Genomic DNA, 57671 nt, shown 5'->3' with positions numbered 1-57671 from the left:
TTCTTAGATGACTTTGCGAAAGTAGGGTTGATGAGTGAGTTGGATTTGTGGGTAGTTGAAACCGCTTTAAAAGAGGTTGCGCCTTTAGCGGACAAGCCTAACTTTAAGGTTTCAATCAATTTGTCGCCAGAGACGTGTCTCGTCCCAAGCTTCACTGAAAAAGTGCTGAGTATGATTAACCAAAGTGCTTTATCTTACTCGCAAGTGGAATTGGAAATCACCGAAGATATGTTGATTCAAGATGAGCTCAGGACCCATCGAGTATTAACCTCTCTTCGTGAGGCCGGCGTAAAGATTGCCTTGGATGACTTTGGGTCTGGCTACTCCTCAATTGGCTATTTGTCCAAGTACGACTTTGATAAGGTAAAAATTGACCGTTCTCTGGTTTTAAACCTCAACAATAAAAATGGTCGCGAATTGTTTAGATTGACGGCCAAACTGGTAAAAATTACCGCAGCGGAAACCGTAGCCGAAGGAATAGAAACCGAAGGGGAATTGGAGTTTATGGCGGAGCAAGATATCCACTTGATTCAAGGTTTCTACTTCTATAAACCGATGCCGTTTGAAGACGTGTTGGCGTTAAGTTTTTCTACTGCCGAAGAGCAAGATGACTACGACCACTATTCTTTCTAAATAAAAAAGGGAAGCCCCGCAGCTTCCCTTTTTGCTATTGAGTGAGTTTATTTGAATTCAAACTTGCCCTGCATGATTGCCCAGTGGCCTGGGAATGAACAGAAGAACGAGTAGTCGCCTCCTGGAGTCATCTTCTCAGTGCTGAACGTGATCGATGTGCTTTCTCCGCCGCCAATCACTTTAGTGAATGCGTAAACGCGGTCGTCGTTAGGTTTCACGTAGTTGTTTTCAAGACCTGCTGACATCCCTTCTGTACCTACTGATTGTAGGTTCGCTGTATCAGCGATGACAATATTGTGACCCATAGATTGTGCTGGCATCTTACCTGTATGGTTCAGCGTCAGTTTCACTTCTTTACACGTTGCTGGAACGCTCAAAGTCTTGGTTGAAAACTGCATCATATCGTTAGCATCGATGGACACTTCACACTCTGCGCTTGCTTGCGCGCCAAAACTCATTCCAACCAGTGCAAAGGTTGCTGCTAGTAAACGTAAAGACATATAACACTCTCCATATTTTATTTTTGGGCTGACTTGGATTCAAACCGATCCAATGCATCTCATTATCATCGAATATTCAGGTTGAAACCGTGCTTCAATTCGGATATTGACGTTTTGTTGCAAAGTTATACTTATCACTTTATCTATCTGATCATTCATCAACCTGATTTTACTCTGCCGATTTGGCAAAGTGTGAAGATCATCATTTGGTTGATTCAGCCCATTTACATTAATAGAGTTAGTGAGCTTAGCTTGATGGTTTTGTTTAACGTGTAAGTAAATGTTTCAAATGTTTTTATTCTGTAACTTGCTGATTTTAAAGGGCACAAGAATACCTTTGGTTCAAATTCGCTTGCTTGTCGTGATGGTAAAATAGATTTGTTTAATCTGGCGCACATTTTAAGAAATTTGAACTAGAGTCCCAGTTTTTTGTTTGCTTACCGATTACGTGCGAAATGTCGTCAAATTGACGCGAGAAGACGCTTTATTTTTGGCACTTTTACATCTGTAAGTTAAGTTACATTTAGTTACACCTGTCCGCTGCGGCGCGAAAAAAGTTCGCATCTATAATCCCTTTCCATTTTATTGTTGTTTGTATAAGTCCTTAATTATGAGAAAGAATACGCTAGCGATCATGCCAAGTGTTTTAGCACTGGCGATCGGTATGGGGTTACCTGCTGCGCACGCGGGAGTGATCACAGACGCTGCTATCGTTGGTTCAGAAAGCCAGTGGTGGAACACCTATAAAGTCACGCTAACCAATGATGGTCCAAAGTCAGTTGAGTTACGTGATGCGAAGGTTGTGTTTGATTCAAACCTGTCTATGTCGACACCGTCTTGGTCTGCAACGGGCATTAGCTATCCGGGCATGAAGTTCACTAGTAATGCACAAGGCAGCTTATTCAAAAACACACTGGCTCTCTCATTCGACAGTGGTAGTTGGGTGAAGTCACAACTGCCTGCAGGTGAACGTATTGAGCTAACGCTCGGTGTGAGCGGCGTGTTGGATCTGACTCTTCTTCAAAATACCATTCGTCTGATTGCTGACGATGAAGGTGAAGTAGGCGAACCAGAAATTTCTCTTCAATTGGCATCGCCAGTGAATGGTGCTGAGTTTGAAGAAGGTCAAGCGGTTGCCATGCTAGCAAACGTAACGGCGACTAATACCAACGTTAAAGCCGTGACTTTCTTTGTCGACAACAAACAAGTGGCTCGTGTAACACAAGCCCCATTCCAAGCAAGCTGGACTTCTGTTGGCGCAGGCGCTCACACGATCAAAGCCGTAGTGGAAGACACCTCAGGTCTAACCCAGCAACAAGCGGTCAGCATTTCAGTAAAAGAGAAGCCAGTTGAACCACCTGTGACACCAGAAGTGCATGAGCTGACGTTCGTCGCGCCTACACAAGGTCAAACATTGATGGTGGGTCAGACAACGACGATTAAAGCACGCGTTGATGGTGAACTGATCTCTAAATTGGAGTTCTGGGCAAATGACCGTAAGTTAGGTCAACGTAACATCGCAGCAGGTCAAACGACGTACTCTCAATCTTGGACACCAAATGAAGTGGGCAATGCGACACTTAAAGTGGTGGTTCTCGATCAGAACAACCAAATGGTTGAGCAACGCAGTATCGCTGTTGCTATTGAAGCTGCTCCAAGCTTTGTTAAGCCAGAAGTGAGCTTCTCTTCGCCTTCGAACGGTTCTAAGTTTGAAAAAGGCGAGGCGGTGTCGATTTCTGTTCGTGCAACGGATGCTGATGACGATTTATCTCGCGTTATCGTGAAAGCAAACAACAAGCAAATCTGTGATTTCAATGCATCAACCACAAACCAGTTCTCTTGTAACTGGACGGCGTCAGAAGTAGGTGCAGTAACGCTAGAAGCGGTCGCGACAGATGCTGAGAATCTAACGGCGACAGCACGTGTGAACATCACAGTTGAAAAAGTAGAAACACCGACACCTCCTCCAACAGGTGGACTGTGTGCTGACTTTAATGTGTACCCAGACTGGACTCGTGGTGATCATGCGACAGGCGGTGACATTATGGTTCATAAAAACATTGCTTACTCAGCGGTTTACTGGACGCAATCTGTACCTGGTAGCGATAGCTCATGGTCATTGCATCTAAACTGTGATGGTACTGAGCCGGGTACAGCGCCAGCGCTATCATTGCGTAACCCAATGGACCCAGTGCGTCTAGAAGTGGCAGGTTGGCCAAACACATTCGTAGTGGCGAGCCCATCCACTCAAGCGTCAAGCACATTAACTATCGCAGCAAGCAGCAGTGATGCGCTAACAGACCTAGAGCAGCTTACACGTTCGTTTATGTCGGCTATCGAACAAGCTGAGAACGCGGGTACAGCATCTATCGTGATTCAATCGGATGTTCTGGATCTTGCTACGCAAGACAAAGGCGCACCTTTTGGCACGGTTGCGGTTAAACAAGCACTGACGAATGCCATTGATATCACGGGTAGCCGTATAGACATTGATGCGATCAATGCACTGAGTGACGATGTGAAAGGCTGGGCACATGCTTACAACCTGATCTTCACAGCTCTTGCGCCTCAAGCGACATTTGGTTGGTCACTAAGCATTGGTGAATTTGCATACGATACGCACTCTGGTCGTCAATCTGTATGGGATGAAGCGTCTGCTTTCACTGCGGATTTGCTTGATAGTTTCGAACTCTACAAAGCTGGTGCTGTTAACAAAGCCGACTTTGTTGCGTTTACTAAGTCGAACGCAACCGCTGCGCTTACTAGTGAACAATGGCATCATGCGCTTGAGTACGTAAAACAAGTAACAGATTATGTTGAAGCGCCTGCAATGCTCGCGAACATGCCGACGGAGCAAACCGCAAACTACTTCATGGGCAACACGCAGAGCGAGCAGCAAATCCGTAAAGCGGCGTACAGCAACGTGTTCGCATTGATGTTTGATCAAGACTCTCAAGCACTAACCAGCAAGATTGAGTTGTACCAAACCGCGAAAGTGCCACTGTACTACGTGGGTGAAGAGCTAGAGCAAGGTTCATTGACTCGTATTGAAGCGCTAAACCAAGAGCTGGCAAACGCTGAAAGCGTCATGGATAACGAAGCTTTCCTATACGAAACGCCGCAATCTCAGTGGGTTCCGTCAACGGTTTACAAGTGGAACGACTTCCTAGATGGCTTGAACGCAATGCACAACATTGGTGTAGCGGGTAACAAGTTCTGGTTGATGAACGATGAAGTTGATGACGCAACCAACATCAAATACGCGAAAGTCGCGATTGCTGCGTTCCTTGCTCAAAGTATGCAAGAGACTATTCGCTACAACGCGTGTGATGAAAACAACTGGTCTGAAGTGAAATACGGCGCGCCTGCGGATTACCCAATGACAGCGAGCTGTGGTCAACTAGGCCAGAAATACGCAGATTACGGTGTAAACCCAGTTTCTGGTTTGGATCATGCGTACTCTTGTCCTCGTGATGACAAAATGGAAGTCAGTGCACTGACCCATGCTAAATGGTATGGCGCACCAGCTCCAGTCTTTGCAGCACCTGATGCAGTACTTGAAGAGCGCGGTCTATTGGTAAATGGTGCGGCAGGTCGTTGGACAAACAACGGTCACTGTAACGATGTTCCAGAAAGCGTAGATACGTCTAAGCAAGTGTGGGAGCGCGACGAGTGTAAGACTTACGTTGGTCAGAAAGCGGGTAAATTTATTTGGGACGGCAGCAGCCAAGAAAGTGTTGAAGGCTGTGGTTGGTGGGGTCGTGGCGTAATCCAAACTACAGGTCGTCAAAACTTCGGTACGCTTAACCACTACCTAGGTCGCTCGCACGTTGACCCATCAACTATTGGTAAAACGATTGACGGCGTAATGGTAGAAGCGCCACCGGCGAACCCACTTTACGCTGAGCTAGACTTCTGTTCTAACCCAGGTCTAATTTGTAGCTCGGAAGAGAACAAAGAGATCAAGTGGATCGCAGGCCTATTCTACTGGGTAACGTCAGTTCAAGCATACAACGATGAAGGCGGGCAGTATGCCGATTGGAATTACCATAACGAACTTAAACAGTATGTAGATAGTGGTCTAAAAGGCTCTCAATTTATCGATGACGTTTCAGGTATCGTTAACCGTGGTTGCCCTGATTTGACTTGTTCAACTGGCGATGTTCACAACGTAAAAGAGCGTCGCGAGAACTTTAAGCTAGTGCTACAAAAGCTTGGTCTTGACCCGCAATAAACGGTAAAGACAAATACGGAGAAAACAAAGCCATTACCGCAAGGTAATGGCTTTTTATTTAATATCAATTAGTTACTCGATTAGTTAGCAAGTATATTGGCAATGCCCTTTTAGTGCTAAACCATGGATTGCATAAAAAATGATAATTGTTGGATATGCATCCAAAGCCTTGGCGTGTGTTGCCGGTTAAGTCGGTAGTATTTGACTCACTCAAAGTTGAGTTCAATTTGTATATGAGAAAGCGTTTTCGCTCAGCTTCAAATTTCTCATGTATATAAGTGCTGATACCCAATACTTGAACCGTGCCCGCACAACGAAAGGCCGTTACTTAAGTGAGTACTATGCCGATATTAAAAGTGAATACATTAAAGAAATGGAGTCGTACATTTCTACCTCTAGGTTTGCTTCCAATCTTAATTGCGTGTGGCGGCGAGTCTGATTCGGGAAATTCAAGTGACCTATGGCCAGAAAATCAAGTAGACCAATACGTTTCAGTCTATGCAGAAGACTTTTACAGCGTTGTACAAAGTAATGACACAGAAGAAGTTTTAGTTAATGTCATTGATAAAGTGGCCCGTTCTGGGGGGGAACGTATCGCGCTGAATGAGATAGAAGTCCTTTCATCAGATCCAAGCTGCCAACTTGTCGACAGTGATGATGAAAGTTTCAAAATCATCTCTGACCATGCAATGGTGTGTGACTATCAATATACCGTAGGTCTTGATGGGTATTCCAGCGGTTATCAAATGATAGGTAAGCGCAGCGGTGTCAGTCGAGTTGTTGTGGCGAATAACGCGCAACAGGCAGAATTAGTCCCGTTTGGTGTTGCTGGTTATCAAGATGAAACGTTGGAAATCAATATCGAGAATGAACTCATCAAGGTTGGCGATAGCACTTCTCTATCTGGTTTTACTTTAACTGACGATGTCATCTTAATGCCAACAGGCAGCACATCGACTGTCACTCTAGATAAAACCAATAACAAGATTTCATATATACCCGCAGCAACGTTCAAAGGCAATGAGCGGATTTTGTACACGCTGGAAAACAGCAGTGGAAACGTACTGGTTGGCTCTGCCGTAGTGACGGTTTCAGAGCGAAGTGCAGTGGGGATCGATATTCCGGACAATATCGAAATCATGGATACGGTTGAAGTGGGTAAGGAAAACACAATCGATATATCACCTTACGTTATCGATAAACAAGACGACAACTTCCAGTTAATCCAGGTGGTTGCATTTGATTCTGCGGTCGCTTTGACGGATGACTCGGACACCGCGAACAAAACATTCACCTTCAAAGTTGATCATGCTGGTCAGTATTATGTGAACGCTATTGTGACTGATCATCGTGGCGGTTTTGATGTGGCATTGATGAAGATTGTCGCGATTAATCCAGCCGAAACAAATTTATGGGATGATCACTATTACAACAATCAAATCTATACTGCTCCTCTCACTAAGAGTGACGCAGATAGTGGTGGTATTCGCAATGACGGCACCTATTTTGACTCTGCACATTCGGCAAATCCTGCTGTAGCGACTTTTAGACCAGAAAACGCTAATTTGTATTGCGGTAGTTTTGGTCGTCTTCCTACATCGACAGAATTAAAAGCAGTTCGGACCAATGACACAGCAAATACAAAAAACTGGCCATTGTCACGCGGCTATATTTCTTTGGATAGTTCAACTTATAAAGTTGTAAGCCTTTCTAGTGGGAGCACATTGACTGATGACGGGCAAGGCTATTACGTTACTTGCGTGAGTAATGGTTCGTTATCGGCTACCGCAATCGATGGGACTGCAGTTGCAAACGATACAGATAAAGCGATTGTTGAGGCTACTTTCTTGATAAACGGAAAAGTAGCGAAGGGAATAACCATAAATGCCTCAGCAACAGGAGATGCAAGCCTTGTAGAGGAGTCATTAATTACAAATAGCGATGGTAAAGTTAGGTTTGAGTTAACAAGCAAAAAAGCAGAAGATGTAGATGTGTCAATTAATGTGGCTGAAAACTTTACAGTATCTCAACGGATAAGCTTCATAGCGGATGTTAATACAGCTCGATTGTCACAAATTTCGATATCCCAAAATAATGCACCAGCTAACGGTCAGTCCACAAACCAAGTTACCGCATATGTTATTGATGCAAACTCAAACCCTGTTGAAGGCATTGAGGTTGATTTTTCCTCAGACAGTTCCACTGCTATATTGAATAGCTCTAAGGTTGAAACTGACGCGGGTGGTAATGCCAGGGTCAGCATAAGGAATACAACAGTTGGGAGTGTAAATATTACCGCTAATTACAAAGAAATTGAGTTATATTCGGTCGTTAGTTTTACTAATCCCGAAGTCCCGTACATAGACTCATATTCCCTTGTATTTAATGGTAGACCCGCAGATGGATTCAGCCACAATCGATTACGCGTTGTTGTTAAGGACAAAATATCAGGTCGGCCTGTATCGGGCCAAACGGTTGGAAACCTGCAAACTGATCTCGGGTATTATTCCGGTGTTAGTGATTCTAATGGGGAAGTGATGTTAAATTTTAGGTCGAAAATACCGGGTACTAGAACGTATACATTCTCTGCTGGTTTTGAAGCTCGTATATATAGTTTTAGCGCAACATTCTCAGCTGTTTCGTTTCGTAGTATGAGCTTTTTGAGTTCCGAGAACGAGACTGAAGGTCAGCTTAATGAGAGTTTTACCAAAACGATATCTCAACCAGACAATACATCTAAAGCCATCATAAAAAGTGTTGAGCTGGTTAAAAATTACGCGCGTTCTGACGGCCAGGACACTAACAAAATAAGTGTCGTTTTAGTTAATGAAAAGGGAGAGCCGATAAAAAATCAAGATGTGGCTTTATCTGTATCGGGTGATGCCAAGATCGTTTATGCCACGAAAACCAATAAAAATGGTGTTGCATATATTTATATAGCCAACCGTGTTGCTGAAGTTAATACTTTGAGATTAATAAATGAAGAAGACTTTAGAGAAGTGGATGTAAACTTTCTCCATCATTAGGAGTTAGCGCGATTTTATTTAAGGCTTTACATTATTGGTGTAAAGCCTTTTTTATTTTTAGCCCTAAACCAGCTTTATTGTACATTTTTATTTTGGTCGTTGTGTAACAGAGTTTCAGCATGAGGCTACGACACATCGTGATTTTAGCTAATAAGGATTAAGGATCTTGACTTAGTTCCATCGATTTACGCAATAAGCCTTTCCAAGTTCTAATGTTATAGGTGATGTTCGTTAGAATTTATTCTGTAATAAATACAAAAATGTCGCGTAGGATTTTTCTTACGCAAGCGTCGTTTTAATTTAACTCTACTCTTAACTTATTATTATTCTTAACTTATTTTTTACTTAATTTTTTTGTTTCATACTTTTTTTTGAGTTATTGGCATGGGAATCTAATTGTAAAATATGATGCTAATTCTGAGTTAGATGAAAAATGTAGTATATGCATTGTGAGGTGAGGGATGAACGATGAAGATAAATTTCGACATTGCCACCTTTGACATCTAAAACAGGAAAGAAAGAGTAATACTATGAAAAAAACAATGTTATCTGCAGCAGTTCTAACTGGACTATTTGCTTTCGGCGCATCTGCTAACCCAGCAAGTGGTGATATCGACGATACGAGTGCAACACTAACTTGGGAAGCAAAAGTTCCAACAGTTGTAACTGGTGAGTGGATCACGATTACAGGTGAAAATGGTAAAGCTCTAACGAATGCGGGTCTTACAATTGACGCTGATGGTTCTTTTACCTCAGACGCTGTAACAGTGGAAGTACGTTACTGGGACTCTGAAACAGGAGTTGCGGGTGAACCTGTAGTAGTTGGTACTGAAACGGCAGCGAGTTCAGGCGTTGTTCCATCAAGCATCACCTATCGTGTTGATTCACCGTCGTTTTCTTCTGAGAAAGGAACTGACCTTTCGACAGTTGATGTGAGTATCTTTAAGGATGACAAGGTTGTAGCACCAAATACGGCTCTTGTTGAAACAGCTGATAGCTCTTGGCAAACAAGATGGAAACTTGCTAGTGCACCAGGCAAAGGTATTTCGAATGTAGTTGCTGGTGACGTGATTACAGCCACGACTATCCTACGTGCAGACGTAGCATTCGCTGATAAATAATGCGGAAAGCGCGGTCTATAACTTAGGCCGCGCAAATTAAGTCTATGAAGAAAATTATCATCTTATTTCTGCTTTATCCTTCTATCGCTCTGTCTTCTAATTCAGTGACTAAAGTGTTGCCGTTATCGGCAGAGATCCAAAATGAAAAGTTTTTCTCATACAGAATAAAAGAATTCAAATTTAAACAACCAAGGTTACAAGTTGAAGTAGATCGAGCTACGGGTGAGCTTAAAAGTATTGAAACCAAGTTGATTGTAACCACGGATGTACCAAGCAGCTTTTCTGCTGGTTATAAAATATCCACTAATGTCTTAGTAAGTGAATGCTTTGATAACAAAGGAAACTCAACTAAGGCTGATTTTGCTGAACACACACTAGATGGCGAAGTATTAAGCGTAGGTAAAGAAATTACGTTGAATGATTTCTTTACTAATAGAGACACGTTATGGGTAGAAAAGGAATTTAAAATCGATTTTGATAATGATGTTCAAGTTGATGTAGAGGATGAGCGTTGTAGTGGAAAAGTAACTCTCTCAATAGGATTAGACTTTTAATTAATGACCATTGTACTTAACACTATGAGGTCCCATCGTGTTAAGGTTTGGAGGTATTTGATTTGTTGTTTTTCTGTACAGGCTCTAAAAAAAATATAGAAATGAAAAAGATCGATATTAGCTTTGTTAAGTTGACGGTTCTATTTCTTATCTCTATTTTTTTCCTCCCTGCGTATGCAAACTCAAAGTTTATTCCGCCGGGTTTTGAGCATTTTTATGAATACCAATCAAATCAGATCTTATTTACTCTTCCTAATGATACCAGTGCGTCAATTTTAGTTCTTTCTAACTTTGATGGTGTAAAAAACATCGAGGAACCTGAGAAGTTAAAACAAGCGTTGATAAGATCAGGGATCTCTAGCGAGCATATTGACGATGTTATTCAAGCTGTGGTTACAGATCAGCAAAGCGACGAAAACATTTTCTTTGTCTATGACCATTCTCAGAAGCAAGCCGTAATTGAAGTTCCCGCCAACTACCTTTCGGAAGGGGCTACTAATTTAGGTTATACTCAGTTGAGTGAGGATCGTCGTGCTCTGATTTCTACTAACCGCCTTTTCACTACTCATTATCAAGGTTCAACTAATGCGACGTTAACCAACGACTCGACACTTGGCTTTGGTCGCTCACATATCGACCTCGAGGCATCCTTATATGTTGTTGACAGTGGATCTGCTCAGTTTGATTTTGATGAGTTGGCGTACACCTATGATTTTGATGGCAATTCAGTAAAAGCGTATGAAACTCATCGCGGAAATACAGTGGAAAACTCAACGTCTATTTTCAATTTCAATCGTGAAGAAGACACGTATGGCGTGAGTTATTTTTCCAATGATAATTTATTAGTTAAAGACGTAGGTAACACGAAAAAACTGTTTTTTGATATGAAAGCGCGAGGGACGATTGAGGTCTTGAGAGGCGACCTAATCATCTACACAAACTCGGTTGCAAAAGGACAGCACAGTATCAGCTATCGTCATCTTCCTCGAGGAAACTATGAGGTTTCAGTGGTATTGAAACCGGTCGGCTATCCAGAAGAAGAGTCCCAAAAAATTATCCACAACAATAATTCAGAAACCTCGTTAAGGGGTTACGATTATGCCGCATCAGTAATGAAGTCAGGCAATACTATTGGCCAACGTCGTTATGAGGAAACTTATCTCGATTTAGCGGGAACTTACTCGTTGCTAAATGACCGCTTGCTAATCGGTGGGAATACTCAACTTGCGAGTCAAGAAGTGTCAGCCGGCATAGGCGCAAACTACACTGATTCGAACTTTAGCCTGGGTGGATATATCAATAAATTTCAAGGTGGATACTTATTCAATACTAACTTTCAAATTGCAGATGTGAATTTTGACTATGAGATGTTAGATGCAAATAAAACTCCCACAGATTCAAAGCAGTTGGGAAGCATCCGATACGGTAATAATGACTATGTTCAAGCGACGGCATCTTATTCTTCTCGCATTTATGAAGGTACATTAAGCTTTTATGCAAATCGATACATGGAAACGTATCAAGATTCTAACTTAGAAGTGAGCAATTTAAACTTATCAACGAATTACAGTAAAAATATCTTTAATAACGTTTATGTTGATTTAGGTTATAGCTATCAAAAAGACTTTAATAATTCTACGTTGAACGAACACATATTTTCGATCAGTGTTAACTTCGATCTTAATGACAGCTTTTCATACGTATCCGGTGTTGATTATTCGACTAGAAGCAAAACAAGATTTAGTAATACCCTGCAGTACTATGCCCCTCAAGTAGAGGCTGGCAGCGTATTACTGTCTGGAAGCGCTGATCTATCTCAATATGTAGATGGCAACGACTCACAATCTGTTTATGGGGTTAATGCAAATATTTATAACGATAAGTTTAACGCGAACCTATATGCAAACGGGACGACAGAAGATTATCAGAACTTTAGTGCAAATATTGAATCAACGACGATAGTTACTTCTGATGACATCTATGCATCTAAGGATCGAGCTCAGTCATATCTAGTGATTAAAAACGCAAAGACGAATACACAAGACAAAAATGATTTAGGGCTTGTTAAGATCCGAAGAAATGGTCAAGGAAATATGCGAGAGACCATTCAAGGTCAATACACCTTGATCGAGTTAGATGAGTACAACGAATATGCTTTTAATTTAGATACCGAGCTCAGTGGTTACAAACACAAGCAAGTAGAAAATAGTGAAATGTTCAGCTACCCGGGAACAATCAAAGAGATCGTTACCGAGTTTGAAGAAGTGGTCTCTGTTTTGACTTACTTTGAAGATTTTAATAATCGCCCAATCAATAACATCGAATGTAAGGGATGCGCATCCATCGCTAAAGTCGGTGATGGTGTTTACAACATTTCAGTTGAGAGAGGCGAAAAATTTCTACTAACTGCGAATGAACAGATTTGTGCGCTTCGTGAGGGGTACCTTGACAATTCATACGGTAAAAGCAACTGCTTTCCACAAATAGATGAAGATGAATTAGGTTTGCAAATTGTGGTTAATGGTTTAGGCAGTGAAAAAGATCATATTTATTACCTAGGTGCTTTCAATGATAGCAGTATTGTCAATAGATATAAGAAACTGATGTCGGATATGGAGGTAATACAAGTATCCTTTAACGGTAATGAACATTATTTTGCCAAATTATTTTCTAAACCCGTAGTGTCCGTTAACAAGAACAAACAAGTTATTCTTGAATTGCAAAACTACGCGTTATCAATATCTGATTCCGATAAATTTACTAAAAATAGGTAATAGCCATGAGAACATTATTTTTATTATTAACTTCACTAACGAGCTTTCTAACTCACGCGGTTGCTGTAAGCAGTTTGTTTGAAGTTGCAAACGAAGAGCACTTTGCTGATTTTTCTATTACGAATAACGATGGCAAAGACATGTTCATAAACCTCGAACTTGCGCAAGTTGCTTATGTTAATGGAGAGAAAATCGTTACTAAGGTAAACAAAGATAACTTATCGAATTGGACCTTCTCTGTATCACCTAGTCAGATAATTTTAAAGGATGGTGAAACTAGAACGGTTCGAATGAGAAACGATTGTGCTAAGCAAACATGTCAATTCAATGAAGACCAAGTCTATGCAGTTGATGTTAACCCATATCCTTATGTAGGTGAGGGGGAAGATTCTGCGGTTTCAGTTGCTTTTGGATACCGTATCTACTTCATGGATCCCGCTTCTGAAGTGCAGTTAGATTACGAAATTAAGCGTGTCAATAACAAAGAGTTTAAGTTCACGAATAAGAGTAACACTATGTTAAACGCTGTAATTAATACGTGTGAAAAAGGGTTCTCAAGTAATTGCATTTACCAATACAAGCTATTGGCGGGCTCAGAAAAAGTATTCAAGCTACCTGCAAATTACGTCGGGAAGAAGAACATTGTTATCAGGGTGATAAATGCAAATGAGAGTATTAATGAACAAGTATCTATATAGCCTGTCACTCGTTGCGATAGCTAGCTTAAATACAGGGTTGGCTTATGCCTCTAACAACATTACCGCTAAAGTGGTTGGTAGCGAAGTCACTTGGATGAACGCCAACGTTGTTGGGGGAGAGGTCGTACAGCAGATCTGGCAGCCTAGTAGCTCATTTAATTTGTTGCCTGTTCATAGTTGGAACCCAAGCTTTCAAAAGAGTCCGACTTCAACGCTCACTTTTAGCTCAACAACTGGGGTTCAGGTAACCACGACGTTCCAGCATACAGGGGTTCAATTTAGTACAGCGAGTCCCTTCAGCGTAACGAACAATTCAAACGCGGATACTTGCAGTTATGAAAGTTCAGCCGGAAGTCAGTTCATCTTAAGAGACAACAGTACATGTCGTGCTAGCTATGACTTAAATGCGACTAGAAAATACAAGCCGTTTGACTTTTATAGGAGCTCGTACAAGTTGGATAATCTTGTCGAAGCCTTCAAAGCAGCAAATGCCCCATCGGGTATTTATTATGCAACGGTGAGTTTGCCTATTACTTACTATATGAAATATGGCACGACGACCACTTACCAAAGTTACAATGATACGACGGTCTTTACTATTGACTATAAACCGTCCTTTATTTCGGCTGTGGACGTGGCTGGTGATGGAATATTTTCTCTTTCATATGATACGGGTAATCACAGTGTTACAGGGACGACGACCTATGAGATTAGTATTTCAGGCCACATAGAGCCAGGCATTAAGATGCAGGTCTTCTCTTCAGGGACCGCTGACAAGTTTGAATTGGAACATACGGCTTCAACCGATGTTATTCCATATAGTTTATTTTGTTCGAGATGTGTGAACAATAATATTGTTGAGGTTGGAGAGCTAAAACAGGCGACGTCGAAGATTCCATTTGTTGGAAAAACACTGGACTTTGATCTGGTTTTCTCTTTTGAAGATCTTTATTTTGGAGATGTAAATGAGGGAGATTACAGAGATGCAGTTACCGTTCGGTTTGAATTGGATTTATAGTTCACTTCTACTTGTTTTAATGTCTTCTCAATCCGTGTTTGGGTATGAAAAGTCGGCTAATATTGGTGTATCAACAGGTTTTTACAATATAAAAGAAGACCCAAATACAGACAAAAATAATAGCTATTACAGTTACTTTATAGATTATACGTTAGATGATTATTTGCTTAAGGGGCAAATGCACCACTCATCTAATGGTTACTTCCAGCGTTACTTTGGGTTGGAAGCTGGGTACATGTATGAGTTTGATGACATCTACTCGATTTATCCAATAATCGGAATAGACTTTATTGATAGTGGAGTCGAAAGCAAGTTGGGACTAGGATTTTCAGTATCATTATCGAATTACTTTGATATTTTTGTTGAAAGTAAATTTAGTCGCTCTAATCCTTATGGGGATTACTTTGTTGAAGCGGGTTTAAAGTTTAAGTTGTCTGACTTTGATGAGTCAAGAACGGCCTCACTGGAAGAAGAAGTTGAAGACCTTGTTCCTCAAGGGGAAGTCCTTCTGATTAATAGTGACACATTCTTGAAAGATAATAAGAGTGATATTAGCCATCATCGAGTGTGCATTGACCCTTATGTTATTGTTTATGGTGATACGCTGTCTAAAATTGCACGAGATTGTAAGATATATTTAAAAGATCTTTTGTTCTTGAATCCTAAGTTCAAAAGTAATCCAGATTTAATTTATCCAAATCAGGTTGTTATGTTCAAATAGATTATATTTCCTAGCCATTTTAAAATTGTTGGTCAAGTATAAATAAAAATCTGATTTTTTAATATCAGAATTTAAACATGAGAGTAGACCCATTTTTGTGGTGGCGTTTTATTTTCTTACGTTAAATGTAGGAATATTCCTTTTTTTCTATTCTTTATCGTATTTCCTGGTATTAATTTTTTGTTTGTTGATAATTGTATTTTTACGATTGGTAATGATCTCCGAAGGGGATTTTAATGTTAAAGTTTCATGAATTCTTAAAAGAAGTAGTATTTAAAAAGATTCCTAGGAAGGAATTAATAATTAAACTTCATTTAGAATATGATGAATTCAAAGGACTGGATAATATTACAATGAGTCGTTGGACGAATGGTGTAACTAAACCATCACCTCGTCGACAATTGATTATTGCTCATGCAACAAAATGTTTAAATATTTTTCTAAACCAGTGTTATGCCCCTAAAGTACCTGTATCTTTAGAGTCGCAATATAGAAAATTTCTAAATCAGTTTAATAGCCATTATCACGCGATTATTCTGAATCCTGAGCTTAATTCCAAAGTTTGCCATTTTAAAGGCAGTAACTCCGAAGCCCATGAAATATATGGTGATTACACGTCTAAAATCAATATTACGTCATCAAATTTAAAGAACTTTGATGACTACAATAAGCAGTACATTGTCGATGTATTCTATAAAGGGAACGTAGAAAAGAAACTCCCTGAGTCATACATGTACTTTCATCAAGAGATTGGTGTTCTGTTTGAAATTTTGGGGCTATCTGCCGAGGAGTATGCGGTTAAGTCGGACAAAGATGCTTTGTTTTTCGGGTTGTCATTTTTTAAGAATTCAGATGACTACGAGCTATTGTTTGGCTTGGTTCTCAACTACGTCGTTCGATACCATTTCAGCGTAAAGAGTGCTTTCTTTACAGCAAGAGGCAGGGAAGATATGTCTTTATACGAAACGTTAGGGGCAGAGCAGCTAGCGTTGATCGACAGTTCTAAGGATTACGGCAACGTTTACCTTTACCAAATTGATTTACAAAAAATTCTTAGTCATCCTATTTTTCTGGGTTTAATCATTAAGTACAGCCCGATTTATGATCAAAAGTATGAGCAGATCAAGGATGGTGGAGTTGAAGTCGAAAGGCTTTTTCAAGAGAAAGAAACGCTCTTGGCGATGTAAAGAGATATTATTTAAGTATTATCAACAAAGCCATCACCGTAAAGTGATGGCTTTTTGTTTTTTGTATTATGGCGATGGTCTCTTCAGTGGACGCACTAGGTATGCCTTATAGCTCTAGTCTGGTATGCAGATTGTTCTGATATTGCCCGGATTCAATTAGAGGAAATCACCATTCTGTTGGTGATAGAAAGACCGCTGGATACGTTTTGCACCGCAGTTAATGTAGAAGGGGATTTGGTTGCGACGCTTGTGATCGACCGTTGGCAGAAGAAGTAAGTGACGGATGATTATGCTCGTGAGCCCAGTGAAATGCTGGTGAACTAAAAGCAAAACGCACTCCCAATCGAGAGTGCGTTTTTGTCTCTAAATAGAAGCCTATGAGCGACCAAGCATGCGAGAAATCGTGCCATCTTTATCTATGATTTGATGCTTGATTGCGCCTGCAACGTGGAGAGCAAACACAAAGATCAAGATTTCTACCGCAGAGTGGTGAACGGTCGAGCCGAGTTCTTTAAGCCAAGGGGTTTCTGGACCTTTAGCAATGATTACCCAACCAAAGATATCAACGGCTCGACCACCACCTGCGCTCATCGCTATACCAGAGATAGGCATTGCCAAGGTCGCTAGGAGAAGGATCCCGTGAACCGCTTTAGCTGCTTTGTCTTGCCAAACTGGCATTTCAGATGCAGGTGGCAGAGCACCTTCTTTTAAGCGCCAAATCAGACGGATAGAAGCAATAATCAAAATGAGCGCACCTACCGATTTGTGCAAACCATACCATTCGCCTTTCTCGGGCCCTCGTGGCAAATCGACCATGTAAAGACCAAGCGCGAATACACCGATAAAGGCAAGCCCTGTTATCCAGTGCAATGTAATGGTTTGCCAAGTTAATGGCTTTTTGCTGAGCATAATGTAATCCTTGTTTTATTTGTGGTTATGTAGGCGATTATCCATCAATATTATGAATGCCACCATGGCATTAAATGTAAAGTTGGGTAAATATTATTCATAAAAAAAACGCCCCGGAATTCGGAGCGTTTTTAGGGGATAGGTGAGCGAAAATTAGTTACGCTTGTTTTAATCCTGCTAATACATCATGTAGCGAAGGGACAATAGCGTGATCAAATGCGCGCACTTCTTCACAAGGATCAACAAGATCTGGGATCTGGAAAGTCACCATGTTGGCAGCAACGGAAGAGCGAACACCATTGTTTGAGTCTTCGAAAGCTAGGCATTTACTTGGGTCGATGTTTAAACGACTGGCGGCAAGCAAGTAAATCTCTGGATCTGGCTTGCCGTGTGATACTTCACAACCAGTCGTCAGGTTATCGAAATACTTGCTCAAACCTGCCAATTCTAACTTCTTCTGAGCAACTTCTTTTGCTGTTGATGTTGCAACAGCGGTAGGAATGCCTTTTTCTTTCAACCACTCAAGTAGTTCAATCACACCGTCTTTCACTGGTATCGCTTGGTGCTTTACAACCGCATCGTATCGGGTTCGCCATTCTTTATGCAAACGGTCGAGGTCTTCACCATACGCTTTACGGAAAATCACTTCGATGCCCGCCGCATTACGACCAATGATAGAAAGGTAAACATCTTTGTGAAATGGAAGATTTTGCGCTTCACATGCTTCTTGGAAGACACGCATACACACTCGCTCTGTATCGAGGAGTAATCCATCCATGTCAAAAATAGCAGCTTGAAAATTCATTACTTTATGACTTGTCGATTGAGATGGCGCATTTTGACACAAGCAACATCGATTTTCCTGCGGAATTCCACCATCTCACACGCTTTTTACCCAATCCCTATTTTATTCTTAGGCGTTTCGCTAAGCGGTGCAAATTACCGTTATCTAATTCAAGCTGACGTGCCGTTGCTGCCCAGTTGCCTTGGTTTTCTTCCAGTGCTCGAACAATCATCGCTTTTTGGAAGGCGTCAGTGGCAGGTTTCAATCCGCCTTCTGGTAGCTCAGGCCGAGAGTTTTGTTCCGTTTCTTCAACGTTATTAATGTTCTGATTCGGCGTTCGGATATCAAAATCTTGTTCAACTAACTCAATGTCCATGGCGTGGGTACGCGCTTTTGCCAAAACACCAGCACGTTTAATGACATGCTCAAGCTCTCGCACGTTGCCTGGCCATGAATAGTCTTTGAGTGCTAGCACCAAAGTGGGGGACAAACGAATGCTGTTCAATCCAAGTTTGCTTCTTAAGTGCTCGGCAAAGAAGCCAGCTAACAACACCACATCGTCTTCACGCTTACGAAGAGGTGGAACATGAAGCGGGAAAACGCTTAAACGATGATATAAGTCAGCTCGGAAACTACCAGCGGTGACTTCCTCATGCAAAATACGGTTGGTGGCGGCGACAATGCGTGTGTTGACTCGAATATGGCGGTCATCACCCACACGTTGGATGTCGCCGTATTGTAGAGCTCGAAGTAACTTGGCTTGCAGCTCTAACGACAGTTCGCCGACTTCATCTAAAAACAGTGTGCCGCCGTCGGCTTGTTCGAACTTACCCTTACGATTGCTGATTGCACCTGTGAATGCGCCTTTGATATGGCCGAACAACTCGCTTTCCGCGACTGATTCTGGCAGCGCCGCACAGTTGAGATAAACCAAAGTATTGCTAGAGCGACTAGAGCGATGGTGAATAGCGCTCGCAACCAACTCTTTACCCACGCCCGTTTCTCCCATCACTAGCACAGACAATTCAGTATCGGCGACTGCATCAATCTGCTCTTGAAGATTCTTCATCCCCTGAGAGTTACCAATGATTTCATTACTTAAGGTGCGTTTCTCGGCGTAAGAGTCGCGTGGCAGGCTCGCTTGTGTCTCTAGTTGTTCTAGTAGGAGTGCAGTGTGTAGGCCACCTGCTGCCAACGCGCTGACAAAACGTAACTCTTGGTTGCGTAGCCCATCAAATTGGTTGGGGTCGAAGGCGTCAATCGTAATGGCACCAATCAGTTGATCGTCGATCAGCAGAGGTAAACCAATGCAGGAATGGACATGCAGTTTGTCATCGTGGTTTGGAATCAAGCCATCGTATGGATCAGGTAAGTCGCTGTCGGAGGGAAAGCGCACGATATCGCCTGCTCGGGCAATGGCTTCTAATCTTGGGTGCTGCTCAATGGAGAAACGGCGTCCAAGCACTTCTTTCGCCAATCCATTGATTGCTAAAGGTTTAAAGTGCTGGTCTTCATATAAAAGAAGGGCAGAAGAGTCACACTTCAATACCTCTCGAATCGTGGTTAATAACGTATCGAAGCGAGCCTGTTGAGTGAGCGCCGAGTTAAGGTCTTGCGTGATGTGTAGCCATTGCGCGATTAAAGAAGTCATAGCCAATACCGATTGTGTCAATATGACTATTGTAGTGTCTTAATGACAATTTTCAACTGTGTATAAATGACAGTTGTTAAAATTGGATTTTAATTAAAGTGTTGAAATATATAGCAATTAAAAGTTGGCACGCCCAGTGCAATACAAGAAGAAATTATTTTTGTTTATCCCGTCATTCAAGGTAGTAATTATGACAATTCACGTAAAAAACAACATCCACTGGGTAGGTCAACGCGATTGGGAAGTTCAAGACTTCCATGGTACAGAATACAAAATGACAAAAGGTACCAGCTACAACAGTTATCTAATTCGTGAAGAGAAAACCGTACTGATTGATACGGTCGATCATCGATTCAGTCAACAATTCATCCAAAATTTAGAAATGGAAATCGACCTTAAGTCTATCGACTTTATCGTAGTAAACCATGCTGAAGAAGATCACTCAGGCGCATTGTCTGCATTGATGGAGAAGATTCCGAACACGCCAATTTACTGTACAGAAGCGGCGATTGATTCGATTGTAGGTCATCACCACCATCCTGAGTGGAACTTCAAAACCGTGAAAACGGGCGAGAGCATTGATATTGGTAACGGTAAGCAATTGGTGTTCGTGGAAGCGCCGATGCTGCATTGGCCGGACAGCATGATGACTTACCTAACTGGCGATGCAGTGTTATTCAGTAACGACGCATTTGGTCAGCACTACTGCGATGAACGCTTATTCAATGATGAAGTGGACCAAAATGAGTTGATGGAGCAGTGTTTACGTTACTACTCAAACATCCTAACGCCATTCAGCAGCTTGGTAACAGCCAAAATCAAAGAAGTGCTGAGCTTCAATCTGCCTGTAGACATGATCGCAACATCACACGGTATTGTATGGCGCGATAATCCCGCTCAAATCATCGAGCAATACTTGGCGTGGGCAGACAATTATCAAGAAGATCGCATTACGATTTTCTACGATTCTATGTCAAACAACACTCGAATGATGGCTGATGCAATTGCGCAAGGTATTCACGATGTCGATCCTGGCGTGGCGGTCAAAGTCTTTAATGTCTCTAAGCATGATAAGAATGAAATTCTCGCCAACGTATTCCGCTCAAAAGGCATCTTGGTTGGTTCGTCTACCATGAACAACGTCATGATGCCGAAGATCGCAGGCATGCTGGAAGAAATTACCGGTCTGCGCTTCAAAGCCAAGAAAGCCGCTGCGTTCGGCAGCTACGGGTGGAATGGTGGTGCGGTAGACCGTATCCATGCTCGATTGACCGACGCAGGCTTTGAAACCGCAGTGAGTTTGAAAACCAAATGGCGACCAGATGGTAAAGCGATGCGTGAGTGCCGTGAACATGGTCAGAACATCGCGAAATTGTGGGCGAAGCATAACTTGACGAGCCCAGTTCTTGCTCCGGCGATTGCGGCGTCTGCACCACAAGTTCAATCCCAACCCGCTGCGCCATCGACAACACAAGCGGCAGTAGATGCTGCTCCTAGCAACCCTAGTACCGAGGCGCATCCCGCAGATTGTCAATGCATGGTTTGCACCGTTTGTAATTGGGTTTATGACCCAGCTAAAGGCGAGCCTAACCAAGGCGTTGAACCGGGTACGGCATGGTCTGAAGTGCCAGATTACTTCCTATGCCCAGAATGCCACTTGGGTAAAGACGTCTTTGTCGAATACAACGGGTAAGGGGGCAAATATGCAAGCACCTATTGTGATTATTGGTAGCGGCTTTGCGGCTTACCAATTGGTGAAAACAGTGCGTCGAATGGACGCACATATTCCGCTGCAAGTGTTTACTGCTGATGATGGCGCGGAATACAACAAGCCCGATTTGAGTCATGTATTCAGCAACAAGCAAACTGCCCAAGACTTAGTGGTTAAAAGTGGTGAGGCGTTTGCACAGGAACACAACATCGAACTGTTCGCCCATACCATGATTGAGCATGTCGACGTGCAAGCTCAGCAAGTGGTAGCCAACGGCCAAACCTATCCTTACTCCAAACTGGTGTTTGCGACAGGCGCGAAAGCCTTTGTGCCGCCAATATCTGGTGATGCAGCACCGAAGGTGATAACGCTAAACTCGCTACAAGAATATCAATTAGCGGAAGAGCAAATCAGCCGTGCGAAACGAATTCTAGTAATGGGTGGTGGTTTGATCGGCGTCGAGATCGCCATGGATCTCGCAACCAGTGGTAAAGCGGTTACGGTGGTTGAGCCGAATCCCCGTTTGCTCGCTAACTTGATTCCTGAATTCGTTGCATTGCCGCTCGAGAATCAACTTAAGCAGCAAGGTATTCAACTTGCCTTGGAGACTGGGGTTGTTGCGATCAATCATTCAGATGATTCGCTGGTGGTAAGCTTGAGCAAAGGTAAAACAATCGAAGCTGATGTGGTGATTTCAGCGGCGGGTTTACGTGCTAACACTTGGTTAGCGAAGGCTTGTGGGTTGAGCGTGAATAAAGGCATCAAGGTGGATACTCGACTACAGACATCAGCAGCCAATGTGTTTGCATTAGGTGATTGTGCTGAGATCCAAGGTCGAATGATGCCGTATCTCCAACCGATCGTGCTAAGTGCCAATGTGTTAGGCAAACAGTTACTGGGGCAAGAAGCAGAGTTGAAACTACCGCCTATGATGGTAAAGGTGAAAACACCGAGTTATCCAATTCAATTAGCGGGCGATTTTAGTTCGGTGACGAGTTGGAGTGTGCAGATTTCTCAAACTGGCATTGCCGCGAAGGCAGAAGATGAAAATAGCCGACTCATGGGCTTCGTCGTGACGGGAGAACAAGTTACGCAAGCATTTCCATTACTTCGAGAGTTGTCTCAAGCCGCTCAGGCTTAACCGATTTACACGAAAAGAATTGTAATTAGAGAGGGTATCATTATGTCGCATCTACGAATTCCTAAAGACTGGACTGTTCAACGTTCAACGCCTTTCTTCACTAAAGGCAATGTGCCACCAGCGCTACTGACTCATCACAATACCGCTGAGGGAGTGTTTGGACAGCTGTGCGTCATGGAAGGGCAAGTGACTTACTACGGCTTTGCTGATGAACACGCCACAGAAGCAGAAGTAGTGGTGGTGATTAATGCAGGCCAGTTTGCTACCAGCCCACCGCAGTACTGGCACCGTATTGAGATGAGCGATGATGCTCAGTTCAACATCAATTTCTGGTCGAATAAGGACAAGAGTGGGCAAGCGATGTTCCACGCGAAGAAATAACGCATACAGAAGTTAATACAGCGCTAATTTGTCGGGAAGAAGCGTTTACTATCAAGCTTAATCATTGAGCGCAGGTAAAAGGGCAGAGATTCGTCTCTGCTCTTTTTTTGTTTGTCGCAAGCTGGCGCCTTGAAGCACTGAAACTTTGTGGGAGATCCGATGAGCGGAGTTCCAAAATGAAACCTTGCTCCCATTTATGTGATGGACATCAACTATATAGTCGGAACGTAACAACAAGTTACTGTGTTTTTGTTATGTTATAACGTAAGTGTTGTTTGACGAACTCGAGCTAGTCGAAACAATCAAACTAAGGAAATACTATGACGCTAAAAAAAGCGGTTCTATTTTGCGCTCTGTCTTTTGCTACTAATGCAATGGCGGATGTGGTTGTCAAAGATACCAACAGCTTTAACGACGTTGCGGCTAAAGTAAACCAACTCAAACAAGCAGGAAAAAATCCCCTGATTGTGGTCGATATTGATAACACATTGCTGACTTCAACGTCCGATATCGGTGGTGATATTTGGTACCAATGGCAACGAGGCAAACTCGATGTGAAGCCAAAAGAATCTGACAAAGTAGATTGCCTGTTCCAAGACTCTATTGGCATGCTGTACGAACTGGTTCCGATGAAAACCATTGAAAGTGATGTACCTGCCATGCTTCGTGGTTGGCAAGATGAAGGCTTAACGGTTATGGCGTTAACGTCTCGCTCTCCGAACTATCGTTACGCGACCGAACGAGAGTTAATGCGTAACCAATTCGATATGACTCGTACCGCGCTTAAGGAAAAAGGGGCGGAATCTTTGCCGGTTTATATTGATAACCCTGAGCGTCCGATGAGTTACATCAACGGCGTCATGATGACCACGGGAATGAACAAGGGCACCATGCTTGAGTACATTCTGGATAAAACAGGTCAAAGTTTCAGTGACGTCGTGTTTGTCGATGACAGCAAAAAGAACGTCGTCAACATGGAAAATGCTTACAAAGACGACAAAGCGATCGATATGACGATTTTCCACTACACGAAGGTGGAGCACGACCGCATTGCTGCCAATGGCACGGTGCTAACGCAAGAGCAAGCCAACAAGATGGCAAGTGATTGGAAAGCGTTAAACAAAGTCTTAGACCAGATCGCCCCAGCGCGTATTGGTGATACTTGTTTAGGTCAGTAGACAGATAAAAGTGATTTTAGGTTTGTTGCTTGTGCCGGGTTATTAATACCCGTTTAGAGAGATGGAGGGGTCCAATCGATTTTTTCGGAATATTTACTGGTCTTGCAACCTTATCCAAAGCGATATCAATATTGGTATCGCTTTTTTCTATCTGTAGAAAGCGAGATTCGATCCTGTTCTGCTTATTATGAAACCATTCATAACTTGAATGGGTATAGAGGTCTAACTTGATGATTTTATGGACAATTAAATATCACTAAACTGTCATTTAAACAGGAATCAATAGTCCTGATGTAAGCCTCATCCTACTATTTCTTCATTGCGACGGAGCGACAAGCTTAAGGAAAGTCATCACTCAGTTACGTTTTAGCAGTGTTTAGTGCGTCTTAAACGTCTAGAACGTCTTAAACTAGGAGCTTCCACAATGAATTTAACCCTGGACTACGCCTCTCTGGCGATCTTATTTGTGGTGCTGTTGATTCTGATTTTTGGATTGATTGCCCTGCACGATATTCCCTACGAAATTGCGAAAAAACGTAACCACCCTCATGCCGATGCGATTCATGTTGCGGGATGGGTGAGCTTGTTCTTCCTCCATGTGATTTGGCCGTTCCTTTGGATCTGGGCAACCATGTACGACGGAGAGAAGAAAAACTGGTTAGGTGCTAAGCCTTCGATATCTCAACAAGATTACGAGCAGCTGTTGGCCCGCATCCATCAACTTGAGCAAGCGAAAGGGGAAGAATAATGGAAACACTCATCATCCTAAGTTACGTAGCGCTGTGCGTTATCGTGTTTCGAGTTTTTCGTGTGCCTAAAACCAAGTGGACACTCACCACCGCGTCGGTCATTGGCATGTTCATCGTTGGTTGGATCTTTCTCTACATGGCGATGTATCAACCGGTTTCTCGCATGGCGCGTTTGTATAGCGTGACGACGCCAATCACGTCTCAGGTAGAAGGCATGGTTACCCAAGTGTATGTGCAAGGAAACCAGCAAGTGAAAGCGGGTGATCCACTTTATCAAATTGACGACACGCCATTTAAAGACAAAGTGAACCGTATTCAAAGTGACATCAAACGCACGGAATCAGCGATTGATTTTTACCAATCTGAATTAGTGAGATACAAAAAGCTGGGAAGCAAAGGTTACTCTTCTCAAGAGAAAATCGACAACATTGAGAACCAATTACTTGAGCAAAAAGCCAATCAAAGCAAATACCAATCAGAGCTTGAGGTTGCGCAGTTTAATCTGAGCAAAACCACCGTTACCGCACCAACGGATGGCTATGTCACGCAAGTGGCGCTGCGTCCGGGTATGAAGAGTCGTATTGTGCCATTTCAAGGCAACCTGACCTTCGTCCACAAAGAAGACAAACAACTGTTTGCTGCATTTAAACAAGCACCAGCACGATATGTGAAAGTCGGTTATCCGGCGGAAGTGACCTTCAATACCATTCCCGGTCATGCTTATCAGGCGCATGTGACACAAGTGAATGACATTTTTGCTCAGGGCGCGGTATCACCATCAGGGAATATGAAATACCCAGAGCAAATTCCTGCGGGTGGCCGAATCTTAGTGAAAGTGGAATTGGATAATCCAGACTTAGTCAAAGACATGCCATTGCCATCCGGCACAGATGCACATGTCGCGGTGTACTCACCGAAATGGGAAATGTTCAGTATCGTACGTAAAGTGATTCTTAGAATGCAGAGTTGGCAAAACTGGCTATTCGAAGGCTAATGACATCAAGGGCAAGGCAGTAGGCTTTGCCCTTTTTCTATGGGTGTACTGCTATTGCTCGTCTGTTACTCAATGGATTGAGTGACCGCTTGTTTAATCGCATTCCTTAGCCATTCATGCCCTTTGTCGTTCTTTTGTGATTGATGCCAAGTCATATAAATAGGCACCTTATTGGTTTCAAAGGGCAAAGGGAAAGCGTTCAATCCGAGCTTGCTTGTCAAGTTGTCAGAGAACCAACGCGACGTAACGCAGATCCAGTTGGTTTGAGACACTAACTGCAGCGCTGTCATGGTCGAGCCGGTGGAATACGCCACTTGTCTCGGGGGAAGCGTATCTTCGATGATCAAAGAGTCTAAAGCGTTGGTGTTAAGTCGCTGCGTTCGCCAAGTTACATGAGATTCACGCATGAAATCGTCGTACGTGAGCTCGTCCTGAATACGAGGATGATCTTGGCTTACTGTCACCATAAGTTCCTGTTCAAACAGCAATTCATTGTGATAACCATGATCCGTCAAAGGCACGGTAGCAAGGATCACATCCACGCGTCGGCGTCTCAAGTCGTCTTGGCGGTCTTGTTCGTTCAAGTGTTCCACATCTGCTTCAATAGAAACCAAGGGCGCATGCTGGGATTTGTATTTCGCTAAGGCTGGCACGAGCATTAAATCGATATCTTTATGGCTAGAGATTCGAAACGTACGTTGGCTGGTTTCTGGCGTGAATTCTTGACGAGATTTCGAACCGTTAATCAATAGACTTAAAGGCTCTTTGATTTCTGCGTGTAGCTCAATCGCGAAATTCGTCGGCACAATACCTCTGCCTTGACGAACAAAGAGGGGATCTTGGTATTGATCTCTTAACTTGTTGAGTGCGTGACTCACGGCGGGCGCAGTGATGTTTAACGCGGTAGCGGCATCGTTGACACTTTTTGACTTCATGACCGCATCAAACGTTTTTAACAAGTTAAGGTCCATAGGCTATCTCTTTGATTTGCTTTATCTTCAATGTAGGTGGATAGCGTAAAGATTTCGAGGATTATTTCTGTCAGGCAAGATTCAAATCATCACCAACGAAAAGACCAGAGTTTGGGTTCTGTTCTTTTCGCTGGTTGAAGAGGGTTATAAACACTGCAGTAAACGGCGAGGTAGCGCGGTTTGATCCATCCAATGATTTGGAATCGACATTGGCGTGTCGTAGTAACTTGCCCCGAGAATGGCACCGAGCGGAATAGCTCGCCCACTTGAATCGCCGCCACAGTAAATGTTCTCACGCATGGTGGTTTCGTAGCTTTCTGAGTTCATCAACAAATGACAAATCACCACAAATGAAGCGTCTAAACCGCAATGCATTCCAACGGACTCCGCAACGCTGGTGGCGGTTCTGCCGCTCATCGCCTCTGCACGTTGAATATCGTTAGCAATCTTTGGAGAAACCGTCTGAGCTGCCATTACACACGCTTTGGGCGCAGCGCCTTGCAATGCCATCTGAATCATCACTGCGACAGCTTGGGCATACATAACTGCGGTGTCGTTGTTATTGGTAACCCTCACGGCGGAGTCGACCAGTTTAGCGAGTTTGTCATCATCGGAATGAAAAGCCACCAACGGCGGAAGCTTAGATAATGCAGGGTTTTGTGTGTCGTCAGCCCCACATAGGGTCACACGCAGCTCTTTGGCTTCCAACTCATGAATGTTGAGCAGTGTTTGCTTAGTTGGTTTGTCTGTATAACCCTGCCATTTACCACCAAAATCAAACCATTCTCGAAAGGAGCGAATGTAACGCGCCTCGTCGTAGTGTCCGGTTTGAACCAGAGCATCTAACATGGCAACAAGCTGTGCGCCATAGTGGGTGAGGTCACCGACTTGCTTGCTACCGTGGGCAAAATAACCTTTGTCATGGTATTCAGTTCGGTTAGGTTGATGAAATTCCGGATGCGGAGAACCAAACTGCCTGATGAGTTCTTGATCGTAAAGCCAATGAAATCCGAGAGATGCTGCATCACCGACGAGTGCGCCGATAATGGCATGAAGAGAGCGAGCGTTTCTATGAGTCATCTTGCCACCTTTATCAACAGGGCTACTCAATAAGTCTTACACAGTTTCTTGGTTTTGTAGGGAAATTTTTCTGTTTTGGATCAAGACTATAGTGCTCAATTAACCATTGCTTTACTAGGGTTAAAAAGACTAAGGTTAAAAGCAAAACGCCCCGCGAGTGGCGAGGCGTTGGTTTTAGTGACGTACTATTAATAATAACGATTAACTGTAAGCGCGTGCGACACGACCTTCACAATCCAAAGTAACCTGTTTTGCGTAAGCCGGAATGAAAACAGATTGTCCTTTTTCAATTACGCATGTTTCGCCGTTTGCGTGAGTTAGCACAAGTTTGGTGTCCAGAGGCATAAGGATCTCAGCGGTTTGAACTTCTAGAGTGCGTTGGTGAGCTTGCTTAACGATGGCGAATTTGAAATCGTCCACAGGAATTGGGTATTCCAACATATCGTCGATTTCGTTTGGTGCGAGCAATAAGCTGTCGAATGGCTTCTCGTTGAAGCGTGTACACGCAACGAGTTCTTTCACGTCCATGTATTTTGGTGTCAGACCCGCGCGCAGTACGTTGTCTGAGTTCGCCATGATCTCAAGACCTGTACCTTTCAAGTAAGCGTGTGGCGTTTCTGCATCTAAGAACATGGCATCGCCCGGTTGTAGGGTAATGACATTGAGCATCAGTGGTGCAAATAAACCAATATCGCCAGGGTATTGCTTCTCTAGTTCAAGAATGAGGTTGAACAGAGGTAAGTCGGTGATGCGAGCTTGAGCCAATAGCACCGTCAACGCCATCTCTTTCTGTTCGCCCTCTAGTGACAGTAGACCCGAGAAGAAGGTCGCCAAGCCAGTTGGCGTTTGGTTTGCGATAAGGTCACCCACCAAGCCTTGCAGCTCAGGAATCGCCAGCTCAGAGAAGAAGCTGATGATTTCACTTGTTGGGCGGAAGCCATTCATCGCTTGGTATTCGGTTAGCGCGTAAACCAACTCAGGTTTGTGGTTTGGATCTTTGTAGTTACGGTTTGCAGCGGTTAGGGGAATGCCTTGTTTTTCTTCCAGTGCAAAGCCTAATTCTGCTTGTTGTTTGTTTGGGTGAACCTGAATCGACAGTGCTTTCTCAGCGGCAAGCACTTTAAACAGGTATGGAAGTTCACCAAAACGGTTTGTGACTTCTTCACTCAGAAAGGCATTCATGTCTTGAGCAATCAGTGAAGAGAGTTTGGTCTCCTCACCGTTTACCATCACCAATGAGCAACCGTTTGGATGCGCGCCCATCCATACTTCTGCTTGTGGTTCGCCCGTTGGGTTTTCAATGCCAAACAGTTGGTTAACAGAAGTAGTACTGCCCCAAGCGTAGTTTTGAATCACGTTGTTCATCAGGAAAAACATCGGATGCTTAGCTTGAGTTTGAATCGTTTGTGTATCGGACATCGTTAAATCAGACATAGAGTGTCACCATGAGAGAAAATCATGGCTTGGGCGACATTGCCCAAGCCATAGGAGCCATTTGGGGGTAGGGGTGATTAAGCGGCTGCTTGCATCATTTTTGCTTTGCGAACTTTCTTCAGAGTTACACACGTTACTGCGGTAACTACTGCGCCAGCTGCCATACAAATCAGAGCAAGTACTGGGTGGTTCATCGCGCCAAGTAGAGCCACAACTGGACCGCCGTGAGCAACACTGTTGGTAATGCCGAATGAGAACGCCATTACTGCCGCTACCATTGAGCCAAGTACGTTTGCAGGAATCACTGACATTGGATCTTGCGCTGCGAACGGAATCGCACCCTCAGAGATACCAACCAGACCCATTGCACCAGCTGCTTTGCCCGCTTCGGTTTCTGATTCTTCGAACAGGTCGAACTTACGACCAAGCGCCGTTGCCAGTGCCATGCCTAGAGGTGCAACAGGGATTGCACACGCCATCGCACCCATAAATTGAGTTTGACCGCTCGCAATCATGCCCACAGAGAATAGGAACGCGACCTTGTTGAATGGACCACCCATATCGAAGCCAGCCATACCACCAAGTACGATGCCTAGTAGAACGATGTTACCTGTACTCATGCTTGTTAGTAGCGCAGTCAGACCGTCCATTAGGCTTGCGATTGGCGCGCCGATAACGAAGATGAAAAGACCAGCGATGAATAGCGAGCCTGTGATTGGCGCAATCATGATTGGCACTAAAGGTTGAATGAATTTGTGGTAGTTAATCGACGTAATCCACTTCACGAAGTAACCCACAAGCAGACCAGCGATGATGGCACCGATAAAGCCTGTACCTGCGTCTGCGCCGTAGAAAGAACCGTTGTTTGCAATCCAACCACCGATCAAGCCAGGAGCTAGAGCAGGACGGTCAGCAATCGCGTAAGCAATGTAACCGGCTAGGATTGGGATCATCAGCGTAAAGGCAACCACACCGACGTTGAGGATTTGGTTCCACATGCTGCCTTCAGGAATTGCCATGCCAGCTTCACTTGGCTGACCACCGACGGCAAGAGCAAGTGCAATCAACAGACCACCCGTTACAACGAATGGGATCATGTGTGATACGCCATTCATCAAGTAGCGGTAGAGGTCAGATCGAGCCTGAGAGGCTTTGTTTGCCACAGACGCTTGTGCATTGCTGCTTGCTTCTGCTTGGTATTCTGGAGCGCTTAACGCTTCGTTAATCAGACCTTGAGCATCGCGGATAGGGGCTTTTACGTTGGTTTTAACCACGCGTTTGCCCGCAAAGCGGTTCATGTCGACTTGTTTGTCACACGCTACGATGATTGCGTCTGCACGTTCGATTTCTTCTGCGGTTGGGCTGTTTTTCACACCGATTGAACCGTTGGTTTCAACCTTGATTTCGTAACCCATCGCTGCTGCACCTTTCTCTAGCGCTTCTGCCGCTAGGTAAGTGTGCGCAACGCCCGCAGGACAACCAGTAACACCAATGATGAAACCTTGGTTTGCTGGTGCGTCTGCCACTGCTTGCGGCTCTTCTTTAGCAAGTAGGAGTGCCAGTGCGTCTTGGCTGTTTGCTGTACCTAAGAATGCATCAATGAAACCATCTTCAATCAGTTTTGAAGACAGCTCTGCAAGTACTTCGATATGGTGGTTATCGCCACCGTCTGGAGAAGCGATCATGAAGAACAGTTTTGAAGGCAAACCGTCTTCTGCGCCGTATTCGATACCTGATTTGCTTACGCCGATCACAACCGCTGGTTCAAGAACCGCGGCACTTTTCGCGTGTGGGATAGCAACGCCATCCTCAAATCCGGTGTTACCTAATTCTTCACGTGCTTTTATATCTGCAAGAAATTGCTCTTGGTCTGAAATACGACCTTGGGCGTGTAGAACTGCAACCAGTTCTTTAAATACGTCTTCTTTTGAAGTCGCTTGAAGATCAAGCTTAATCAAGTCTTCATTTATTAGTTTGGTGATCATTGTCGAACCCCTATAAATATAATTTTTATTTCAGGGGTATTTTGAAATTAACCAAGCGGAGACAGTAGTGAAGAAAAAATGCATTTACTGGACGATTGTAACCGCCCGACTAGAGTGTGATGTAGATCGTCTACTGGATAAACTTACTGCATATCTGTGACATTATGTGGAAGTCAGTGAACCATAAGTGAAATGTGTTATTGCTCCCATATATAAGGCTTTGAAGACTTTGTTGATGATTTACTAGACTGGATAATTGATGCGTTAACTGGATTTTTGTAACCTTAAAATGGAAGTGTGATTTTGCTCAATAGCACAAAAATCCAGTAGGGTGTATATCTATAGGTATAGCATCATGGATGCGTGTTTAAGAGTACGTAAAATGATTTTTCATGATTTGATTTCATCAGTATTAAACGAGCGAGAACCATTCCACAATATATGGTTTGCTGGTGATTTTCATACACCACCTGAATTTAGCTATCAGGTTAACTTCCCTCGATTAGAATTGGTCTTATCTGGTGAATATATTAATGAAATGGAAAGTCATGATCGCAAAGTGACGCATATCGTGGCGAAAACCGGTGATGCGATATTTATTCCGCCTAACTGTTGGAATAAACCTGACTGGGATACAGATTGCTCGGTATTAAGTATTCTCTTCGGTCGCCGTCAATTGGGTTTGAGTCTCGTGTCCAAACGTAAAGGGGAAGCGAGCTTTTACGATATCCAAAAGCACAGTATTCAAACTCGTTCTGGATTTGCCATTGATAATATCTTGGAAGCGCTGAGTTCATTGGCTCGTGAGTGTAATAAGAAGCCAATGGATGAGTTGTTGCTGCAAGCCTTGTTGCAATACGCTAAGTCGATGTTAGATGCGCCTATTGAGACGCAGGCGCACAGCCGAGTGCAAGATCTGTATCAGGGCATTTGTATCTACATCCAAGAGAATTTCCACCGCCCAATCACACGTGACAGTATTGCGTCGAGGTTCAGCATCTCTTCTAACCATTTGTCGCGTTTGTTCCGTCAGCAAGGTCACATGACGTTAGCCGATTACATTACGTGGGTACGGGTAGACCGAGCGAAGTTTATGCTCAAGAAATACAACTTTAAGTTGAATGAGGTATCGGTGCGCTGTGGATTCAAAGATGTGAACTACTTCTGTCGAGTCTTTAAGAACCGAACGGGCAGAACGCCGACGGAATATCGCGGTTCAATCTAGAACAGAAATCAAAACGGTAAAGACTAAGCAAGCAGCCTCGACATGGCGTACATCAGAAGCGCCTGCAAGTCGACGCTGCTTTTTGTTAGCAGTAAACGTTCAGCCATTTGGTCGGTCAGCAGGTTACGAGTTAAGTTGGTTGCCGCGATGATGTGCTCGCGTGTGGGCTTCGCTGGCATTACTAGTGCTATAGCAAGATGCACTTCACCCATTTTGGATGCCCAATCCATTGGAATCTCGTTCGCGATAACCGCGACAGAAATGTGGTCCACACCTTCGAACATGACGTGGGGCAGGGCAATGCCCGGTGTTACTGCGGTCGAGGAGCGTTCTTCGCGTTTGATAAAGGCGAGAATGAGTTCGTCTGGGTGAATCGGATGAATAAGCTGAGCTAGCCCTTTCAAGCACTCGAACTTGGTGAGTTCAGTGTGCGCTTTGGCGTAATGCCATTGGATTTCACAAGGTGGGCAAATCTGGGGAAGTCGCTCTGCAAGTTGGCTTGAGAATTCGTAATTAATGTGGGAGCCCACAACGGTAAAGTTCTCAGCAATGATGTCTTTGATAACGAAACAGGCAAGCTCGGCATCAATACCGATGGCAGTGATTTGGCACAGGTCGCCTTGCTGCAAGCCGACCTGTAAAACCGCGACTGACTTGGTGAGTTCAGCGATGCGGTTTTGGGTTATGTTGATGATGTGTATGGTGCTTTTGAACTTTTTGGCGACGCGATTGAGGGGCTGCGCTACGTGAGCACTAGCATTAATATCGTCGACAAAAAAGGTGATTTGGTATTCGTTCATCAGCACAGCGTATCATCGACAGTGCACGAGGAACACTTTATCGACATTGAGTAACACATCTTCAATTGGGATTTGGACTTTGTTGGTGCCTTCAAAGCGGGCTGGTTGCTCAATCTCAATATCGGACACAATTAAGACACGATCCGCCTGTGCAATGTCGTGGGGAGTGAGCTGATTCTCAATACCCATCGCACCTTGCGTCTCGACCTTAATTTGTACGTTATGCTTAGGCGCAGCTTTCATTAGAGCATCTGCCGCCATATAAGTATGAGCGATGCCTGTAGGGCACGCTGTCACCGCTACGATTTTCATGTTCTATCCATTTTATTTTTTGTGGATTTTAGCATAGTGGTCGACGAAAGGATGGATTTAAAGCAGATAATCGCAAGAGCTCTATCACAGTTTAAATCTCATGTTACATTAATCCAGTTAATGCACTTTTTATCCTGTATTGAAAACAGAAAGTGTTGGTTACTCTGTACACAGTCATAGATGGAACAAATAACTCATGACTCACGAGCGTGAACATTGCAAGGTACAAACAATGGACATATTAAACCTTATTGAGCCGGAAACCATTTGCTTGGATTTGCAGGCTCAAACCAAAGATGAAGCGCTCAAAGAGCTCGTCGAATTGTTGGACGCGGCGGGCAAGCTCACTAGCAAAAGTCAGTTCTTGGCGGACATTTGGAAACGAGAAGAGATTGGCAATACCGGCTTTGACGAGGGTATTGCCATTCCTCACGCCAAAAGTAATGCAGTCGCTAAACCCGCAGTCGCAGTGGGCATCAGCCGAAAAGGGATTGATTACGGCGCTGATGACGGCGAACTGTCTGACGTATTTTTTATGCTGGCTTCTCCGGATGGGGATGACCATCATCACATCGAAGTCTTGGCACAAATTTCCACCAAAATCATTGAAGATGGTTTCGTCAATAAGTTAAAAGCGGCGGAGTCAGTTGAGGAAGCGCGCGAGCTACTTACTGATATTCAATCAAACGCGAATGACTCTGGTATCGACCCTTTGGAATTTGCGTCTGAGCCACTCAGCCCTTGGGCGCAAAAGCTCGGCAGAATGAAGGAACACTTGCTGTTTGGCACCTCACATATGATTCCGTTTATTGTCGCGGGCGGCGTGTTGTTGTCTCTGTCTGTGATGATTTCAGGGCATGGTGGCGTTCCGGAAGAGGGGATACTGGCAGATATCGCTGAGATGGGTATCGCAGGTTTGACGCTGTTTACCGCGGTATTGGGTGGTTACATTGCCTATTCGATTGCGGATAAGCCGGGTCTGGCTCCGGGTATGATTGGCTCATGGATTGCGGTTAGTCACTACAACACCGGCTTCTTGGGCGCGATTGTGGTCGGATTTTTCGCCGGCTTTGTGGTTTGGCTGCTGAAGAAGATTCAATTGCCGGACAGCATGAGTTCGCTCGGCTCGATCTTTATCTACCCACTGGTTGGTACGTTTGTCACCTGTGGCGCTGTGATGTGGGTGATCGGCTCACCGATCGCCAGCGCAATGACAACCATGAACGATGTGCTTACGGGTATGGCGGGCTCAGGTAAAGTGATGTTGGGCACTGTACTGGGTGCAATGACTGCGTTTGACATGGGCGGCCCCATCAACAAAGTGGCGACCTTGTTTGCTCAGACACAGGTGAATACTCAGCCGTGGTTGATGGGTGGTGTCGGTATTGCGATCTGTACCCCACCTCTGGGCATGGCGTTAGCGACTTTCCTATCGCCAAGTAAATTTAAACGTGATGAGCGTGAGGCCGGTAAAGCGGCGGGCATCATGGGTATGATTGGCATCAGCGAAGGGGCGATTCCGTTTGCAGCCGGTGACCCAGCACGCGTACTGCCTGCGATTGTTGCTGGTGGCATTGTCGGTAACGTCATTGGTTTTATGTTCCATGTAATTAATCACGCTCCGTGGGGCGGCTGGATTGTACTGCCAGTTGTAGACGGGAAGATTGGCTACATTGTTGGCACAATCGCAGGCTCGTTTACCACAGCATTGATTGTTATTGCGCTTAAGAAGACAGTCACAGAAGACGACAGTCCGGTTGGTCAATCTCAAGCTTATACGTCTGTGCAAGGCGAGGGCGAAGCAGACATTCTTGCCGTGACGTCTTGTCCATCAGGTGTTGCGCACACCTTCTTAGCGGCGAAGTCATTAGAAAAAGCTGCCTGTGCGTTAGGCATTAAGATCAAGGTCGAAACGCAAGGTGCGAACGGCATCATTAACCGAATCACTGACAAAGATATCGCCAAGGCGAGGTTTGTTATCTTCGCTCACGATGTCGCCATCAAAGAGCCGGAACGCTTTAGAAAAATGAAGGTATTGGATGTCAGCACTAAAGACGCGATGCTAAATGCAGCAGCACTGTTGCAGGCGAAAAGAATCCCTTAAGTATGTAGCCCCCTAACTAAGGCTATCTGCTAGTTAGCTCCATCATTTTTGATGGAGCTTTTTTTATCCCTCAGAAAAGTGCTTAATCAAGAAATCAATAAAAGTGCGAATGCGCTGAGGTTGGTACTCACTATCTTTGTAAACCAAGTACATTGGTAGCTTAACTGATTGATATTGAGTTAATACTTGAATTAACTCACCATCGTTGAGCTCTTGTTCTACCATCCATTTTGGCATTGCAGCGATGCCTTGCCCTAGCTTTGCCATTTGCATCAGCATCTCAGGGCTATCGCTTCGAACCTGCTCTTTCACTTTGACTTTAATGGTTTCATTACCATCGTTGAAACGCCACAAGTTAGACGGATTGGAGAGTGAGTAGGTTAAGCAACAGTGCGTACTCAAATCGTTAGCACTGAGAATAGGAGCGCGCATGTCGAGGTAACTGGGAGACGCGAAGTAAACCAATTCGTTATCCATCAACCAGCGCGCTTTTAAACCCGAGTCTTTTAGGTAGGCGGCACGAATCGCGATATCAACATTGCCTTCAACTAAATCGACAAACTTATCCGAAACCGACACATCAACGCTAAGCTCTGGATGTTGGTTGAGAAACTCATTCAGTGGCGCAGATAACAAGCGAACGCTAAACGCACTCGGCACTGAAAGCTTGAGCTCGCCAGAGACCGACGCTTGTTCTTGTCTAAGCTGCGACTCGAAGGAATCAATTTGTTCTGTGAGTGTCTGTGCCAATTCGAGATATTGTTTTCCACCAGAAGTTAAGCTGATAGCGCGAGCATGACGATGAAACAAGGTGATGCCGACTTCACTCTCAAGCCAAGCGATCTTCTTGCTCACCGCACTCTGAGTGGTATTGAGCTCGTTAGCCGCGGCAGTAAATGAACCTAACTGAGCGACACGAGAAAAGACTTTCAAACAATCAAATTTATCCATGACGCATTCCTGTTTGGAATGATTAGTAGCTAAATATTACCCTCCTTAAGTTTTAAGTGGAATGCTTTAATACTTCCATCATTTGTTTGGGAGTTAAAATTATGGTGTTTATTCAAGGGTTGTTAGTCGCGTTTTTCTTGTTTGCCAGTTCGGTCAAAATCATCGGTTGGGTGAAGCCGATTTTTGAGCCACAGCTCGCTTTCTTTCATAAATATGGGTTGAATCGTGCCGCTATGTTTTTGGTTGGACTGGTTGAGGTGACGGGTGCAATTTTGATGTTAATTGGCTTGTTATCGACGAACAACTTGTTAAGTGCGATAGGTGCAAGTTTTATTGTTTTCACCTCCGTTGGTGCGATGTTTTTCCATTTTCGTTTTGATACTTGGAAAGATGCGATTCCGTCAATGGTGACGCTTTTATTATCACTTTTGGTGGCTTCGCCTTTAATTGAGTTTGTTGCGCTTATTTAAGACGAAATTATTGCAAGTAATGTTCTGAAATCTTTAGTAACATGTTTCAAATATTAACTGTTTCAAATAGTAATAGTTTCAAAACGTCACTTATTTCGAATTCAAGGAGGCTTGCAATGGAAAAACTAAGAGTAGCATTTATTGGTCTGGGTGTGATGGGATACCCAATGGCTGGTTACCTAAGTAAAGCGGGCTTTGAAACCAAAGTATACAACCGCACAAAAGCGAAAGCCGACAAATGGGCTGAAGAATACCAAGGCGTGGCTTGTGAAACACCACGTGAAGCGGCAGAAGGCTGTGACATTGTTTTTACCTGTGTGGGTAATGATGATGACGTTCGTAGCGTTGTTTACGGTGAAGAAGGCATTCTGGTTGGCTTGAAAGCGGATGCAGTGTTAGTGGACCACACAACGACTTCTGCAGACCTAGCGGTTGAGCTGGCTGAAGCGTGTGTTAAGTACGGCAATCACTTCATTGATGCGCCAGTTTCTGGTGGTCAAGCGGGCGCAGAAAATGGTGTTCTAACCATCATGTGTGGTGGTGAACAAAGCATTTTTGATCGTGTCTCTCCAGCGATGGATGTGTACGCGAAGCAGATGACGCTACTGGGTGAAAACGGTCAGGGTCAACGCTGTAAGATGGTAAACCAAATCTGTATTGGTGGCGTTTTACAAGGTCTGAGTGAAGCTTTGCTGCTGGCACAAAAATCAGGCTTGGACATCGCTCAAGTTGTAGAAACGTTGAAGCACGGCGCTGCAGGTTCATGGCAGATGGAGAACCGCGCAAATACGATGGCGGAAGATAAGTTCGGCTTTGGCTTCGCTATTGATTGGATGCGCAAAGACTTGGGTTTCTGTCTGCAAGAAGCAGAGCGAGTGGGTCTAGAGCTTCCACTGACTAAGAAAGTGGATGAGCAATACGCAGACCTTCAACGAGATGGTTTAGGTCGCATGGATACATCAGTACTGATCAAAGCGGTCGCTAAAAATCAGTAGTTGATGAATCAGTAATAGATAAACAGTTCTTTGGTATCAAAGAGCTTAAAGAAATCTAAGTTAATCATAATGAATCTCCTTGAGCATTGGTTGTGGCTAGTGATTAAGGATTAGTGATTTGAAATCAGGAGGTGCTGTTGGGCACCTCCTTTTTTATGTCTTTTAATCACACAGTGTGATGATTACCGCGTTCGCTTACTTGTTTAAGCCTAGTGCAATCTCAAGACCTTTGCCGTACGCTTCGTCCGCTTGGTATGCATGTTGAACGTGGCGCTGTTGGATGAACTCTGGCACACCGTCCATTGCGCGAGCTGTGTTGTCGAACAGAGTTTGACGTTGCTCTTCGCTCATCAGACGGAATAGGTCACCCGCTTGACTGAAGTAGTCTTCGTCTACACGGTGATCGTAGTGATCAGCGTTGCCGTTGATGCGTAGAGGTGGCTCAGAGTAATCTGGTTGCTCTGCCCATTCTTGTTTGTAGTTTGGCTCGTAACCTAGTGTTGAACCAAAGTTGCCATCAACACGCATTGCGCCATCGCGATGATAGCTGTGAACAGGACAACGAGGTGCGTTCACAGGGATTTGATGATGGTTCACACCTAGACGGTAACGTTGAGCATCACCGTAAGCGAACAAACGACCTTGCAGCATCTTATCTGGAGAGAAGCCGATACCAGGTACTACTGCAGCTGGGTTGAACGCTGATTGCTCAACTTCTGCGTAGAAGTTTTCTGGGTTACGGTTCAGTTCAAACTCACCAACTGGGATCAGTGGGTAGTCTTTTTGAGACCATACACGTGTAAGGTCGAATGGGTTGAAGTTGACTTCATCCGCTTCTAGCTCAGGCATGATCTGTACGTACATCTTCCATTTAGGGAAGTCTTGACGTTCAATCGCTTCGTAAAGGTCACGGTGATGGCTTTCGCGGTCTTTACCTACGATTGCTTCTGCTTCTTGGTCAGTTAGGTTTTTGATGCCTTGCTGAGTTTTGAAGTGGAATTTCACCCAGTAACGCTCGTTTTCTGCGTTGATGAAGCTGAATGTGTGGCTACCAAAACCATGCATATGACGGTAAGACGCTGGGATACCACGGTCACTCATTACGATAGTCACTTGGTGGAATGCTTCTGGTAGTGATGTCCAGAAATCCCAGTTGTTGGTAGAGCTACGCATGTTAGTGCGAGGGTCGCGTTTTACTGCGTGGTTTAGGTCTGGGAATTTTAGTGGGTCACGTAGGAAGAATACGGGTGTGTTGTTACCAACCAAGTCCCAGTTACCTTCTTCAGTGTAGAATTTTAGTGCGAAACCACGGATGTCGCGTTCTGCGTCTGCTGCACCGCGCTCACCAGCTACAGTAGTGAAGCGAGCGAATAGTTCTGTTTTTTTGCCGATGTCAGAGAAGATCTTAGCGCGAGTGTATTTTGTGATGTCGTGCGTTACTGTGAACGTACCGTAAGCACCAGAACCTTTTGCGTGCATACGACGCTCTGGGATCACTTCGCGGTCAAAGTGTGCCAATTTTTCAAGGAACCAAACGTCTTGTAATAGTTGAGGGCCACGAGGACCTGCAGTCATAACGTTTTGGTTATGTGCGACAGGGCAACCTGCTGCTGTAGTCAATTTCTTGCTCATTTGAATTTCCTTGCAATAGTGATAATAAATCTTGTCTTTTGGATGAATCCGAAAGTTATGCGAGGAGAATAACGCTGCAATTGAGAAGAAAAAAACTGTTATTAGCAATCAGTGTGATAGGTATCACCTATGCTTTAAGTGGTTGTTAATTAATGGCTTTATGTCAATTAACATTATTTGTCGTGTGGATTATAAATGGTATTCAGGCATGCTTGGTGTGAATGGTTTCTGCCTATTTCAAAGATTCCCGAAATAGACAGAAATTCTCAACGGTTTGAGAAGGTTTCAACTCGATTAACCGAATTTCACTTCAAGTTCTTCTGCTTTAGTAAACGCAGGATGAGTCGCGAGCTGTGCACCATAACGTTGGATGTTTGGGAAGCGCTCAATGACGCCAAACTTGTTTAGGACATCGGCGACAAAAGACATCATGAAATCCGCGCCTGTTAGTCGCTCTTCTACAAAGTAGGTTTTCCCTTCTAGGCTTTGATCAACGTAGCCCATGACTTTCATGGTTTCCGCATCGGCGTAGTCCGCAAGGAAATTGGTCTGTGCGCCATCTTTAGCAACAAACATTTTGAGCAGCAGGGGAACCATGGCTGAGCTCTCTGCAAAATGCAGCCATTGAATGTACTGCGTGTAAGCTTTGCTGCCACGCACTGGTGCAAAACGTCCATCTGCATACTTTTCAATTAAGTATTCAGTGATAGCACCAGACTCGGTAACGATCTCATCGCCATCCTCCAATACAGGCGACTTGCCGAGTGGATGAATGCTCTTGAGCTCAGGTGGCGCAAGGAAGGTGACGCTGTCACGAAGATAAGGCACGATCTCATAATCCACCCCCAATTCTTCTAACAACCAAATGATGCGTTTTGAGCGAGACTGGTTTAAATGATGTAGTTTAATCATGGAAGAATCCTTTTCTTATTCAGGCTGATTCGTTTGAACGACAAGTTTGCCGAAGTTTTTGCCTTCAAGCAGACCAATGAAAGCTTCTGGCGCGTTTTCCAAACCTTGAACTAGATGTTCGCGATAGTGGATTTGGCCTTCGGCTAGCCACTGGCTTACGTCTTTCACGAAGTTTGAGTAGCTTTGCTCATAGTGATCAAAAATGATGAAGCCTTGCATCTTGATACGTTTAACCAGAATGTTACCCATCAGCATCGACATACGATCTGGGCCTTCAGGTAGCGCGGTTGCATTGTATTGAGAAATCAAACCACAAAGTGGCACGCGGGCGCCGACATTAAGTAGAGGTAATACAGCATCAAAGACTTTACCGCCTACGTTTTCAAAGTAGACATCAATGCCTTTGTTACATGTTGCTGCTAGTTGCTCTGCAAAGTCTTCAGCGGTGTGATCAAGACATTCATCAAAGCATAGAGTCTCTTTTGCGTACTGACACTTCTCTGCACCGCCTGCGACGCCGATTACGCGACAACCTTTTAGTTTACCGATTTGACCAACCATAGAGCCAACCGCACCTGTTGCAGCTGCGACAACTAGGGTATCGCCAGCTTTAGGCTGACCAATTTCCAATAGACCGACATAAGCAGTAAAACCCGGCATACCAAGCACACCAAGTGCATAAGAAGGGTGAGTTGGCTCATTGCCTAAATTGAATAGACCTTCGCCGTTAGACAGGGCGTAATCTTGCCAGCCTGTGTAAGCCACCACCCATTCGCCAGTTTGGAAATCTGAGTTCTTCGATTCCACGACCTGGCAAACGGTCCCGCCAACCATTACGTCATTTAGCTCTACAGGATCAGCGTAGGATTTGCCTTCATTCATACGGCCGCGCATATATGGGTCAAGAGACAGATACACGCTACGCAAAAGCACTTCACCTTCACTCGGAGTAGGGATGGCAGTTTGTTCTAAACGGAAGTTCTCTGGGACTGGCGAACCTTTTGGACGGTTAGCCAATACGATTTGACGGTTGAGCGTTTGGGTCATGGTAAGTTCCTATATTAATTATTAGACCAGTCGTCTAGTTTTGATTCCTAAAAAATCCGCCGTACTTTTTGGTTAAAGATAAGGCGGATTAAGTGTGGTCCGTTATTTGCTTTTTAGCATACTTTGAGTGCTCTCAAAGCTACGCATTAAACCGGAACGATCTTGATACAGTTTGTTGAGTAAGCTTGCACCAATCCATTGATGGTAAATCAAATGGGCGGTTTGCTCTGCTGATTCAACTTGGATAGAGCCATCATCAATACCTGCTTGGACGCAATCTTCAATCGCTTTCACCACCTGAGTGGCACCGGAAGCCAGTTTTACGCGCATCGTCTCTGATAGATCAGATACCTCGGCACTTAGCTTAACGACTAGGCATTTGTTGGCATTACATTGACCGTTTTCAATCGCCATCCAGCGCTCAAAGTAACTCAGTAGGCGGTCGCAGCCAGAACCTTCACTTTCGGTAAAGTGGGCTGTGATCATCTTAAAGTAGCGAGAGAAGTAATCTTCAATCAATGCCTCACCAAATTGCTCTTTCGACTTAAAGTAATGGTAGAAAGAGCCTTTCGGCACATCTGCTGCCTTCAAAAGTTCTGAGAGTCCAACACTAGTAAAACCTTTCGTTACTACCAATTGGTAGCCGACATCGAGGATGTGTTGACGTGTATCGTTCGTTTTTGCGTTCATGACTAATACTATAAAATTGATTAGACCAGTCGTCTAGTAATTTATTGAACCTTACTTGAGCAGTTCGTATTCAATTACATAGAGTTCATCGATGTTTGGGTAGATTTCACGGATAAGCTCTTTTAATTTTGGCAGTTCGATAGCTTCTTGCTCGGCGTGGAACTCATTAATGTCATCGAAGCTAAGTGGTTCTACCGATAGGATTTTGATGTCACATACTTTGCGGTCAGTCTCTAGGGTAAACACTTCCACTTCAGTATTTGGTACGTAGTGGTTTTCTGATTCATCACGAATGGTGATTGTCTTTTTGCCCGCTGTGATCAGTGGTGTTAGGAACTCAAAGAAAGTGATTTTGGTTGGATGTGAAGACATAACCGATGCTCTTAATAATGTAATAGGGCGAGAGTATATCTCGCCCTTTAAGAAAAATATTTAAAAATATTCAGAGGTAACCGAGAGGTTATTTCTTTCCTGAAGGTCGGTATAGATTTTGATGACAGTGAGTTTGTGTTGCCCTTCGAACGCAGGAGTATTCAGCGTGAGAGTCGCATTGAGACAAGGAGAGAATGGAATGCAACCCGAGAAAGCGTTCTTTTTAAAATCAAGGCACTGTACAGATTGGGGAAAGGATAGAGAGAGTATAACGCCTGTGCGAGACAGGCGTGTAGTTTGTCATTTTAGAGTGATGAATAGGCCTAAAAAGCTAATGATTAGCAAAGAGCTTTATAAACTTGGCACAGAAATAGCCCAAGATAATACCTATCCAGTTAGTACTAAGATCTTCAAAACCGAATGAACGAGTGGCAATAAATAGTTGGCTGAATTCTTCCAGCGAGACAATAAAGAGCAACAATATAAGGAGTCGAATACCAAACATGTCTGCTTTTGTTGCTGTCACCCACTTTGGGAAGTTAAAGACGGCGAGAAACCCGATTAAAAGGCTGAAGGTAAAATGCAATGTACTGGAGCCGCCAACATAGTTCTCCATTTCTTGATAAACGCTGTGGTTAATATCTGAACTCTTCCATAGCGATAGAGTGACACTTAGTAACAACACGGTAATGAAGCTCAATCGAGCAATAGTAATTGTCATGTTTACCCCACTGGAAAAAAGCCTAGATATCGTTTCACAAAATAGAGTGCTGCCAAGTTTTGAATCGCTAAGCCTATGGCAATCGCCCAAGCGGCACCGAGCACCCCATACGATTGAGAGAGAGAGAGTAGCAATGCGATGGAAATAATCCCAGAGACGATAGTGATGTATTTCATGGTCTTTTCGTGCCCGCTCATAAGTAGAAGGAAACCAACAGAGCCAGTTGCCACATTTACCAGTTGCCCTAAAGAGAGCGCGATGAGTAGTGGTGCAGCAGCGACAAACTCTTTACCGAACAGTTGCATTACGAATTCAGGAAATAATACGCAAATGATGACGGGAACAATCGCAGCACCGATGTTCGCTCGGCATGCAAGGCGACTTAGATTGCGTAGCCTGTCCATTTTGCCTTCTTTGTAGAGTGAGGCAAACATAGGAGCAACGACAAAGTTAATCGTAACAAGAACAAAGCCAATCAGTAGGGAAGTGCGTTGTGCCGCCGCTAGAAGCCCAAGCTCGGAGGTGGAAATAAAGAAGCCCGCAATGACTAAGCTTCCCCATTGAACAAGATTGGTAAAAATACTGCCAGTCCACACCTGTTTTGCTGAATAGGTTAGCTCATGATTTGCTGTTGTCGGTCCATGTTGATACTGACCAGAGCGAAGCCATTGAATTGTCGATTGCAAAGCAACAAACGCTGCCGCTACTAAAAACAAAGCCATCAATGTATCGGTGGTGATCAAAAATGACTGTTTAGCGACAACGATCAACGCCACCATAAGAAAGCTGACTCCCAACTGCAGTGCAATCAAAGAGGCAATCACTTTTCTTGATGCTTGCAGCACTCTGCTGTTGGTCTGGCCTATGACGAGCATAGGGATCGCAATGACTGCTAGCGTTAAAGAGAAACCTGAAACTTGAGTCGTGTTGAGTTGGGCAGGAAAATTCGTGAAAGCCAGATAAAGCGCAGAACAAACTACGGCACAAAAGAGTAGGCTTCTGCCGAGTGCAATTCGATAATTGTTACTCTGTTCGAGAGAGTCTTGACCCTTAAAGGCGATTGCATTGAATTTTACCAACGAAATATTGAAGCCAAGTTGAGCTATGATTGCAACTAATGATACAAGGTTGAACAGATAGAAGAACTGCCCAGCAGTGGTTGTGTCTGAGTATCTTGAAACGACAATTGTCAGCAGGAAAGCGAAGAAAGCGGCAAGGGCTTTGACTACAGCCGTTGCTGCGCCGAGAGAGAAAAATTGCTTTTTGTCACTCGGCAGGTTTTGAAGTTTTTGGCTGATGGAATGAAGCATAAAAAACCTTAGCTGTAGATACTGTTTAGTGCTAAGCGTTGTTTCTCTTCACTGAACGCTTGGTTTAATCCGATCGTGTACTGATGGAAGTCAATGTCATGATAATGATTGATGCAATGCGTCAACTGTTTTGCCATGTCTTGGGCGCTTTGTGCTAAGAAAGGGTAATTCAGGTCTTTGGTTGCACCAATTGAGCGAATGACCATTGGCAAGTGCAACTTGGCCGCTTCCAAAATTGTCAGAGGCATGCCTTCCCAAGCTGCAGTGTGAAGATATAAATCTGAGCTTTTGAGTAAGCTTACTACTTCGTTACGAGGGATCATTCCTGTGACAGTAATGCCGATCTCACGCAGTTGTTGTTCCAGTTCAGCATCACCGCCACCAATCCATGTAATATCAAACTCTCGAGTTAAATGATTTGATTCGAGATAGCCGAGCGTTTCAATCAGAAACTGAGGGTCTTTTTGTGGTGCAACACGGCCAAGCACCACCAGCTTGAGTTTGGTCTTGTGTGAGCTCTTTGCGTACTCTTCACTGTCATACGTTACGTAGTTATTCAGCAGTTCGGCGCGTTTCGCCCCAATGCTGATTGCTAGATCGCATTCTCTTTGGCTACAACCTGCGACGATATCAATTTTGTTGAGCGATACTTTTTCCAATGTTTTGTAGATTTGACGAGCAAAGCTTGAAATGTCTTCTCGCTCAAATGCATAGCAATGCGGTGTGTATACCAAGCGAGCATGGCCAAGTTTTAGAAAGCGTCCCAAAAAACCTGCTTTACTTGAATGTAAGTGAACAATATCTGGTTTCAATTCAGCGATAAACGCATTGGCATCTTTCATGAATTTCAACAAACTGCCTTCAACCCATCTGGTTTGGTTGAAAACGTGATTGCTGGATTCATTGGTCATATCGTTCGAGCGTGCACGCGCAAGTAAAGAGTGCTCGTAAGGTTCTGAACGTGATGAGTGAACGTAGCTATAGAGGGCAGTTTGAACGCCACCGCCAAAGGCTTCGGTAATGTGTAGTACTTTTTTCATGATGACTTCGTCCCTGATGTTTGCTTCCATTTATTTTTGAATGCTTCGCGCTCTTGTTCAGAATAAACATGGCGGTAAAGAGGAAGGTCATACATGTAGAAAAGTTTGGAGAAATCGTAACGCTCTTTAAAGTACTGATGGATATTGGAATACCATTTGTTCTTTGCTTCGTTACTGTTTTTGAGTACGAAATCGTCGAGGTGAAGAAACTCACCGATTTCTTTATCGAGCGAGCTAAGTTGTTCACATTTGATCAAAATGACACTCGCTTTCTCATTGCTGAATGTATAGAACGGCTGCGTGTTATCAATTTCTTGGCGTAAAACATCAATATTGAAATTACGTTTTAGCTCGTTATCAAACCAGTTCGCAAAGTAGTTCAGATTAATATAGTTGTCGAAACAATGTTCGATGTGCTTGTACGTCACATCCATATCACGATGAATAGCATCATTTTTCTTACCTTCAATAAATTGAAGGTGTAAGTCTTGGAAAAATCGGGAAAATACCGTAGCGATGGGATCGCGAACAAGAGTGACGATTTTAATATTGTCGCGCTTTTGTAGAATGCGCTTTCGTTTGTTGAGCACGAGGCGGTACATAGCACGGTTCTTGAAGTCGAAGAACTTACCCACATCTTTTTTATTGTGATACATGTGAAACTCTTCATGATCATCAAAAGTATGGATGTGATAGCTCGGAATTTTTCGTTCACCTAGCGTGTGTTCAATGGAAGATGAGCCAACTTTGCCCATTTGATAAACCAACACAAAATTGTCTGCTTGAAGTTCTCGGTTTTTTTCAAATTGTCGAGAGATTGAATATTTCATTTATCCTATCCTTGATAACTTTAAATTCGTTGTTCCGCGGCGTTATTAGTTGTTGGATATTGGCGGAATCGGTAATTCAGATTGATCGTTATGATCAGGTTGTTTTTGATTTTCTATCGGATGACTATGATGCCGTTTTTTGCTAATCATGACGGGTAGTAAAAGTATTAAAATGATGGTGGTGTTCACCGCGACGAAAAACACCATAATCAGGCCGTAGATTGAGAGTAATAAGCTTTTTCTGTTTTCTTTCAATGTATTGAAACAAAATTTCATAAACAGGAAGTAACCGCCAAACAACAAGATGATGCCAAGTAACCCATATTCAATTGAGGTGTCGAGTATGAAGTTATGGGTATAGATCGCTAATTCATCATAATTGAAATAACTGATCATATAATTCGGTAACATCTTGGCTCCAACGCCAAATACGGGATGTTGCAGCAAGATGTCCAGCCCGTTAGCAAGCAGCAATTTACGGTGTAAATTGGAGACCCAGCGAGCTTCGCTTTGGTTGGCGAATAAGATGTCTTCTTGGGTGATTTCAAGCTTGTCGGCTAATTGGTCAAAGCCAAAGTAAAGAGAGGCTGATACGGTAGCCAAAATAATTAAAGTGCCAACGAGTAATAGCGTCCATGTGTAAGTCTCACTAACTGCTTGACGGATTAATCTCTTGATAAAGACTTGATCGATCAAGACTAACAAGCAGAAGCCCAGCAAAGCTTTTCTTTCTTGTGACAGAAGCAGTAGCACAAAAGCAAATAACATTAAGGCGGGAAAAGCCCTAATTCTGTTTCGATATAAATAAAGTAGGGAGCAAAGTACTCCAAAAGCGTATTTGCTGACACCGAGAAGCTTGAAACCGCTGTGGTAGCCCTGCGCAAAGTGCCACGCGGCAACGAACGAACAAATGACCAACAAGCTATAAGTGAGATACACCATTACTCGTTCGTCATCAAATACACCGTAGGCATACAGCAGGCCCAATAAACTGAGTATCGCAACCCACTGAACGGTTTCTGTGATGAGTGGAAAGATAGGCACGCGATTCAGCATGCCGTTAACAAACACGTAGCAGGTAAATAAAAGTAAGAAGCCAATACTAGGGTGAAACAGCTTTTGTGTTTTACCTTCAATGACCACGAGTGCTACAAATCCCAGTGATAGCAAGCTTGCAATGTCGGAAGGAGCGAGTGCAATTCCTCCTGCTCCCACCTTTACCGGAACAAAAAACAGCGCAAGAATTACAGCAGCAAGGAACGTAATGCGATTACTTACTGGTACAGAGTTGCTGGTAGAGTCCATAGTAACCATCTCGGAACTTGTCGATTGTATACAGCTTGGCGCGGTTGACGGAGTATTCACTTGCTTTGTTGTATGCTTCTTTTAAATGGCAAAGCTGAGCAATTTTTTCTGTTAGTTGTTCTGAGTCTCCGACGCTAAAAAGGTAATCCTTACTACCCATCACTTCATCTAGGCCTGGAACGTCCGAAGAAAGCACTGGTAAGCCTGCCGCCATGGCTTCTACTGCCGCTAGGCCAAAACCTTCAACGTGCGATGACTGCACGTAAATGTCCATCTTTGTTAGAAAGGTAGGGATATCAGAAACAACACCATGAAAATGAACACGTTCGATGATATTGAGTTGCTGGCATAACGATTCCAACTCATTGCGTTTTGTTCCATCTCCGGCTAGGTGCAGCTCATAGTTGGCAGGCAATCGAGCAATGGAGCGGACAAGCGTGTCATGATCCTTGTGCTCATGCAGTCGGCCGACCATACCAATCTTAATCACGTCCTTGTTTGCGACTTGATCGCCCGATCTCACTTGCATAGGGAAGCGAGCAAGGTCTACGCCATTATGAACAACACGATATTTGTGCTGATAATGGGGCATGAACTTAACCAGCTCTTCTTGCACCTTTTCACTGATACTGACAGTCAGGTCATGGCCTCGATAAAGGATGTATTCCAAGAACTTGAATAGTGGGTAGTCACGGCGACGGTTATGTGAACAGTGCTCGGTTTGAATGCGTTTTTTTCCAAACGCCAACAGAGCAAGGTAGATTGACGGATATAGGTGCCCGTGGACTAAATCTGGCCAACGTAATAGTGCCCATTTTTCTTTAAATGAGAGTGTCTGCCAATTGAAGCATACGATACCTTGAGCTGATAATGGCTCCAGGTAATCGTTGTCATCACACAGCACAAGAACTTTTATCTCATACTCGGGAGCATGTTCCATTACGAGATCAACGAGAAACTTTTGTGCGCCACCATTCTTTGATAGATCATTGATAATATGAAGTATTTTGGTTTTCATGGTTAAGCCGGTAGATACTTTGTCTTCAATTTTTCGATTTCAGGTGCGGTAAAAAAATGCTTAGTCAATTTGGAGGACAGCATTTCTTCCACGAACTCAGGTTTAGGTTGGTAGGAATGTTTGAATTCCTTAATTAATGGTGAGTACCATTTATTGTCTGCCTGATTTTCGTGGACGACGGTGACGTCTTGTTGCAAAAACTCACTGATAGCTTGTTGTGACTGATCCAACTTGTCGATTCGGATAACCATGAGTGAGAAATTGCGATTTTGATAAGTCTGATAGCCAAGTTCTTGATCAAAAGGTTGAATAAACACGTCAATGCCTGTGAGTGCTTTGATTTCATTATCAAACCAATCAAGAGGATATTGGTGATTAACATGCTCTTCAAAAGCCTCATGAAGCAGTTGAGGGCGTTCTGAGCGCACGGCGCTGTCGTCTTTGAGATATTTATCCGCCATCCAAAACGGCAGTGATTGAAAGAACATTGAGATGTTGCGACCAACGGGCTCACGCACTAACGAGATAATACGCACCTGCTGTTTACGCTTCAGCATGTTGCACATGATGGTTCGTTTTAAAGTGCGCTTAACAAGGTTCGTAACTGGTTTATGAAGTTGCGCTCGTACTGGCGAAATCTGCTTTCCCGCTTCGATTGACATCAAATCATGCAAATGCAGCGAGTTAGGAATGGATTTCTCTAGCGCACTCGAACCCACCTTGCCCATCTGATAAATAAGGATCGGAGTTTCTTGGCTTTTAAGAAGCTGATACCACTGCATAGTATGATTAGTAGGCGTATTTTTGGACATAAAGCGCTTCTCCTTCCTTAGATTTCGCCTGAGTGATAAGAACACCAAGAGATGGTATAGAGTGTTGAATTTGCTTGGATAACGCTATGTTAACCAGCGATGCCTTGGTAGATTCGGAACGGATTACCGTAATCAAACCATTGGCTTTTTGACCAAGAATGAGAGCATCGCTCACGGAGAGTAAAGGTGGCGTATCGATGATGATGCGATCGTATTTGCTCTTAAGGTACTCAAGTAGTTTTTCGAAACGATCTGATGCCAACAACTCCTGAGGGTTCGGTGGAATAATACCGGCAGGTAATATATCTAAGTTTGCCTCTTCACTTCGAACGATACACTCACTCAGAGGAGTATCCATCGTGAGGATGTTAGTGAGTCCTGGACTTGACTCCGGTAGGTTAAATCGCTTCGCAAGTGATGGTCTGCGTAAGTCACAATCAATGATCAACACCTTCTCCATAGTGGAAAATGATACGGCCATGTTGATACTGGTGGACGTTTTGCCTTCCTCAGGTATTGCAGAGGTGAAAGGTAATACTTTCTGCTGAGTGTTTGTTAACCTCAATAACAGGGAAGTTCTTACTGAGCGGCAAGCTTCACTAAACAGTTTTTCATCTTGGTCTAAATAAGCGGTGTAGGTAATGCCCCTTTTTCTGAGGTTACGTTTTTTGACTTTTGGAATGGTGCCAAGGCATGTTACTCCGAGTTTGTCTTGAACATCTGATGAGGTACGAATGACTTCGCGAAGCGTTTCCAAAAGAATCACAAGCGCACACGCGATTGCCAATCCAAAGAACATTGCAATTAACACAAGCTTCATGCGTTGAGGCGCGATAGGGAAAAGAGGCACGATCGCAGGGTCAGTAAATCGCGCCGTGACGTTTTTGTAATCACTCGTCGCGTTGGTTTCTTTTTCGCGGTTCAAGAAGGCTTCGTACAGATCTTTATTTGATTCCACCTCTCGTTTGAGTTGCTCATAACGTGCTTTCTGGGAACCAAGCATTTGGAAATCCGACTTCTTGCGGTCCAACTCTGCTCTCAATAGATCTTCTTGCGACTTTGCGGCGAGTAAGTCTTGCTGTTTGCTAAAGGAAATTTCACGAATCAGTCGCTGTGTTCTCGCTTGAATCGAAGTCAATTGTGCTTGTGCTTGAATCATACGGTCATGTTTTGGGCCATAACGTTGTGACAATTCAGACACGTTTTTAGCTGCTTGCGCTTCGGATAGTTTTAAGTCGCGAATTTGAGCTTGGTTTGCGAACTCATCGATTGATAACAAGCTATCCAAATCTTGAGAGGACTTCCTCTTAAGGAGTTCAATCAAGGTTTGTGCTTCAATGCGTTTGTTTACCGCGCTATTTAGTTTACGGTTAAGCTCTTCCAGTTCGTTGGCATAGATATCATCGATACCATTAATGTCTATAAGTCCTTCTTGCATCAAGAATTCTTGCAGTGCTTGTTCTGAGGTTCTGAGGCGCTCTTCCAACTTCTGCGAGTTATTGGTTAACCACGTGGCCGCATTTTGTGTGACGACCAGTTTCGCTTCGAAATTGGCATCGATATAAGCTTGGCCAACGGCATTTGCGACGGTTGTCGCGAGCTGAGGGTCAGTGGAGCGAAAACGAATTCTTACCAGTTGGGTATTGCGAACTGGCTCAATTTCAAGTTTTCTCTTAAAGGTTTGAAGTGCTTGATAGTACGGTTTGCTGTGTTGAGATGTTTCTTTTGGATTTGGTGCGACATGCAACAAATCTTGTACAAACGGGATCGCTTTTATCTCATCAATTTTCTGTTTGATACCGCTAGCGCTGGTGAACTCTGGATGCTTTGTTAGGTTGAGTTGAGTGATGACTTTGTCGGCAATGTGATTGGATTTCAGTATCGCAATTTGAGTTTGGAAGTACTCTTTCTTGGTGGTATCAACACCATAAACCTCTTCGATTGAGAGCGCGCTTTTCTGCTCTTCTTGGATGAGGAGGGTTGCTGTTGCTTGGTATACCGACTTCTTTGAATAGATATACCAAGTACAGGTGAGCGAAAAGATGATGGTGAAAGCAAGAATGCTTAACCAGTTCTTTTTCAGGGTTCTAAAGTGGTGCCCAAATCGAATCAGTTCAACATGATTCGAAGGGGGATGATTTGCATGAGTTCCGTTCATTGAATTGCCTGTCATTTAGAAGAAGCTCTGATCGATAAATACAATGTCACCAGGTTCAACAGAACGTTGCATGCTGACACTTTCCACGGTTTTACCCGTATTGTGTTGAGTAAGGTTGATGCTTTTACGAGAGGCTCTGTCGGTCAGTCCGCCAGCAAGCGCTATCGCTTTTTCGATGGTTAACCCTGGTTGATATTCAAAGCCCCCCGGTTTTCTGACTTCACCGTTTACGTAAAAAAGTCGGAAACTGTTAATAGTGACCATCACTTTTGGGTTAATCAGGTAGTCACCCTTTAAGCCAGTTTCAATTTCGTATTTGAGTTGTTTTGGGGTTTTATTGATTGCTTTGATACGCCCAAGGTAGGGGTAGTCAAAGTAGCCGTCAGAGGTGATAAGAATGTTTTTGATGGAGAGATCTTCCTCACCATATACTTGTACCGAAATCGTGTCGCCAGTATCTAACTGGTAATCTTGTTCGTTAGTGGTCGCAAACGTGAACGCGCTAAACAGCGTAAGCACTAAACTCAAGAAAGTGGTTAAAAGTTTCATTAACATTCCCTGTTATAAAGAAAATCGAGCGCTAAGAGCCCAAACATTTTGATCAAAGCTGTAACCTTGCCAATTTGAGGTTTTGTCTTGGTATCGCCAATCGGCTTGTAGTAAAACCCATCGCTTAATTTGATAGTCAATACCTGCCGAAAGGGCGTAGCGATCTTCATTTCGTGTGATTCCGGTGTAGTCGTCTTGCTGGTATAGAGCGCCTAAGCGTGTTGTGAGGTAGCTGTTCCAATCATGTTTCATATCCAATTTGTAACGTGTTTGAAGGTTGTAATCGCCATCCTGATCTGGGCTAACAGCCGCTTGAGTTGTTTTGATAGTAAATAAGGTTTGTTCTTGCGGCAGCCACTCTAGACCGATATCCCAACTCAAGCCGCCAAAGGTTTCTCTCTGATCATTGTCGAAGTTTTTTACCTGATAGCCCAAGCGAGCGATGCCTTTCGTTTTACCCGTCACTTCCCATTGAGCACCGGTGTAATAGAAGCCTGAATAGTTGTCTTTTGAAGGCTCGACTGGGTTATCTGAACGGTAATCTGTCGTCGTTTGTTGAGTACCCACAAGCCAGTAAGTGCGCGGTGTTGCGCGTAAGTAAAACTCTAAGTGGGCGTTTGGCGAGCGAAAGTCGTTGTATTTGGTTTTGGATTGCGGTTTACCTGGCAAACCGTTTCGATAGTTTTGGTATGTTGTATCGCGGTAGCCAAGGCCAAACTCTAATCTGCCTTTTGAACCCTCGGAACCAAACACATAGTTTGTTTTCAGGTCATTGCGATGAAATTCAATTGGATCGTTCAGTAAAGTGCCTTGACCCTCCGAGAAGCCTTCGCCCTTTTCTTCATGCTGGGCACGGAATTGATAATCAACGACGAGTCGATTGCGACGATTGAACTCAAAAAAATTGGTAAATTGAAAAGTGTGGTCATCGTAATTATTCTGCTCATCAGAAGAAAAACCAGCGCTCAACTTGTAAAGCAAGTTTGCACGATACTGATTGCGCTCAATTTTAGCGAGTAAGGCTGGCTCTACACCCCATATGTTGACCGATTCGATGTTTTCTCCACTATCGGCTTTGTTGATATTGTCATTGCCTTCGTAAAACACCCCTAAGACAGGGATAAACTCAATCCCTGAATCGGTCTTATACGCCATAGGCTCGGCGCTAACGGATGCAGACCCTAGAGCAATAGCGAGTAGTGATGGCACTTTCTTCATGCTGATTGACTTAGTATGCATTTGAACCTGTAAATCCTTTAAAAATGGTTAGGAAGATGATTTTGAGGTCCATCCACACTGACCAGTGGTGGATGTAGTCCAAATCGAACTCAACGCGCTTTTCCATCTTGTCTAGGGTGTCAGTTTCCCCCCGATAACCATTGATTTGTGCCCAGCCTGTAATGCCTGGTTTAACTTTATGCCTCAGCATGTAACGGTCGACGATTTGTCGATATTCTTCATTGTGGGATACTGCGTGAGGACGAGGCCCAACAATCGACATCGTGCCTTGAAGAACATTAATAAATTGAGGAAGTTCATCGAGGGAAGTGCGACGTAAAAATCCACCGAAAGGCGTGATGCGTGGATCGTTCTTTGTCGCCTGTTTTACATCGTTGCCTTGTTCCATGGTGGTCATCGAACGGAACTTCCAAACCGCAATTTTTCGGCCATCTAACCCGTAACGGAACTGTTTGAAGATTATCGGACCTTTTGAAGTCAGCTTAATACCGATTGAAATAGCGAGCAAAATAGGAGAAATCAGCAATAAGATGATGCTAGATAAAACGATATCTTCTAGACGTTTTACCCATGAGGAAATGCCAGCAAAGGGCGTGTCGAAAACACTTAATGTTTGAACCTGACCAATTTGATCCCATCGCGAGTGTAATAAGTTGTAGGTGAAGAAATCAGGGATGAGATAAGTATTAGCGGTAGTATCAGAAAACTGATTGAGGAATGAAGCGATACGTTCATTCGCATGCATTGGCATTGCAATATAAACGTAATCCACCTCTCCACGCTTTGCTCGCTCCAGCGCTAAACCGACGTTGCCTTTGATTGGGTAGTTTGACTCGGGTAAACGATCCTTCGAACGCTCATCGTAGAAACCATCGAAGAGGACACCATGTTCTTTGTGTTTTTCAAGTTCATTAGCAAGGGTAAGGCCGTGAGCGGTTTGCCCAACGATGATTGCTGTTCTCGTGTTGTAGCCCAACTTACGCATTGATGCCAAAGCAACACGGAAAAGACTTCGCCATGAGATTAGTAACACAGGCGTCAGGAGTAGCCACATTGCTAAGATGTTTTGATCGAACAGTTTATGAACCTGAGAGAAGTACAACACCATAAAAAGAAACGTACAGGTTACAAACCACGAGATGCAAATGATGAAGACTTGCTCTTTAAAAGAGCTGGTGCGCCAAGAGCGATAGAGTTTTCCGCTTTCGGCCATAATCAAGAATGAGAGGCTGCCAACGAATGACAAAATGACATAATCTTTTTCAACCGATGTGTTGACGTCATTTACTACTAACAAAAGCATAAATGACACAATAAAAATCAAATCAATTAGGCGGTAAAGAAAAGCAAACTCCACCTCATGTGAACGAATGAGTCCTTTGTGTTTCATAACTTAAATATCCCTTTTGACACGCTACCGCCATTGAGTCTCATATCTCAATATTCGTGTCGTTAACGCTTGATTGTGATAGGTAAAAGACGTCAGAAGCTCGATCAAAGAACGTTTTTTCTCGCTTCATCATTTGGAAATTAGTTTAAAAATTCGCTAGCTGTAGGTAAGTGGAAATAAGAATGAAATTTGGACCTTTGGCTAATATTGGCAGGTTAGGAAAAACGTAATACTTGTATTGGGTTGGTGGGTAAAAGTACTAATTGAAGAGTTCTGAAGAGTAACTAAGGTTCTAAGTTGTTTATGATCTATTGGATTAATTGAAGGGGTAGAAAATTAATACGATAGTTGTGGAATAAAAAATCCCTCTCAAGTGAGAGGGATTGGCAGTAAGCAAAGGTGAAAGAGGTTTTATTTTACGTCTACGCCATTTTCTTTATGTAGGCGGCGACACGCACGACCATCACTGTGGAACAAGTGGCATCGATGCGCTGGGATACCGATTTCAAGCTTGTCACCTGTATCAACTGGTAATGTGTCTGGCTGGCGGTAGATAACATCTGCGTCAGCACCTTCAAGGTTCAAGTAAACTTGAGTTTCATTACCAAGTTTTTCAACAATCATCACTTCGCCGTGAATCGCTGCGTCAGCTTCTGTTGCTTCAATTAGGTGCTCTGGACGAATACCCAGTGACATACGGTCACCACGGTTTACGGTTGTCCCATCAACTGGAATCCAGAAAGATACACCGTTAGACATTTGAACTTTTACGCGCTCTGATTCGACTTCATCAATAAATACACTCATGAAGTTCATTTTTGGTGAGCCGATGAAACCAGCGACAAAGCGGTTTTGTGGGTAGTGGTAAAGCTCCAGAGGCTTACCAACCTGAGAAACGTAACCGCCATCAAGAACCACGATTTTATCTGCCATTGTCATTGCTTCTACCTGATCGTGTGTTACGTAGATCATGGTACAGCCTAGTTGGCGTTGTAGCTTAGTGATTTGCGCACGCATGTTTACACGAAGCGCGGCGTCTAGGTTTGATAGTGGCTCATCAAGAAGGAATACGTTTGGCTGAGAAACAAGCGTACGGCCGATGGCGACACGTTGACGTTGACCACCAGATAGTGCTTTTGGTTGACGTTCCAACAAGTGACCCAGCTGAAGAATTTCCGCTGCGTGCTCAACACGCTTATCGATTTCCGCTTTGTCCGCTTTTGCCAGCTTAAGACCAAACGACATGTTGTCGTATAGATTTAGGTGTGGGTAAAGAGCGTAAGACTGGAATACCATACCAACACCACGTTTGGATGGTTCTACGTCGTTCATGCGCTCGTCACCAATATACAAATCACCTGATGTAATGTCTTCAAGACCGGCAATACAACGTAGAAGGGTAGATTTACCACAACCTGATGGACCAACGAAAACCACGAATTCGCCTTCGTGGATTTCTAGATCTACGTTTTTAGAAATCAGTACGTCGCCATACGCTTTACAAACATTTTTTAACGTGACACTCGCCATGTAGCTCGTCCTCGATCAATTTTTATTTTTCACCGCTCATCATTATATGAATTTTCTAGCGAGCAGTAACAGTAGGAATCGGTAAGTTATTGGGATTGGTAAGAAAAACAGGGTAACGCTCCAAAATGTCCTGAACAGGAGCGTTACCCACCATAGCCAAATACGAGTTTCTCTCCCCCACATTATTCGTGTTGTCTCCCCCGTGAAATAATTACCACAAACAACACCAATAATGACAATTCCGCTCGTATGGCAATGCAAAACCAGCAAATCTTTTAACCTATAGGGTAGGTACTGCTGGGAAAGGGTTCTTACCATCCACTCTTGGATGACTGCAGTTTCTAAGATTGTACTCATTGCTACATCCTCCTAGTGGAAATAATTGTAGGGGGAGTAGGCGGGGAGGAGGCAAAAAGGAGGAGTAGAGGGCGAGTTGGGCGGAAATCACATTATTGCGTGACCTAAAGTTGAAACCGATCACAGGAAGTATTCATTTTGTGATTTGAGTCTCTAACCCTTGGCGATTCAGATCACGAAAATACGTCATAATTGCAAGGGCGTAGGGATTAGGAGGATGAGACATATGGGATTATTTCAGATGATATATGTCGAAATACGGCTGAACCTCAATGGACTAGCCCTACATCAAAAATATAAAAAGGATACGAACATGAAAAAATTAAGCGCTGCAGCACTAGGTACTCTTGTTGCTCTGGGCTCTTTCGGTGCTAACGCTGCCATCGAAGAAGGACAACTTACTATCTGGATCAACGGTGATAAAGGCTATAACGGTCTTGCAGAAGTTGGTAAGAAGTTTGAAGAAGA

Annotated in this window: 49 protein-coding genes and 1 pseudogene (2 of these 50 running past the window's edge); 22 read left to right on the top strand and 28 right to left on the bottom strand. The window is 43.8% G+C overall.

The annotated features are described in order from the left end of the window. Positions 1-633 carry the 3' end of an EAL domain-containing protein gene (locus C1S74_RS24825; RefSeq protein ID WP_045398618.1) on the top strand. Its footprint begins 1434 nt before the window's first position, so 633 of the gene's 2067 nt are visible here — the last part of the coding sequence; its start codon lies beyond the left edge, outside the window; it ends in the stop codon at positions 631-633. Positions 634-680: 47 nt separating this feature from the next. Here the strand turns inward: C1S74_RS24825 and azu are convergent, their stop codons facing one another. After that, the gene (azu, locus tag C1S74_RS24820) at positions 681-1133 is read right to left on the bottom strand and encodes an azurin (RefSeq protein ID WP_045398616.1); all 453 of its coding nucleotides are present in this window, start codon (positions 1131-1133) and stop codon (positions 681-683) included. A gap of 610 nt (positions 1134-1743) precedes the next feature. Here azu and C1S74_RS24815 point away from each other — a divergent pair. From C1S74_RS24815 to C1S74_RS24770, 10 genes and pseudogenes are all read left to right on the top strand, one after another. Next, complete coding sequence (locus tag C1S74_RS24815; protein ID WP_045398614.1) at positions 1744-5367, top strand: Ig-like domain-containing protein; 3624 nt, start codon at positions 1744-1746, stop codon at positions 5365-5367. A 341-nt stretch (positions 5368-5708) separates the two neighbouring features. After that, positions 5709-8393 (top strand): Ig-like domain-containing protein, encoded by a 2685-nt coding sequence (locus tag C1S74_RS24810; RefSeq protein ID WP_045398613.1) that lies wholly within the window; start codon positions 5709-5711, stop codon positions 8391-8393. Positions 8394-8923: 530 nt separating this feature from the next. Then, positions 8924-9514: a hypothetical protein gene (locus C1S74_RS24805; protein WP_045398611.1), complete on the top strand. Its 591-nt coding sequence runs from the start codon at positions 8924-8926 to the stop codon at positions 9512-9514. A gap of 44 nt (positions 9515-9558) precedes the next feature. Continuing rightward, entirely contained in the window at positions 9559-10068 is a 510-nt protein-coding gene (locus C1S74_RS24800) for a hypothetical protein (RefSeq protein ID WP_045398610.1), read from the top strand. A 101-nt stretch (positions 10069-10169) separates the two neighbouring features. Further along, positions 10170-12842 carry a TcfC E-set like domain-containing protein gene (locus C1S74_RS24795; protein WP_045398608.1) on the top strand — a complete coding sequence of 891 codons (2673 nt, stop codon included), beginning with the start codon at positions 10170-10172 and terminating at the stop codon, positions 12840-12842. Positions 12843-12847: 5 nt separating this feature from the next. Continuing rightward, the gene (locus C1S74_RS24790; RefSeq protein ID WP_045398607.1) at positions 12848-13540 is read left to right on the top strand and encodes a hypothetical protein; all 693 of its coding nucleotides are present in this window, start codon (positions 12848-12850) and stop codon (positions 13538-13540) included. Then, positions 13521-14558, top strand: coding sequence for a hypothetical protein (locus C1S74_RS24785; protein ID WP_045398605.1), 1038 nt, complete (start codon positions 13521-13523; stop codon positions 14556-14558). Before C1S74_RS24790 ends, C1S74_RS24785 begins: the two co-directional genes overlap by 20 nt. Next, entirely contained in the window at positions 14524-15279 is a 756-nt protein-coding gene (locus C1S74_RS24780; RefSeq protein ID WP_045398604.1) for a LysM peptidoglycan-binding domain-containing protein, read from the top strand. The genes C1S74_RS24785 and C1S74_RS24780 overlap by 35 nt, the downstream gene beginning before the upstream one ends. A gap of 236 nt (positions 15280-15515) precedes the next feature. Further along, a complete protein-coding gene (locus C1S74_RS24775; protein ID WP_045398602.1) occupies positions 15516-16466 on the top strand; it encodes a hypothetical protein in 951 nt (316 codons plus the stop codon). 50 nt (positions 16467-16516) lie between these two features. Continuing rightward, a pseudogene (locus C1S74_RS24770) lies at positions 16517-16742 on the top strand (cation:dicarboxylate symporter family transporter); the annotation flags it as partial. Between the two features lie 99 nt (positions 16743-16841). Here the strand turns inward: C1S74_RS24770 and C1S74_RS24765 are convergent. The 3 genes from C1S74_RS24765 to norR all read right to left on the bottom strand — a co-directional run bounded on the left by C1S74_RS24765 (position 16842) and on the right by norR (position 19810). Further along, positions 16842-17375, bottom strand: a complete 534-nt coding sequence (locus C1S74_RS24765) for a cytochrome b (RefSeq protein ID WP_045398601.1) — start codon at positions 17373-17375, stop codon at positions 16842-16844. Positions 17376-17532: 157 nt separating this feature from the next. Further along, the gene (locus tag C1S74_RS24760) at positions 17533-18180 is read right to left on the bottom strand and encodes an HAD family hydrolase (protein WP_045398599.1); all 648 of its coding nucleotides are present in this window, start codon (positions 18178-18180) and stop codon (positions 17533-17535) included. A 97-nt stretch (positions 18181-18277) separates the two neighbouring features. Beyond that, a complete protein-coding gene (gene norR, locus C1S74_RS24755) occupies positions 18278-19810 on the bottom strand; it encodes a nitric oxide reductase transcriptional regulator NorR (RefSeq protein WP_045398598.1) in 1533 nt (510 codons plus the stop codon). 190 nt (positions 19811-20000) lie between these two features. Here norR and norV point away from each other — a divergent pair, with 190 nt between their 5' ends. The 6 genes from norV (at position 20001) to C1S74_RS24725 (ending at position 25964) form a co-directional block, all read left to right on the top strand. Next, entirely contained in the window at positions 20001-21503 is a 1503-nt protein-coding gene (norV, locus tag C1S74_RS24750) for an anaerobic nitric oxide reductase flavorubredoxin (protein ID WP_045398596.1), read from the top strand. A gap of 10 nt (positions 21504-21513) precedes the next feature. Next, positions 21514-22662 carry an NADH:flavorubredoxin reductase NorW gene (gene norW / locus C1S74_RS24745; protein WP_045398594.1) on the top strand — a complete coding sequence of 383 codons (1149 nt, stop codon included), beginning with the start codon at positions 21514-21516 and terminating at the stop codon, positions 22660-22662. A 42-nt stretch (positions 22663-22704) separates the two neighbouring features. Continuing rightward, the gene (locus C1S74_RS24740; RefSeq protein WP_045398593.1) at positions 22705-23043 is read left to right on the top strand and encodes a TehB family protein; all 339 of its coding nucleotides are present in this window, start codon (positions 22705-22707) and stop codon (positions 23041-23043) included. Between the two features lie 320 nt (positions 23044-23363). After that, entirely contained in the window at positions 23364-24221 is an 858-nt protein-coding gene (locus C1S74_RS24735; RefSeq protein WP_039839931.1) for a DUF2608 domain-containing protein, read from the top strand. 424 nt (positions 24222-24645) lie between these two features. Beyond that, positions 24646-24969 (top strand): DUF3302 domain-containing protein, encoded by a 324-nt coding sequence (locus C1S74_RS24730; RefSeq protein ID WP_045398592.1) that lies wholly within the window; start codon positions 24646-24648, stop codon positions 24967-24969. Beyond that, the gene (locus C1S74_RS24725; protein WP_045398591.1) at positions 24969-25964 is read left to right on the top strand and encodes an HlyD family secretion protein; all 996 of its coding nucleotides are present in this window, start codon (positions 24969-24971) and stop codon (positions 25962-25964) included. The genes C1S74_RS24730 and C1S74_RS24725 overlap by 1 nt, the downstream gene beginning before the upstream one ends. 65 nt (positions 25965-26029) lie before the next feature. Here the strand turns inward: C1S74_RS24725 and C1S74_RS24720 are convergent, their stop codons facing one another. The 4 genes from C1S74_RS24720 to C1S74_RS24705 form a co-directional block, all read right to left on the bottom strand. Next, on the bottom strand, positions 26030-26935 hold the full coding sequence (locus C1S74_RS24720) for a LysR family transcriptional regulator (RefSeq protein WP_045398590.1): 906 nt from the start codon (positions 26933-26935) through the stop codon (positions 26030-26032). Between the two features lie 144 nt (positions 26936-27079). Beyond that, positions 27080-28015, bottom strand: coding sequence for an ADP-ribosylglycohydrolase family protein (locus C1S74_RS24715; protein WP_045398588.1), 936 nt, complete (start codon positions 28013-28015; stop codon positions 27080-27082). A gap of 201 nt (positions 28016-28216) precedes the next feature. Next, on the bottom strand, positions 28217-29449 hold the full coding sequence (gene manA, locus C1S74_RS24710; RefSeq protein ID WP_045398587.1) for a mannose-6-phosphate isomerase, class I: 1233 nt from the start codon (positions 29447-29449) through the stop codon (positions 28217-28219). Between the two features lie 77 nt (positions 29450-29526). Beyond that, positions 29527-31434 (bottom strand): PTS fructose transporter subunit IIABC, encoded by a 1908-nt coding sequence (locus C1S74_RS24705; RefSeq protein WP_045398586.1) that lies wholly within the window; start codon positions 31432-31434, stop codon positions 29527-29529. Positions 31435-31816: 382 nt separating this feature from the next. Between C1S74_RS24705 and C1S74_RS24700 the strand changes: the two genes are divergently transcribed. Beyond that, positions 31817-32659, top strand: coding sequence for a helix-turn-helix transcriptional regulator (locus C1S74_RS24700; RefSeq protein ID WP_005451367.1), 843 nt, complete (start codon positions 31817-31819; stop codon positions 32657-32659). A 23-nt stretch (positions 32660-32682) separates the two neighbouring features. Here C1S74_RS24700 and C1S74_RS24695 read toward each other — a convergent pair whose 3' ends face one another. Both C1S74_RS24695 and C1S74_RS24690 read right to left on the bottom strand, forming a co-directional pair. After that, positions 32683-33459, bottom strand: a complete 777-nt coding sequence (locus C1S74_RS24695; protein WP_005432062.1) for a PTS sugar transporter subunit IIA — start codon at positions 33457-33459, stop codon at positions 32683-32685. 12 nt (positions 33460-33471) lie between these two features. After that, a complete protein-coding gene (locus tag C1S74_RS24690; RefSeq protein WP_005441202.1) occupies positions 33472-33771 on the bottom strand; it encodes a PTS fructose transporter subunit IIB in 300 nt (99 codons plus the stop codon). A 232-nt stretch (positions 33772-34003) separates the two neighbouring features. Here C1S74_RS24690 and C1S74_RS24685 point away from each other — a divergent pair, with 232 nt between their 5' ends. After that, positions 34004-35875, top strand: coding sequence for a fructose-specific PTS transporter subunit EIIC (locus tag C1S74_RS24685; protein WP_045398585.1), 1872 nt, complete (start codon positions 34004-34006; stop codon positions 35873-35875). Between the two features lie 63 nt (positions 35876-35938). Here C1S74_RS24685 and C1S74_RS24680 read toward each other — a convergent pair whose 3' ends face one another. Then, complete coding sequence (locus tag C1S74_RS24680; protein ID WP_045398583.1) at positions 35939-36826, bottom strand: LysR family transcriptional regulator; 888 nt, start codon at positions 36824-36826, stop codon at positions 35939-35941. Positions 36827-36927: 101 nt separating this feature from the next. Here C1S74_RS24680 and C1S74_RS24675 point away from each other — a divergent pair, with 101 nt between their 5' ends. Further along, positions 36928-37296, top strand: a complete 369-nt coding sequence (locus C1S74_RS24675; RefSeq protein ID WP_045398581.1) for a DoxX family protein — start codon at positions 36928-36930, stop codon at positions 37294-37296. A 116-nt stretch (positions 37297-37412) separates the two neighbouring features. Continuing rightward, positions 37413-38291, top strand: a complete 879-nt coding sequence (locus tag C1S74_RS24670; RefSeq protein ID WP_045398579.1) for an NAD(P)-dependent oxidoreductase — start codon at positions 37413-37415, stop codon at positions 38289-38291. Between the two features lie 195 nt (positions 38292-38486). Here C1S74_RS24670 and katE2 read toward each other — a convergent pair whose 3' ends face one another. The 17 genes from katE2 to malK all read right to left on the bottom strand — a co-directional run bounded on the left by katE2 (position 38487) and on the right by malK (position 56846). Beyond that, entirely contained in the window at positions 38487-39923 is a 1437-nt protein-coding gene (gene katE2, locus C1S74_RS24665) for a catalase KatE2 (protein WP_009704876.1), read from the bottom strand. A 294-nt stretch (positions 39924-40217) separates the two neighbouring features. Next, entirely contained in the window at positions 40218-40835 is a 618-nt protein-coding gene (locus C1S74_RS24660) for a glutathione S-transferase family protein (RefSeq protein WP_045398578.1), read from the bottom strand. 15 nt (positions 40836-40850) lie between these two features. Further along, complete coding sequence (locus C1S74_RS24655; RefSeq protein WP_045398576.1) at positions 40851-41882, bottom strand: NADP-dependent oxidoreductase; 1032 nt, start codon at positions 41880-41882, stop codon at positions 40851-40853. 102 nt (positions 41883-41984) lie between these two features. Continuing rightward, positions 41985-42572: a TetR/AcrR family transcriptional regulator gene (locus tag C1S74_RS24650; RefSeq protein WP_045398575.1), complete on the bottom strand. Its 588-nt coding sequence runs from the start codon at positions 42570-42572 to the stop codon at positions 41985-41987. 51 nt (positions 42573-42623) lie between these two features. Then, complete coding sequence (gene yqfB, locus C1S74_RS24645; protein ID WP_045398573.1) at positions 42624-42944, bottom strand: N(4)-acetylcytidine aminohydrolase; 321 nt, start codon at positions 42942-42944, stop codon at positions 42624-42626. A gap of 331 nt (positions 42945-43275) precedes the next feature. Next, positions 43276-43665: a VanZ family protein gene (locus C1S74_RS24640; protein ID WP_045398572.1), complete on the bottom strand. Its 390-nt coding sequence runs from the start codon at positions 43663-43665 to the stop codon at positions 43276-43278. Positions 43666-43667: 2 nt separating this feature from the next. Further along, complete coding sequence (locus C1S74_RS24635; protein WP_045398570.1) at positions 43668-44975, bottom strand: oligosaccharide flippase family protein; 1308 nt, start codon at positions 44973-44975, stop codon at positions 43668-43670. Positions 44976-44983: 8 nt separating this feature from the next. After that, positions 44984-46015 carry a glycosyltransferase gene (locus C1S74_RS24630; protein WP_045398569.1) on the bottom strand — a complete coding sequence of 344 codons (1032 nt, stop codon included), beginning with the start codon at positions 46013-46015 and terminating at the stop codon, positions 44984-44986. Next, the gene (locus C1S74_RS24625; protein ID WP_045398567.1) at positions 46012-46845 is read right to left on the bottom strand and encodes a putative capsular polysaccharide synthesis family protein; all 834 of its coding nucleotides are present in this window, start codon (positions 46843-46845) and stop codon (positions 46012-46014) included. The genes C1S74_RS24630 and C1S74_RS24625 overlap by 4 nt, the downstream gene beginning before the upstream one ends. A 45-nt stretch (positions 46846-46890) precedes the next feature. Then, positions 46891-48150: an O-antigen ligase family protein gene (locus tag C1S74_RS24620; RefSeq protein WP_045398566.1), complete on the bottom strand. Its 1260-nt coding sequence runs from the start codon at positions 48148-48150 to the stop codon at positions 46891-46893. Next, complete coding sequence (locus C1S74_RS24615) at positions 48116-49168, bottom strand: glycosyltransferase (protein ID WP_045398565.1); 1053 nt, start codon at positions 49166-49168, stop codon at positions 48116-48118. Before C1S74_RS24615 ends, C1S74_RS24620 begins: the two co-directional genes overlap by 35 nt. Positions 49169-49170: 2 nt before the next feature. Beyond that, complete coding sequence (locus tag C1S74_RS24610) at positions 49171-49980, bottom strand: putative capsular polysaccharide synthesis family protein (protein ID WP_045398563.1); 810 nt, start codon at positions 49978-49980, stop codon at positions 49171-49173. Next, positions 49958-52153 carry a GumC family protein gene (locus tag C1S74_RS24605; protein WP_045398562.1) on the bottom strand — a complete coding sequence of 732 codons (2196 nt, stop codon included), beginning with the start codon at positions 52151-52153 and terminating at the stop codon, positions 49958-49960. The genes C1S74_RS24610 and C1S74_RS24605 overlap by 23 nt, the downstream gene beginning before the upstream one ends. Further along, positions 52154-52687, bottom strand: a complete 534-nt coding sequence (locus tag C1S74_RS24600) for a polysaccharide biosynthesis/export family protein (protein ID WP_045398560.1) — start codon at positions 52685-52687, stop codon at positions 52154-52156. Positions 52688-52699: 12 nt separating this feature from the next. Next, complete coding sequence (locus tag C1S74_RS24595; protein WP_045398559.1) at positions 52700-53926, bottom strand: outer membrane beta-barrel protein; 1227 nt, start codon at positions 53924-53926, stop codon at positions 52700-52702. After that, positions 53916-55316 (bottom strand): undecaprenyl-phosphate glucose phosphotransferase, encoded by a 1401-nt coding sequence (locus tag C1S74_RS24590; RefSeq protein WP_045398557.1) that lies wholly within the window; start codon positions 55314-55316, stop codon positions 53916-53918. Before C1S74_RS24590 ends, C1S74_RS24595 begins: the two co-directional genes overlap by 11 nt. Positions 55317-55727: 411 nt before the next feature. Next, positions 55728-56846 (bottom strand): maltose/maltodextrin ABC transporter ATP-binding protein MalK, encoded by a 1119-nt coding sequence (gene malK, locus C1S74_RS24585; protein WP_045398556.1) that lies wholly within the window; start codon positions 56844-56846, stop codon positions 55728-55730. Positions 56847-57516: 670 nt separating this feature from the next. On the opposite strand from malK, the gene malE reads away from it, so the two are divergent. Beyond that, positions 57517-57671 carry the 5' end (the start) of a maltose/maltodextrin ABC transporter substrate-binding protein MalE gene (gene malE, locus C1S74_RS24575; RefSeq protein ID WP_045398554.1) on the top strand. Its footprint extends 1024 nt past the window's final position, so only the first 155 of its 1179 coding nucleotides appear in the window; its start codon is at positions 57517-57519; its stop codon lies beyond the right edge, outside the window.

This window comes from Vibrio hyugaensis (assembly GCF_002906655.1).
Lineage (GTDB): Bacteria > Pseudomonadota > Gammaproteobacteria > Enterobacterales > Vibrionaceae > Vibrio > Vibrio hyugaensis.
This window is presented reverse-complemented; position numbering and strand designations above follow the sequence as displayed.

Excerpts from the sequence above, each read along its gene's own strand:
- azu (WP_045398616.1), bottom strand. The coding sequence starts at position 1,133 with ATGTCTTTACGTTTACTAGCAGCAACCTTTGCACTGGTTGGAATGAGT.
- C1S74_RS24815 (WP_045398614.1), top strand. The coding sequence starts at position 1,744 with ATGAGAAAGAATACGCTAGCGATCATGCCAAGTGTTTTAGCACTGGCG.
- C1S74_RS24810 (WP_045398613.1), top strand. The coding sequence starts at position 5,709 with ATGCCGATATTAAAAGTGAATACATTAAAGAAATGGAGTCGTACATTT.
- C1S74_RS24805 (WP_045398611.1), top strand. The coding sequence starts at position 8,924 with ATGAAAAAAACAATGTTATCTGCAGCAGTTCTAACTGGACTATTTGCT.
- C1S74_RS24800 (WP_045398610.1), top strand. The coding sequence starts at position 9,559 with ATGAAGAAAATTATCATCTTATTTCTGCTTTATCCTTCTATCGCTCTG.
- C1S74_RS24795 (WP_045398608.1), top strand. The coding sequence starts at position 10,170 with ATGAAAAAGATCGATATTAGCTTTGTTAAGTTGACGGTTCTATTTCTT.
- C1S74_RS24790 (WP_045398607.1), top strand. The coding sequence starts at position 12,848 with ATGAGAACATTATTTTTATTATTAACTTCACTAACGAGCTTTCTAACT.
- C1S74_RS24785 (WP_045398605.1), top strand. The coding sequence starts at position 13,521 with ATGAACAAGTATCTATATAGCCTGTCACTCGTTGCGATAGCTAGCTTA.
- C1S74_RS24780 (WP_045398604.1), top strand. The coding sequence starts at position 14,524 with ATGCAGTTACCGTTCGGTTTGAATTGGATTTATAGTTCACTTCTACTT.
- C1S74_RS24775 (WP_045398602.1), top strand. The coding sequence starts at position 15,516 with ATGTTAAAGTTTCATGAATTCTTAAAAGAAGTAGTATTTAAAAAGATT.
- C1S74_RS24765 (WP_045398601.1), bottom strand. The coding sequence starts at position 17,375 with ATGCTCAGCAAAAAGCCATTAACTTGGCAAACCATTACATTGCACTGG.
- C1S74_RS24760 (WP_045398599.1), bottom strand. The coding sequence starts at position 18,180 with ATGAATTTTCAAGCTGCTATTTTTGACATGGATGGATTACTCCTCGAT.
- norR (WP_045398598.1), bottom strand. The coding sequence starts at position 19,810 with ATGACTTCTTTAATCGCGCAATGGCTACACATCACGCAAGACCTTAAC.
- norV (WP_045398596.1), top strand. The coding sequence starts at position 20,001 with ATGACAATTCACGTAAAAAACAACATCCACTGGGTAGGTCAACGCGAT.
- norW (WP_045398594.1), top strand. The coding sequence starts at position 21,514 with ATGCAAGCACCTATTGTGATTATTGGTAGCGGCTTTGCGGCTTACCAA.
- C1S74_RS24740 (WP_045398593.1), top strand. The coding sequence starts at position 22,705 with ATGTCGCATCTACGAATTCCTAAAGACTGGACTGTTCAACGTTCAACG.
- C1S74_RS24735 (WP_039839931.1), top strand. The coding sequence starts at position 23,364 with ATGACGCTAAAAAAAGCGGTTCTATTTTGCGCTCTGTCTTTTGCTACT.
- C1S74_RS24730 (WP_045398592.1), top strand. The coding sequence starts at position 24,646 with ATGAATTTAACCCTGGACTACGCCTCTCTGGCGATCTTATTTGTGGTG.
- C1S74_RS24725 (WP_045398591.1), top strand. The coding sequence starts at position 24,969 with ATGGAAACACTCATCATCCTAAGTTACGTAGCGCTGTGCGTTATCGTG.
- C1S74_RS24720 (WP_045398590.1), bottom strand. The coding sequence starts at position 26,935 with ATGGACCTTAACTTGTTAAAAACGTTTGATGCGGTCATGAAGTCAAAA.
- C1S74_RS24715 (WP_045398588.1), bottom strand. The coding sequence starts at position 28,015 with ATGACTCATAGAAACGCTCGCTCTCTTCATGCCATTATCGGCGCACTC.
- manA (WP_045398587.1), bottom strand. The coding sequence starts at position 29,449 with ATGTCTGATTTAACGATGTCCGATACACAAACGATTCAAACTCAAGCT.
- C1S74_RS24705 (WP_045398586.1), bottom strand. The coding sequence starts at position 31,434 with ATGATCACCAAACTAATAAATGAAGACTTGATTAAGCTTGATCTTCAA.
- C1S74_RS24700 (WP_005451367.1), top strand. The coding sequence starts at position 31,817 with ATGATTTTTCATGATTTGATTTCATCAGTATTAAACGAGCGAGAACCA.
- C1S74_RS24695 (WP_005432062.1), bottom strand. The coding sequence starts at position 33,459 with ATGAACGAATACCAAATCACCTTTTTTGTCGACGATATTAATGCTAGT.
- C1S74_RS24690 (WP_005441202.1), bottom strand. The coding sequence starts at position 33,771 with ATGAAAATCGTAGCGGTGACAGCGTGCCCTACAGGCATCGCTCATACT.
- C1S74_RS24685 (WP_045398585.1), top strand. The coding sequence starts at position 34,004 with ATGGACATATTAAACCTTATTGAGCCGGAAACCATTTGCTTGGATTTG.
- C1S74_RS24680 (WP_045398583.1), bottom strand. The coding sequence starts at position 36,826 with ATGGATAAATTTGATTGTTTGAAAGTCTTTTCTCGTGTCGCTCAGTTA.
- C1S74_RS24675 (WP_045398581.1), top strand. The coding sequence starts at position 36,928 with ATGGTGTTTATTCAAGGGTTGTTAGTCGCGTTTTTCTTGTTTGCCAGT.
- C1S74_RS24670 (WP_045398579.1), top strand. The coding sequence starts at position 37,413 with ATGGAAAAACTAAGAGTAGCATTTATTGGTCTGGGTGTGATGGGATAC.
- katE2 (WP_009704876.1), bottom strand. The coding sequence starts at position 39,923 with ATGAGCAAGAAATTGACTACAGCAGCAGGTTGCCCTGTCGCACATAAC.
- C1S74_RS24660 (WP_045398578.1), bottom strand. The coding sequence starts at position 40,835 with ATGATTAAACTACATCATTTAAACCAGTCTCGCTCAAAACGCATCATT.
- C1S74_RS24655 (WP_045398576.1), bottom strand. The coding sequence starts at position 41,882 with ATGACCCAAACGCTCAACCGTCAAATCGTATTGGCTAACCGTCCAAAA.
- C1S74_RS24650 (WP_045398575.1), bottom strand. The coding sequence starts at position 42,572 with ATGAACGCAAAAACGAACGATACACGTCAACACATCCTCGATGTCGGC.
- yqfB (WP_045398573.1), bottom strand. The coding sequence starts at position 42,944 with ATGTCTTCACATCCAACCAAAATCACTTTCTTTGAGTTCCTAACACCA.
- C1S74_RS24640 (WP_045398572.1), bottom strand. The coding sequence starts at position 43,665 with ATGACAATTACTATTGCTCGATTGAGCTTCATTACCGTGTTGTTACTA.
- C1S74_RS24635 (WP_045398570.1), bottom strand. The coding sequence starts at position 44,975 with ATGCTTCATTCCATCAGCCAAAAACTTCAAAACCTGCCGAGTGACAAA.
- C1S74_RS24630 (WP_045398569.1), bottom strand. The coding sequence starts at position 46,015 with ATGAAAAAAGTACTACACATTACCGAAGCCTTTGGCGGTGGCGTTCAA.
- C1S74_RS24625 (WP_045398567.1), bottom strand. The coding sequence starts at position 46,845 with ATGAAATATTCAATCTCTCGACAATTTGAAAAAAACCGAGAACTTCAA.
- C1S74_RS24620 (WP_045398566.1), bottom strand. The coding sequence starts at position 48,150 with ATGGACTCTACCAGCAACTCTGTACCAGTAAGTAATCGCATTACGTTC.
- C1S74_RS24615 (WP_045398565.1), bottom strand. The coding sequence starts at position 49,168 with ATGAAAACCAAAATACTTCATATTATCAATGATCTATCAAAGAATGGT.
- C1S74_RS24610 (WP_045398563.1), bottom strand. The coding sequence starts at position 49,980 with ATGTCCAAAAATACGCCTACTAATCATACTATGCAGTGGTATCAGCTT.
- C1S74_RS24605 (WP_045398562.1), bottom strand. The coding sequence starts at position 52,153 with ATGACAGGCAATTCAATGAACGGAACTCATGCAAATCATCCCCCTTCG.
- C1S74_RS24600 (WP_045398560.1), bottom strand. The coding sequence starts at position 52,687 with ATGAAACTTTTAACCACTTTCTTGAGTTTAGTGCTTACGCTGTTTAGC.
- C1S74_RS24595 (WP_045398559.1), bottom strand. The coding sequence starts at position 53,926 with ATGCATACTAAGTCAATCAGCATGAAGAAAGTGCCATCACTACTCGCT.
- C1S74_RS24590 (WP_045398557.1), bottom strand. The coding sequence starts at position 55,316 with ATGAAACACAAAGGACTCATTCGTTCACATGAGGTGGAGTTTGCTTTT.
- malK (WP_045398556.1), bottom strand. The coding sequence starts at position 56,846 with ATGGCGAGTGTCACGTTAAAAAATGTTTGTAAAGCGTATGGCGACGTA.